We start from the raw sequence: 51,012 nt of genomic DNA on the forward strand, positions 1-51,012 counted from the left end.
GGTCATGGGCACCGCCCAGTACCTCGCACCGGAACAGGCCACCGGCCAGACGGCCACGGGCGCCTCGGACATCTACTCCCTCGGCGTCATCGGCTACGAGTGCCTCACGGGACACCGTCCGTTCTCCGGTGAATCGCAGATCGCCATCGCGCTTGCCCAGGTGAACGACGCCCCGCCGCCCCTTCCCGAAACCCTGCCGACGCCGGTACGGGCCCTCCTGATGTCCATGCTCGCCAAGGACCCCAAGAACCGCCCGGCCAACGCCATCAAGCTGTCCGAGGCAGCGGAAGCCATCCGTAACGGTGACATCGCCGCTGCGCACGCCGCCGTCCCCGGAATGCTGCTCTTCGAGGCGGCCACGGGGCCGATCACCGCGCCGGTGGATATCCCCACCGCCGCAACCGGCGTCATCGAATCCCCTGAAAAGGACAAATCGACGACGACGACTTCCGCACTTCCGGTGGTTGGCGCCGCCGGCGCCGGCGCTGCAGCCGGGCTCGCGGCAGGAGCGGCAGCTGCCGCAGCCACGGGTCCGCACAGCACGCTGTCACGCGCCGACGCCCTGGCCGCGCAGCGCAGCTGGGACCAGGAAGAGGAGCAGGACCGCTACGACGAACCGGTGGACGAACCGCAGCGCAAGGGCCGCAGCCCGTGGACGTGGCCGCTCATCGCCCTGATCGTGCTCGTCCTGTTCGCGCTGATAGGTGTCATGCTCACGCAGGCCGGCATCTTCTCCCCGTCCGGCCCGGCCGAGTCTTCATCGACGTCGACCAGCGCCAAACCCACCAGTCGGAGTGCCTCGCCGACGTCCACGTCGGCCAGCCCCACAGCCTCGAGCGCGAGCCCGACGCCCACGCAGTCCACTCCGGAAACCATCAACCTGATCCCGGATGCCTACCTGGGCCAGCCGTACAACACCGTCCGCAGCCAGCTCGTGGGCATGGGGCTCACCGTCAAGGGTGACCCGGTGTTCAGCGACAAGCCGGAGGGAACGGTCACCAACATCGAACCGTCCGGTCCGGTGGCTCCCGGCGAGACCATCACCGTCACCTATTCCAAGGGCCAGGAACCGGCCCCGGAGTCCTCTGTGCCCGCGATCGGCGTAGGCAGTTCCGAGTCGCAAACACAGAAGGCCATCGAGGACGCCGGTCTGCGTTGGGTCAAGGGGGCGGATGTTCCCGGCAGCGCCGGGCAGCAGGCCGGGACCTTCGTCAGTTCGGAACCGGGCGCCGGCAGCAAGGTGCCCGCCGGGTCCGTCGTGACGTACCACCTCGCCCAGGAACTCCTGCCCACCCCCACCACGTCGACGTCGAACTAAGGCGCACAGTGCCGGACTCACCCCGCCTCCCGTCGCACAGAGAGGACAGCCTTCCAGTGAATACCCAGCGCGTCCTCAACGGACGGTACGAACTCGGTGAGCTGATTGGCCGCGGCGGCATGGCAGACGTCCACCGCGGCGTTGATACGCGGCTCGGCAGGACAGTGGCCATCAAGCTGCTGCGCCCGGATCTTGCCCGGGATCCGCAGTTCCAGGCACGGTTCAAGCGCGAAGCCCAGGCCGTGGCAGCCTTGAACCATCCTTCGATTGTTGCCATTTACGACACCGGTGACCACGCGGTGCCGGGCGGCCCCGAGGACACCGTCCGCGTGCCGTACATCGTGATGGAATTCGTGTCCGGGAAGACCCTGAGGGATCTGATCCGCGCGAAGGAAGTCAGCATTGACCATGCCATCGACTTCACCCTGGGCGTGCTCTCGGCCCTCGAGTACAGCCACCGGGCAGGAATCGTCCACCGGGATATCAAGCCCGCGAATGTGATGTTCTGCGAAGACTCGGACACCATCAAGGTCATGGATTTCGGGATTGCCCGGGCCATGGCTGATTCGTCCGCCACCATGACCCAGACCCAGGCCGTGGTGGGCACCGCCCAGTACCTGTCACCGGAACAGGCCCGCGGCGAAACCGTGGACGCCCGCAGCGACCTGTACTCAGCGGCCTGCCTGCTGTATGAAATGCTGACGGGGCGGCCCCCCTTTGTTGGCGATAGTCCCGTTTCCGTCGCCTACCAGCACGTCCGTGAGATTCCGGGACTGGCCAGCAGCCTCAACCCCGAGGTATCAGAGGCCCTGGACAGCGTGCTGGTCAAGGCCCTCCAAAAGAACCGGGCCGACCGTTTCCAGGACGCGGCCGCGTTCCAGCGGGCCCTCCGGGCGGCACGCAACGGCGTCTCCGTGCCGGACGCGGCGGCGGGCGAGGAACCGACGGACGCCAACAACCCGGCCGCGGAGCGGACGGCGCAGGCCGCCCCCTACGCGCTGACGGGCGCTGCGTTCCTTGACGATTCGCCCAGCGGCCGGCTCCGGCCGCTCAATGACACACTCGGCGACGACCAGGCGATTCCCGCCCAGGTTTACGAACCTTCCGAATCCAACGATCTTCCGCTCGGCTTCCCGCCCGAACGTGAGCGGACCCCGCGGCAGAAGTCCCGCCGTCGGACGTGGATTGCCACCTTGGTCATTTTCACCCTGCTGGTCCTGGCCGGCGGCGGCCTCTGGCTGTACAACATGATGAACCAGCCGCCGCCTCCCGTGGCGAAGGTCGACGTGCCCGCCGTATCGGCGCTCACCGAATCCGAGGCGCTGCAACGGCTGTACAACGCGAGGCTGAGCCCTCAGATCAACAGGCTGCCGCACGACACCATCACCAAGGGAACGGCCATCGGCACGGTCCCGGCAGCCGGTACAGCGATGGAACCCGAATCGAAAATAACCCTGAACATCTCCGACGGCCCCAGCGCCGTCAAAATCCCGGCTGACCTGCCGGGACGCACGGAAGCTGCTGCCCGGGACGTCCTGCGGCAGATTGGCCTAGCGGGCGCCCCCGGCACCACCATGGCGAACAGCGCCACGGTGCCGGCCGGAATCGTGATCACCACCAAACCTGCTCCGGGCGAAACCGTCCCCGTCGGAACCACCGTGGAAATCGTGGTGTCCACCGGCAAGGTGGCCATGCCCGAACTCCGCGGCCTGCCCAGGGCGGAAGCAGAGACGGCACTCAAGAACCTTGGCCTGGGGATCGACGTGAAGGAAGTCGAGAACTCCGAAGTTGAAGCCGGCAAGGTGACAGAGCAGAGTGACGCGGTCAATGCGCTGGTGGAGCAGGGCAAGACCATCGGCATTGTGGTTGCCAAGGCGCCGGCGCCCAAGCCCACACCGACCCCCACGCCTACGCCTACCGAGACCGGCCGCAACCGCGGCTAGGCGCGGCGCCCCGGCACCGGGCCCCAGCCGTCAGTTGGGTGCCGTTAGTGCTGGATGAGCGGGCTCAGTTTGGCGGCCCGCTCCGCTGCGCCGGTCATGCCGAGGGATTCCAGCCAGTTCCCCAGCATCTGGTATCCGCCTTCGGTGAGGACCGACTCCGGATGGAACTGCACGCCGCAGAGCGGTGCCGTCCGGTGCTGCAGGCCCATGATCACGCCGTTCGCTGTCTGCGCGGTGATCTCGAGGACGTCGGGGATGGTTTCGCGGACAGCAGCCAGGGAGTGGTAGCGCGTGGCCGTGACAGGGGAGGGGAGTCCGGCGAAAACGCTGGCTCCTTCATGCTCCACGAGGGATGTCTTCCCGTGCATCAGTTCCGGGGCATGCGTCACCGTGGCGCCGTAGGCCTCAGCCAGCGCCTGGTGCCCCAGGCAGACGCCGAACATCGGCTTGCTGTGGCTGCCGCACCATTTGATCAGGTCGATGCAGACGCCTGCCTCCGCGGGGGTGCCGGGACCGGGAGAGATGAGGACGCCGTCGCGCGCGTCCGCCATCTCTATTGCCTCGGCGAGGGTGACGTCGTCGTTGCGGACCACCGTCGTCTCGGCGCCGAGCTCCTGGAGGTATCCCACCAGGGTGTAAACAAAGCTGTCGTAGTTGTCTACGACCAGGATCTTGGTGGCGCTCATTGTCGAGTTACTAAACCAATCGTTGAGTCGGTGAACTGTGTGAACTGTGACATCCAGGGGAAGAGGAACTGAACCATCAATACCAGCACGCCGGCAAGCAGCACCAGCGCCGTGGCAATCCTGACCCATAGCGGTCCCGGCAAGTGGCGGAAAATCCATCCATACATGGGTCAGCCCTTCCCGAGTGCCTTGGCCACCTGGGCCGCGATTTCTGCCGGCGGTCCCGCCGACGCCGGTTGCCAGTGCTCCAGCAGGGAATACGCGATGATGCGCTCCTGCGAACCGAAGCGGGGATTGCAGCTGGTCATGGTGAGGTAGGCCTCCGTGGGCTTGGCTGCGGGCTGGGTGGGCACCGGAAGCAGCACGTCAGTGGCCGACGGAAGCACGATCTGGTTGTTGCGGAAGACGTAGACATAGAATCCGTCCCGGGTCTGGACATAGATCTTGTCGCCGGGCACGAGGGTGTGGATATTGTCCAGGACGGCCCCGTGCGTCTGGCGGTGGCCGGCCACGGCGAAGTTTCCGGTGGCCCCGGGCATCGCCGTGTCGCTGTAGTGGCCAAGGCCCAGCGTGTCCAGGACGTCCGTTGAAGTTCCCTGCACGATGGGCCGGGTGTAGTCCGCCCCGAAGCGGGGGATGTACATGATGCCGATGGTTTGGCCGTGTCCCGGCGCTTCGGCAACCTTCGGCGGACCGTAATCGGCGGGGGCGGATGCCGCCGGGCCGGGCGACTCCGCCGGGGCAGGGGAACCACCCAGTTCCTGTGCGAAGTTCTTGATGGTCTCGCTCTGCTTGGCATCGGATTCCACATTGGTCCACCACAGCTGCCAGGCGACGAACAGAAGGAGGACGACTCCCACCGTAATCAGCAGCTCGCCCACGATCTGGATGAGTGTCCGGAGAACTCCGACGCCGCGCGCCGGCGCGGCAGCGGTCGTCTCCTTCTCCAGCAGCACCACGTGGTCTCCTCAATCGGCGGCATGGGCTGGCGCGGGTGTGTTCTGAACTACAGCTAGAATTGGCTGCTAGTAAGAATTCAGACCTGACCCAAGGCGCCAACCCCGCCGGCATGTTCCTTCCTGCAGGATATCAAGCCGGAGGCCCCGCCCTTGATTCAGCCCGACGAGGAGGACCCGTGCCCGAGTCAAAGCCACGAAAGAAGACCGCCGCCGCGGACAGGCCGGCTTCTGCATCGCAGGCATACAAGCCCAACGCGGTGTGGTTCAAGCCCGTCATGTTTGGCCTGATGATCATCGGGCTGCTGTGGATCATCACCTTCTACATCAGCGAGGGCGCACTCCCTGTCAGGGCGTGGGAATCCTGGAACATCGTTGCCGGATTCGGTATCGCCATTGCGGGGTTCCTGATGACCACCCGCTGGCGTTCCTAGCCACAGATTTTCCCGGGCTCTTATCTGACCCCACGAAACCTGCGTCACAAAAAAAGTCGGACCGGCATGTGTGCCGGTCCGACTTTTTTGTTGCCTGCGCCTACTTCAGTGCAGGGTTGACCACGTGGATCGCCAAGTCCGTGCCGGCGTCGGAGGTTACGGAAATCTCCACGCCGTGACCTGCAACCTTGACGCTCCCGTAGGGGTTGTCGGCGCTGTAGTAGGCCAGCGGATCGCTGTCTTTGAAGACGCTGATCGCGGCGCTGCTGACGGCGCAGGCGTCAAGGTAGCTGAATGACGAACTGCGCTTGGTGCCGGTCTGCACTTCCTTCGCGATGCAGAGCGGATCCGTGTCCTCCAGGCCGAACGTTGCGTCGAACGGCTGGCGGCTGTTGCCGGGCATGGTGCCGTCGGACCACTTCAACGGCGCGGGCCTGGCATCCACCGGCAGGGCCGAGCCTGCACCGGGGTGGGCCGAAACGTTGTTGTCCGCGTAGGAGTCGTCGATGTACCAGACCAGCATGCCGTTCTGGTACTTGAAGAAATCGACCCAGTTCGGTTTCGTGATGCTGTGGGTGAAGGCATAGGGCCCTTCCGCCAGCGTTGCGTCGTAGCCCACGTACTCACGGTTCTCCACGAGGTAGTACTGCTCGGTGGTCTGCGTCACCGACCCGCTGCTGAGCTGCCACTGGCCGCCGGCAGTCCACGTCCCTGCACCGGACTCGACGTCGTCACTGAGGATCACGGTCTTGCCCGCCGAGATCTTCACGTCGTCAATGAAGGCACCCGGGTTATGGACGCCGCCGTCGGTCTGGTACCTGAAGCGGAACAGCGATTCGAGACCGGCAGCGTCGTAGGAGTAACGCACCTGCCCCCACGCGGCCGCTCCGCTGAGCGCACGCCCGGCGGATTTCCAGGTTTTGCCGCCGTCAGTGGAATATTCGCCGTAGAGGAAATCGTAGTTCGCCTCGATGTCGTACCAGGCGTTCGCCGTGACGGTCACCCTCGACTGTGCCGGGACGGCATGGGTCAAGGATTCGTTGAGGCCGTCCGCACTTCCCGTCCACCACGCGTTGCTCCCCGAGGAGGGAACGGTGTATTTGGTGGTGGTGGTCTTGTCCGGCAGGTTGACCTTGACGGCCTGGTCCTTGCCGTCGGCCTGGAGCTGGGACGGGTTCAGGACAAAGTCACCGGTGGTTCCCAGTTCCACCTCGCTGTTGACCAGCCAGCCGAGGAAGAGCTTCTCCTCGGGGCCCATGAGGCCCGGGGTGGTGCCGATTCCTGCTTCTGCCGCCGCACCGTGGCCCAGCCAGGAACCTGAGCTCATAAGGGTCCAGAATGCCGTGCTGTTGGTTGCGGCGCCCGTGGTGTCATAGAAGTCCGGCAGTCCGAGGTCGTGTCCGAATTCGTGGGCGAAGACGCCGACTCCGCCGTTTTCGGGTTCCGTGGTGTAGTCGCCGAGCCAGTATTTCGAGGAACCGATCCGGGTTCCGCCGGAGAGGTTGCCTTCCGGTCCGGCGGAGCCGAACTGGTTGCCGTAGGCGTACCAGCGGTGGGACCAGATGGCATCCTCGCCCAGGGCCCCGCCGCCGCCTTCCTCACCTTCGCCGGCGTGGACCGCCTGGAAGTGGTCGATGTAGCCATCGGGCTCATCGAAATTGCCGTTGTTGTTGAAGTCGTAGCGGTCCCAGACATCGAACTGGGCAAGGTAAGCGTCAATTTCAGCCGGTGTCTTGCCGGCTGCCACCTGGGAATCCCACCAGGCATTGCCGGAGTCCCGCACAAACGCCCATGAACCGCCGGTATCTTCGGTGGCGTTGTCGCCGTAGAAGGATCCGTTGTTGGGCACCGTGACCCAGTCCGTCACGGTGTTGGTCACCGAGTACTTTTTGTTGGAAACGGCCTCGTAGTAGCCCTTCATCGATTCACCGCTGCCGTTGAAGAGTTCTTCGTAGTAGGCGGGGCTGAAATCCTTGGTCCAGAGCGTGGTGTTGTCCACGGCACGGTCCGGCGGGGCAATCGTGTTGTGCAGGGGACCCGGTGCTGTTCCGAAACGGCCCGAGCCCTGGGTACCGAACTCGGCGAGGACGGTGAAGATCTTGTCCTGCTTGGCGGTTTCGACCTCGGCGAACTTGTCCGGCGCCAGCTGCACGACGCCGTCGCCATTGGCTTTCGCCTGCCCCTTGCCCACCTTCTCAATGGCCGCCTTGCGCCGTTCCACGAGTTCCTTGGTCCGCGGTCCGGGGCGGTTGTCCTGCCGTACTGCCGCAGAGGGACTGTTTGACCCGTCGTCGGCAGGTGGTGCAGCGACAGCCGGGGCCTGGATGCTGAGCATCCCGAGAACGACCCCCGCCACGCCGGCCACGGCAATTTTGGTTTTCCTCACACGTACCTCCCAGTAATTTGTGATCAGAGCCACAGCATAATGTGAGAGTCGTCGTTCGGCTATGAATTTGCGCGAAGGCCGGGGCATGTCCGGCGCAGGTTGCTGAATATGCTGGACGCAGCACCACCTCGCAGGAAAACCTAAGGAACCCACATGACCCCGGATGAACGCGGCACCATCGTCGGCAATGACGGCCTGGCCCGCCCGCCGTGGGCGGCCGTGGATGCGTTGCTCCAGGAGTACTACGACACCGAGTGGGGCATGCCCGTCCGCGACGAGCAGGGGCTGTTCGAGCGCATCAGCCTGGAGGCCTTCCAGGCCGGCCTGTCCTGGGCCACCATCCTGAGGAAGCGGCCCGCCTTCCGGTCCGCGTTCCACAACTTCCAGCCCGATGCGGTGGCCGCCTTCACCGACGACGACGTCGAGCGCCTCATGCTCGACGCCGGCATCGTCCGGAACCGGCTCAAAATCAGGGCGGCGATCACCAACGCCCGGGCAACCATCGCGCTGCGGAATGAAGGCGGGCTGGTGGACTTCGTCTGGAGTTTCCAACCGGACGTGACTCCGAGTCCGCTCACACATGGCCAGATCCCCACAACATCGGCCGAGTCCATTGCCCTATCCAAGGCCCTGCGCGCCAAAGGCTTTGCATTCGTGGGGCCGACCACGATGTACGCGCTCATGGAGGCGATCGGCATGATCGACACCCATCTTGTTGACAGCCACCGTCGCGGCTCGTCCGGCGTGTGGACTGACCGCGCCTGAACTTATCCCGGTCCTGTGGGGAAAGTTATCCACAGTGTTGATAAGTCTCGGCAGTTTAGGCGAACGTTCCGCGGGCCATGGCCTGTGAGTCACCGGGACTCCGGACGAATCACAGGGCCGACAGTTATTAACAGTGTGGATTGCCTGTGGATAACCGGTTCCGGATGGTAAATCCCCAAGAATGCCGCGCTGGTCCGCCGTCCACCCCGCCGGTTCGTGCAGGAATCGCGGCAGGCAGGGCGGGCACCGATCGGATTTAACTTATCCACTTAAGAACAAGGCTATCCCCAGAAGTTATCCACAAGTGGGGATAACTTAGGGGATAAATCACTGATCTAAGGCCCAATCAGGCTCCAACGCGCCAATTTACATCCTGCCCCTCGGGCGTCAGGAGTTATTAACAGTGTGCATAACCTGTTGAAGAGGGCCCGGGCGGCGCTCAACCGGGGTCGGAATATGCCGTCTAAGAGCCAAATGTGGTTCACAGGAGGCCGGTTTCCCCCTGCGCAGCCTGGCACTTGCTGGCCGCATGCCCGATTCCGGGCCCTGAAGCACCTCACAGTTACCCGGTCGCAGAGGACAAAGTTGTCCACTTAACCACAACCCCGCCGGTTTACGTTATCCACAGTTGTGGACTACGTGGACCACCCCTGTCGATAATCGCCAGCTGGCAAGGGCATCACCGGGGAAGGGGGATGAACTACAAGCATGTAAGTTACCAACAGTGTGGATAACCTCTGTGGAAAACTCTTGGAGAGGGCGAGGGTGCCGGCGCAAGACGTGGTCACAGTGCCCTCAGGCGGGGTGCAGATATTGGCAGGTAGGATCTCCGCGGGAAGCGCCCCCAACACCACGTCACAGCGTGAAGTGCCGCGGACTGCGACAGAGAGAGCGCAGGCGCCGCGGAGCACGGGGTGCTGGGGTGCTGAGGCGGAGGAGGGTATGAAGGCGGGGCGTGTTTAGGCGCCGGCCATTCGCAGCCAGGTGGCGACGGCGAGCAAAGTCAGCACCAGCACAAGGCCGGCCGACTGCCAGAGCCAGCGCTGCGGGCCACGGGGAACGTAGGCGATGGCCGCGGCGCAGGCAGCGCCCGTCACCAAACCGCCAAGGTGGGCCTGCCAGGCAATCTGCGGGACGATGAAGCCGATGACGCCGTTGATGGCGATCAGTACCCAAAGTTGCTTTGTGTCACCGCCGCGGTGACGCTGGACCACCAGCATGGCACCGAAGAGTCCAAAGATTGCGCCGGAGGCGCCCACGACTCCGGCGAGGGGCTGGCCCGGAGTATAGGTCGGCGTCAGGAGGAGGTAGCCGACCGATCCGCCGACGGCGGACAGCAAGTAGAGCGCCAGGAAGCGGATGCGCCCGAGGAGGGGTTCCAGCGCCTGGCCGAACATCCACAGCATGTACATGTTCAGCACGATGTGCAGGATGAAGCCTTGGGAGTGGAGGAACGCCGAGGTCAGCATGCGCCACGGTTCGAAGACCCCATACTCGGGGGTGGCGTAGACCGTGGCGAAAGCGAAGTTCTGGTAGATCCCGTCGTTGGGGACTATCCACTGCAGTACAAAAACCAGCGCGGAGGCCGCGATGATCCCGAACGTCACCAAGGGCCAGCCGGCAACGGCGGTTCCGCCGTACACGGTAGTGGCTGCCGGCGTCGTACGTTTTGTTTCATTGACGCAGTCAATGCATTGGAATCCGACGGCGGCCGCCCGCTGGCATTCCGGGCATGCCGGGCGCCCGCAGCGCTGGCACCGGACATAGGAAGGCCTGTCCGGGTGCCTGGGGCACACCGGAATCTGCGCGGACGGCTCGGCCGCCGGAATTCCGTAACTCATGGGGTGTTAGAGCTGCTCGACGTCGATGCTGTTGATAACGACGTCTTCGACCGGGCGGTCGCCCATGCCGGTGCGGACACCTTCGATGGCGTCAACGACCTTCTTGGACTCCTCATCGGCAACTTCGCCGAAGATGCTGTGCTTGCCCTGCAGCCAGTCGGTGGGGATGGTGGTGATGAAGAACTGCGAGCCGTTGGTGCCCTTGCCCATCTGGATGCCGGCGTTGGCCATGGCCAGCTTGTAGGGCTGGTTGAAGGTCAGCTCGGGGTGGATTTCGTCGTCGAACTTGTAGCCCGGTCCGCCCACGCCGCGGCCGAGGGGATCGCCGGCCTGGATCATGAAGTCCTTGATGATGCGGTGGAAGATGGTGCCGTTGTACAGGGGGGTGCCGGTCTTGTCCTCACCGGTTTCCGGGTGGGTCCAAGCCTGCTCGCCCGTGGCCAGGCCGACGAAGTTCTTGACCGTCTTGGGCGCGTGGTTGCCGAAGAGGTTGACGACGATGTCGCCGAGGCTGGTGTGGATGGTTGCTTTTGCAGTTGCGATGGCAGTCATAGGCCCATTGTTCCACGTCGGGCTATTGCACATCAGGCCTGCCGGGCAGTTCCGCGCTAGGTGAAATCGGCTGGAAATGGCCCTGATGAATAGCCGGTGCGGGGCAATCCACGTAGGCTAACAACAGAACCGTCACATTAATCGGGAGGTAGTTGTGAAGAAATCGGATCGTATTGCCCGTGACCTGGAGCAGTCAGTCAGCAGCGCGGTAGAGAACGCCAAGGATTGGGCAGCCCCCCGCGTTGAAGCAGCCGTCGACTGGGCGGTTCCCCGCCTGCAGCACGGTATTGACACCGCTTCCCCGAAGATCCAGGAGGGGCTCAAATCGGCAGCCCACAATCTGGCCGACGGCGTTGCCACCGTGACGCCGCGCATCCAGGACGGTCTCGCGTACCTCGCGCCGAAGATCCACGATGCCGTGGAGGGCACCACGCCGCGCCTCCACGAGGCGCTGGACAAGGCCGCCCCGGTGATCCTGAATGCCCGCGACCGCGTCGTAGTCGAATACCTTCCGCGGCTCTCGGATCAGATCGGCCACGCTTCGGAGGCCGTACACCGCACGCTGGAAAGCGCGCCCTCCCATGTGGATGCCGTAGCCCAGAGGCTTGCGGACTCCGGCGTTGTGCACTCTATTCAGGATCAGGCCCAAGCCGCAGGCCAACAGCTCAAGGCTGCTGCCGCGGAGGCCACGCGCGTTGTTACCGGTGAGGTGGCCAAGCCGCAGAAGCCCAAGCACCGCGGACTGTTGATTTTCGGCGTCATCGCCGCAGCCGTCGCCGCCGGTGTGGCCGCGTGGAAGGCTTCCAAGCCCGTGGAGGATCCCTGGAAGACACCTGCTCCCGTGACCCCTGCGCCCGTTCCGGCCACAACCGTCAACGACGTGAGTGCCACGGCCGCCACCGCCGGTGAGAAGGCTGTTGACGCAGCTGACTCTGTTGCTGCAGCATCCGGCGACGCCGCTGCGAAGGCTGATGAAGCGGCCGAGGACGCCAAGGACCAGGCAGCCACCGTTGCCACGGACGCCAAGACTGCCGTGAAGAACATCGCATCCAGCATGAACAACGGTGCGGCCAAGCCCACCGACACGTAAAGCCCGGCCGTCGCCGGCCGGTACAACAACGGAGGAGCCCCGCACGCAAAATGTGCGGGGCTCCTCCGTTGTTTCCCGTACCTTCACCCGCCATCCCGGGCTGGGACGCCCAAGGGTGCTAAATTTGTGGTGATGTCACCCGATAGATCCGCCGAGGATGCCTCGCACGACGCTGCGCTTATGCCGGGCGTATCCATCGTCATACCGGCATATAACGAGGCCAGCGTCATCAGGCAGTGCCTTATTGCGGCCATCTACCAGTCGGTGCCGGCCACGGAGATCATTGTTGTGGACAACATGTCGAAGGACCGCACGGCAGACATCGTCCGGCAGATGCAGCAGGAATATCCTGAGAGCCCCATCATCCTGCTCACCCAGGACAGGTCCCAGGGCCTCATTCCCACCCGTAACTTCGGCCTCAACCACGCCACCGGCGACATACTGGGCCGGATCGACGCGGACTCCGTGGTGGAACCGGACTGGGTGGAACAGGTCCAGAAAGCCTTCCTTGATCCTTCCGTCCAGGCAGCCACCGGTCCGGTGGTGTACTACGACATGCCGATGCGGCGCTTCGGCCTGAAGGCCGATGACAAGATGCGCCAGCTGATGCTCAAGCTGGCCAAACACCAGTACCACTTCCTCTTTGGCTCGAACATGGCGCTGCGCCGCTCGGCTTGGGAAACCATCCGCGGAGAAACCTGCCGGGATGAGAAGGACGAGATGCATGAGGACATCGACCTGTCCCTGCACCTCGCCGACCATGACCTGCGTATCCAGTACTGGCCCCAGATGGTCTCCGGTATGTCCGCCCGCCGCCTCGAGGATTCTCCGCGCGACTACCGGTACTACGTCACCAGGTTCGACCGGACGTACAAGGCCCACAACGTCAAAAAAATGGCCCTCAAGGCACCGATGGTGGTGTTCTTCTCCGTCTACTTCCCGGCCAAGCTCCTGCGCGCCATCCACACGGTCAGCTCCGCCCAGCCGGTGCGCCGCGGCGGCCAGTAGCGTCGGACCGGCCCTTTCCGGGCCTCAGTCCGTGCCCAGCTCCGCCACCCGGGCCTCGCCGGGTCGTTCCGGCCTTCTGCGCCGCTGGCCTGCCAGCACGACGGCGAGCCCGACCAGGATCAGCGTCAGGCCGGCGTAGGTGCCGGCCGGCAGGCTCTCATCCAAGAACACAGCCGCCAGCAGCGCGGCACCCGGAATCTCCAGCAGGATGATCATAGAGACCAGCAGCGGGCTCATGGTGGCCAGCAGATGGTTGAACGCCGTGTGCCCCACCAACTGCGCGCACACGGTAATGGCTACGATTCCCAGCCAGCCGGGTGCCTCGAAGCCCACCAGCGGCTGCCGCGAGACCAACGCAAGGAGCGCCACCACGGCCGCGCACATGCCGTAGCAAAGCGTTGTGTAGGTGCCGGTGCCCATGGTCTCCCGAGCCTTGCCGCCCGCGAGGGTGTAAAGGCCCGCCAGGGCGCCGCCCGCCACCGCCAGGAGGTCTCCCAGCAAGGCGTCCGGCGAGGTGCCCATGTCGAAGCCGGTGATGGCCACGACGCCGCCGAAGGCCATTCCCAGGCCCACCAGAACCTGCCAGCGGTGACGTACGCCCCGGAACAGCTGAAAGACCGCGATCCAGCCCGACTGGAGGCAGACAAGCGCTGTAGCCGCCGCTACCGAGGTGAGCTGGAGGGATGTGATAAAGAAGGCGAAGTGCAGTGCCAGGGCGACGGCGGCGAGGACCGCCCAGCGGAACTCGCGGGGCGTCACCCGGCCGAACTGCCGTGGATCGGTCACCAGGACCGGCGACGCCATGACAGCGGCTCCAATGGCGTTGCGCCAGAAGGCGATGGCCAGGGCGCTGACAGAGGTGGCGCCCAGCGTAGCGGCAATGAGGGGCCCGGAAGAGGCCACACCCAGGACGCCTAAAGCGGCGAGGAAGAAGTTCACCGTTCCAACACTAGTGGCCGGGACATGAGGGGGCCGGGACGGCGCCGGGCTGCCTGGCGGGCAAAGAAAAAGGCCCCGGACTGCGTTTCCGCATTCCGGGGCCTTTCTTACGGTGGAGGCACGGGGACTCGAACCCCGAACCCCCTGCTTGCAAAGCAGGTGCGCTACCAATTGCGCCATGCCCCCATAAGAAGCAACCCGTCAATCATACCCTAGTTCCGGAACGCTTCTGACCAGCGTCCGTACCAGGATCCGGACTATTCGACCGTGTCAGTCGAATCGCTCCAGACCGTTTTCCGGGCTTCGGATTCCTGCACTTTCTTGAAGAGCAGCGCGCCTGCGATAGCTACTGCAACAACCAGCAACTTCTTCACATGCACCCCGTTCCGGTTCGGTTTTACCCGAACCATTTTCAAAACCTGTGCAGGTTCCGTGGGCGTACCAGGACTTGAACCTGGGACCTCTTCGTTATCAGCGAAGCGCTCTAACCGCCTGAGCTATACGCCCCGATGCCTCATCGGGCCGAGACATGACTTTACAGCACATCCCGGCCCGATCTCAAATCGAGGCATTTCACCGGTGGATTTCCGGTGAAAATCCGCGGACTAATCGTCCGTGAGGGTCACGCCGATGCCACCTACGAGGGTGGCGGAAATGTTGTACAGCACGGCTGAGAGCATCGACAGTGCGGTCAGCAGGACCACGTTCACCACGGCGATGATGACCGCGAAGGAAGCGACCTGGCCCAGCGAGGCAACCTTCTTCAGTTCGAACCCGCCGCCTTCGGATCCGGCCAGCGTTCCGAGCAGGCTGTCCACCTGGTCGAAGATGCCCGTCAGGTCCAGCACGGTCCACAGGACGATGGCCGCAACGACTGTCACGATGCCCAGGGCTACGGACAGCAGGAAGGCCATCTTCAGCACGGACCAGGGGTCCACCTTGCTGACGAGGAGGCGCGCACGACGGACCTTGGCCTTCGGGGCCGGTTTGACCAGGCCGGGGGCACCCTGCGCGGAGCCCTGGCCGGGTCGCTGACCGGGCACGCCGGGCCGCTGGCCCTGGGGGGCCTGGCCCGGAACACCGGGGCGCTGCCCCTGTGCCGGACGCTGGCCGGGGACCACCGGGCGCTGCGCCGGAGCACCCGGCGTCGACGGCCGCTGCTGGGGACGTACGGGGGCGTTCACGCGCGGAGCGGACGCCGGCTGCCTGATCCCGCCGGGAGTGTTGCTGTTCGGCTTGGGATATGAGTCGGAATTACTCACTCGTTACCTCCGGTATTTTCTTCGTCCAGCTCAGCGTCGTCCGATGACTCGTCGGATTCCACGGCCGGTGCTGAATCTGCCTCTGCGGACCCATCATGTGATCCGGCACCTTCAGCCAACGTTACGTCATCCCCGGCGGCTGCCGGGCTTTCAGCCGGGTTTTCCGGGTCGGTGGCTTCCGCCTCCTCGCCCTCCAGGCCGCGTTCACTGTTCCGCGCCACCTCGATGATGCGGTCGTTCTTGTCTGGCTTCGCGAAGATGACGCCCATGGTGTCGCGGCCCTTGGCAGGCACTCCGGCCACCGAGGAACGGACCACCTTTCCGCCTTCCATAACCACGAGGACTTCGTCCTCTTCCTGGACGATGAGGGCACCTACGAGGTGGCCCCGCTCTTCCTGGTATTTTCCAACCTTGATGCCGAGCCCGCCGCGGCCCTGGAGGCGATATTCCTCCACCGCGGTCCGCTTGGCGTAGCCGCCCTCGGTGACGATGAAGACGAACGAGCCGTCCTTGACCACATCAGCGGCCAGCAGTTCATCATCCTCGCGGAACTTCATGCCGGTCACGCCTGACGTGGCACGGCCCATGGGCCGCAGTGCATCGTCCGTGGCCGTGAAGCGGATGGACTGGCCCATTCGTGAAACCAGCATGAGGTCGTCAGTTTCCGAAACCAGCTGGGCGGAGACGAGTTCATCGCCGTCGCGCAGGTTGATGGCGATCACGCCGGCGGAGCGGTTGGTGTCGTAGTCCTCCAGGCGGGTCTTCTTGACGAGGCCCCGCTTGGTGGCCAGCACCAGGTAAGGAGCGTGCTGGTAGTCCCGGAGATCCAGGACCTGGGCAATGTGCTCATCCGGCTGGAAGGCCAGCAGGTTGGCCACATGCTGACCCTTGGCGTCACGGCCCGCTTCCACGAGTTCGTAGGCCTTGGCCCGGTAGACGCGCCCCAGGTTGGTGAAGAACAGCAGCCAGTGGTGCGTCGTGGTGACGAAGAAATGCTCCACGACGTCGTCCCCGCGCAGCTGGGCACCCTTGATGCCCTTGCCGCCGCGCTGCTGTGAGCGGTAGTTGTCACTGCGGGTGCGCTTGACGTAGCCGCCGCGCGTGATGGTGACCACCATTTCCTCTTCAGGGATCAGGTCCTCCATGGACATGTCACCGTCGAAGCCCATCAGGATCTTCGTGCGGCGGTCATCCCCGTGCTTGGCCACGATCTCGGAAAGTTCGGTGCTGATAATCTCCCGCTGCCGCTCCTCGGAGGCCAGGATCGAGTTGTACTCTGCGATCAGGGCTTCGAGTTCGGCATGGCGGTCCTGGATCTTCTGGCGTTCCAGTGCTGCCAGCCTTCGGAGCTGCATGTCCAGGATGGCCCGTGCCTGCAGCTCATCGATGTCCAGCAACTGCATCAGGCCGTCCCTGGCAGCTTCGGTGGTGTTGGACGCACGGATCAAGGCAATGACCTCGTCCAGCATGTCCAGGGCCTTGAGGAGGGCGCGCAGGATGTGCGCTTCTTCCTCGGCCTTGCGCAGGCGGTACCGGGTCCGGCGGGCGATGACGTCCATCTGGTGGGCGACCCAGTGCCGGATGAAGGCATCGAGGCTCAACGTCCGCGGGACGCCGTCCACAATCGCCAGCATGTTGGCTGCGAAGTTGTCCTGCAGCTGGGTGTGCTTGTAGAGGTTGTTCAGCACCACCTTGGCCACGGCATCACGCTTGAGCACGATCACCAGCCGCTGCCCCGTGCGGCCCGAGGTCTCGTCACGGAGGTCGGCGATGCCGGAGATCTTCCCGTCCTTGACGAGTTCGGCGATCTTGATGGCCAGGTTGTCCGGGTTGGCCTGGTACGGCAGCTCGGTGACCACCAGGCAGGTGCGGCCCTGGAGTTCCTCAACGTTCACCACGGCGCGCATCGTGATGGAGCCGCGGCCCGTACGGTAGGCATCCTCGATGCCCTTGTGGCCCAGGATCGTGGCGCCGGTCGGGAAGTCCGGTCCCTTGATCCGGAGCAGGAGTTCTTCCAGCAGCTCTTCGCGGCTTGCCGTCGGGTTGGCCAGGTACCACTGCACGCCGTCGGCAACCTCGCGGAGGTTGTGCGGCGGAATGTTCGTGGCCATGCCGACGGCGATACCCGAGGAGCCGTTGACCAGCAGGTTGGGGAAGCGGGCCGGCAGGATGGTGGGTTCCTGGTTCTTGCCGTCGTAGTTGTCCTGGAAATCGACGGTTTCCTCGTCGATGTCCCGGACCATTTCCATGGCCAGCGGGGCCATCTTCGTTTCCGTGTACCGCGGTGCAGCCGCGCCGTCGTTACCCGGCGAACCGAAGTTCCCTTGCCCCAGCGCCAATGGGTAGCGCATGGTCCAGTCCTGGATCAGGCGGACCAGGGCATCGTAGATGGCTGTGTCGCCATGCGGATGGTACTGGCCCATGACCTCGCCCACCACACGGGCGCACTTGTTGAAGGAGCGGTCCGGGCGGTAGCCGCCGTCGAACATGGCATAGAGAACGCGACGGTGGACTGGCTTCAGGCCGTCGCGGACGTCCGGCAGCGCGCGGCCGACAATAACGGCCATGGCGTAGTCCAGGTAGGACCGCTGCATTTCCGTCTGCAGATCCACCTGCTCCACGCGGTCCACCAGCACATCGCCCTCCAGGACGGGCTCGACGGGTCCGGCGGAGTCCGCGGGAACCTCGGGTGTTTCGTCACTCATAGTCTATATTTTCCGTTTCAGGTATATGTCGCTTCAGGGATATTTAGGCTCTTGTGGAGCTCTAGATATCCAGGAACCGGACATCCTTGGCGTTCTGCTGAATGAAGTTTCGGCGTGATTCAACGTCCTCGCCCATCAGCACGGTGAAGATCTGGTCAGCCGCGAGGGCGTCGTCCATGGTGACCTGCAGGAGTGTGCGGTGGTCGGGGTCCATGGTGGTGTCCCACAGTTCCGTGTAGTCCATCTCGCCAAGGCCCTTGTAGCGCTGAATGCCGTTGTCCTTCGGGATGCGGCGCCCGGCGGCCTGGCCGGCAACAAGCCGGGCATCGCGTTCGCGGTCGCTGTAGACGTAGTCGTGCGGAGCATTGGACCACTTGATGCGGTACAGCGGCGGCTGGGCCAGGTATACATATCCGTTTTCAATCAGCGGGCGCATGTACCGGAACAGCAGCGTCATCAGCAGCGTCGTGATGTGCTGCCCGTCAACGTCGGCATCGGCCATGAGGACGATTTTGTGGTACCGGAGCTTGCTGAGGTCGAAGTCCTCGCCAATACCCGTACCAAATGCCGTGATCATGGACTGGACCTCGTTGTTGCCGAGGGCCTTGTCCAGCCGTGCCCGTTCCACGTTCAGGATCTTGCCGCGCAGCGGGAGGATGGCCTGCGTTTCGGGGTTGCGGCCGCGCTTGGCGGAACCGCCGGCGGAGTCGCCCTCCACGATGTAGACCTCGCACTTCTCCGGGTCCTTGGATGAGCAGTCGGAGAGCTTGCCCGGCATGCCGAAGGACTCCAGCGGGCTCTTGCGGCGCGCGTTGTCGCGGGCCTTGCGGGCTGCCATCCGGGCCTGGGCTGCGGAAATCGCCTTGCGAATCACATCGCGTGCCGGGCCGGGATTGCGCTCCAGCCAGTCGCCCAGGCCGTCGGTGACCACGCGCTGGACGAAGCCCTTGACCTCGGAGTTACCGAGTTTGGTCTTGGTCTGGCCTTCAAACTGCGGTTCCGCCAGCTTCACGGAAATGACGGCGGTGAGTCCTTCACGGATGTCATCACCGGTGAGGTTGTCATCCTTTTCCTTGATGATGTTCTTCTCGCGCGCGTAGCGGTTGATGAGCGACGTCATCGCGGCCCGGAAGCCCTCTTCGTGGGTGCCGCCCTCATGGGTGTTGATGGTGTTGGCATAGGTGTGGACGCTTTCGGAGTACGCATTGGTCCACTGCATCGCCATTTCCAAGGCGATCTTCCGTTCCTTGTCCTCGGTTTCGAAGGCGATGACGTCCTCGTGGACAACATCAACCTTCTTGCCGGAGTTAAGGTGCTTCACGTAGTCCAGCAGGCCGTCGTCGTACTGGTACACAACCGTGCGGAATTCGGCGGCCACTTCACCCTCGGTGGGAACGGCGTCGAGATCCAGGTCCTCGTCCTCCGAGCCTTCCTGGGCAACGCGGCGTTCGTCCGTCAGCGTGATGCGCAGGCCCTTGTTGAGGAACGCCATCTGCTGGAAGCGGGCACGAAGCGTCTCGAAGTCGAATTCCGTGACCTCAAAAATGCTGGCGTCCGGGTAGAAGGTCTGGGTGGTCCCGGTCTGGTCCGTCTCTTCACCCTGGACCAGGCTGCCCTGGGGCTTGCCGCCGTCGGCGAAGGACATCCGCCAGACGTGGCCCTGGCGCCGGACTTCGGTATCCACCCGGCTGGAGAGGGCATTCACCACTGAAATACCCACGCCGTGGAGGCCGCCGGAAACGGCATATCCGCCGCCGCCGAACTTTCCGCCGGCGTGCAGGATGGTCATTACAACCTCAACCGTGGGCTTGTGCTCGGTGGGGTGCATGTCCACCGGGATGCCGCGGCCGTCATCAACCACTTTGACGCCGCCGTCGGCCTGGAGAACAATCTCAATGTGGGTGCAGTAGCCTGCCAAGGCCTCATCCACGGAGTTGTCCACCACTTCATACACAAGGTGGTGGAGTCCGCGGGGTCCCGTGGACCCGATATACATGCCGGGACGTTTCCGAACAGCTTCCAGTCCTTCAAGGACGGTGATGTCGCTCGCACCGTATCCCTTGCGTTCGGCTGCCTCCGCCGGCGCATCAGTTGTACGGGCATCCTCAGCTGCGGGTTCCACTGCCGGGATATCTGCATTGTCGTTAGCCACAGGCGCTTTCGACTCCTCTGTATTCGTATGGCCGGCCGTCACCGTCTCCGATAGAAGAGGCTCCTGCCAACAGGCACGTCACTGATAACGCCGATTACTTCGTTGACTGGCGGAACCGTGCCCCGGCCGCAGGAAAAGCGCCGAAAAACGGACTCAGTCAACGTTTCACCGGCGCCCAGTTATCTACCCCGATTCTACCGTGCTGGAGAGCGTAATCCCGCATTCCAGGGCCGCAAACGCGTGGGAATATGGTGCTGACAGGCCATTGGCCCCGCCTGCAAGGCTCCAGGGGTACCGTCTCTGGGTTCCTATACGGCCCAGGGGCGTTAGAGCGCCCTACACGCCGTTTGGCCATTTTTCAAGGGTCGGGGACGGCGGCGGCGGAAATCCGGCGGGCCGCCACAGCCGGTTGCTATCCGTAAGTGTCCCGGGGACCGCGGCCGTTGACTGTCCGTCCGCCCTTCCGCCAGCTTGGCGCCGCAGGCCCGAGGACCTGGATCTTGGTCACGACGCCTTCGCCCAGTTCGCTCCGGAATTTCTCGAGGAGACTGAAGCTGAGCAGGCGCAACTGGGTTGCCCACGCGGTGGAATCGCACCGCACGTGGAGCGTGGTGTCGGTAAAGCTTTCCGGCGTGCAGTGTGCCGAAATTTCGGGGCCCACGAGCGTGCCCCACTCGGCCATCACGGATCCGACGGCAACCGGCGAAGTCCAGCCCCGTTCGGCCACGAGGCGTCCCACCACTTTCCCCAGACCCAACGGGTCGCGGCCCGTGCCGTGGAACTGGGTGAAGCCCCGTGTTCCGCCGGCGCTGCGTCCCGGCTTCTTGGCTCCGCCTCCGGGCAGCGGGGACTTGCGCCGGATTTCGCCGCGGGCAGCGGCAGCTTCGCGCATCCGGTTAAGCGCCGCCTGGGGCGCATCTATTTCGTCGGGATCGCGGCCCGGCTGCAGGCCGCCAGCATCCTTACTCATAGGGATTCCGACTCATCGATTCCTCCGGGGACCACTTTCACCCGCCGCCCGGCCAGTTCTTCCGGTATGTCGGCGTCGACGGCGGCGGTCACCAGCACCTGTTCGGCGCCGGATACTATTGCCGCCAGTTTACGCCGCCGCTGGACGTCGAGTTCGGCAAACACATCGTCGAGGATGAGGATCGGTGCGGACCCGCCGGTGCGGGCGTCATCGAGCATCACGTAGTAGGACGCCAGCCGCAGGGAAAGGCACATGGACCAGGTTTCGCCGTGCGAGGCATACCCCTTGGCGGGCGCTTCGCCGAGGATGAGTTCGACGTCGTCCCGGTGCGGACCCACCAGGGAAACGCCCCGTTCCAGTTCCTTGCGCCGGGAGGCCGCAAATGCCTGCACATAGCGTTCGGTCAGGTCCTCAACGGACAGTTCCCGGAGGTCTTCGACGCGTTCGACGGCGGCGGGTTCCGCATCGAAACCCGGGCCGGCGCCGTCGTCGTCCATCATGTCCTGGAGCGTGGACCGGTAGATCGCGTCCGCTTCCTTGGACCCGTCGGTCAACTGCGCGTAAGCCTCTCTCAGGTGGGGCCGGATCCTTTCCACCAGTTCCAGCCGGGCGTGCAGCAACTCGGCACCGGCCCTGGCCATGTGCTGGTCCCACACATCCAGGGTTGCCTCGTGCCCGGCAGTGAATTTACCGGTCCGGCCTGATTTGAGAAGGGCGTTGCGCTGCTTGAGCACACGATCATAATCAGTCCGCGTGGCGGAATGCCGCGGCATGAGGCTGACCAGCAACTCGTCCAGGAAACGCCGGCGGTTGGAGGGATCACCCTTCACCAGGGCAAGGTCCTCCGGCGCAAAAAGCACCGTCTGGCAGATGCCCAGGATGTCCCGGGCACGGACTGGGTTACTGCGGTTGATGCGTCCGCGGTTGGCACGGCTTCCGTTGATTTCCAGTTCCAGCACAGTGGACTGCTCGCCCCGAACCAGCTTGGCCCGGATCAGTGCCCGTTCGGTACCAAAGCGCAGAAGCGGAGCATCCGAACTGACACGGTGTGAACTCAGCGTGGCCAGGTACCCGATGGCCTCCATGAGGTTGGTCTTGCCGATGCCGTTGTACCCCACGAGGACCGTCACTCCGGGTTCGAAGGAGAGGTCCACCTGGGCATAGCTGCGAAAATCGGTCAGCGAAAGCTTTTCTAGGTACACGCCGTCTTCAGGATTCCCGGACTGCTCGGACTGCTGCTACTTGGCCGGGCGGGTGGCATGCCCGCCGAACTGGTGCCGCAGGGCGGACACCATCTTCATCGCCGGGGAATTGTCTTCGCGGGAGGAGAAGCGCGCAAACAGCGCAGCTGTAATGGCCGGGGCAGGAACGGCGTTGGCGATTGCCTCCTCAACGGTCCAGCGGCCTTCCCCGGAATCTTCGACGTAGTCATCGATCGAGGCCAGGCCCGGGTCCTCGTCCAGGGCCTTCACCATAAGGTCCAGCAGCCAGGAGCGGACAACGGTCCCCTTCTGCCAGGCGCGGAAGGTTCCCGGCAGGTCGGTCACGATGTCCTTGGCGGCCAGCAGCTCATAGCCTTCCGCGTAGGCCTGCATCAGCCCGTACTCGATGCCGTTGTGCACCATCTTCGCGTAGTGGCCTGCACCGATGCCGCCAACATGGACGAAGCTGTCCGCGCGGTCGCCTTCGGGACGGAGCGCATCGAATGCGGGCATCGCCCGTTCGATGTCGGCGGCATCGCCGCCGGCCATCAGTCCGTAACCGTTTTGAAGGCCCCAGACACCGCCGGATACACCGCAGTCAGCGAAACGGATGCCCTTCTCGGCCAGCGCGGCACCATGCTTCTGGTCTTCCGTGAAGCGGGAGTTGCCGCCGTCGATCACCAGGTCGCCGGCGTCGAGCTTGGAACCCAGTTCGGTGATCACTGCATCAGTGATCTCGCCGGCCGGAACCATGACCCAGATGACGCGCGGAGCCGGAACGACTGCGATGAGCTCGTCCACGGTGGCGACGTCCGTGACGTCAGGGTTGCGGTCGAAGCCCGTGACCTCAATGCCCCCCTTGCGCAGCCTCTCGCGCATGTTGAAACCCATTTTTCCAAGGCCGATCAGTCCGATGTGCACGGTAGGAACTCTTTTCTGCGCTGGTGTGGTGGAGGGACTGCGATGGCGGGCCCAACTGGGTCGCATTAGATGTCGTTTTGGGTGCCCATAACGACATCAGCTGCTACCTAGTTGGGGAGGCGCACCGGCATGACCAGGTAACGGTAGTCGTCCTGGTCTTCGCCGTCGGCGTCGGCCTGTGCCGTGATCATGGCGGGCTTGGGTGCTGTGGTGAAGGAGAACCGGACGTACTTGGTTTCGATGACGCTGAGGCCTTCGATGAGGTAGTGCGGGTTGAACGCAACCGTGATCTCATCGCCGGTCAGCTGTGCTTCCAATTCTTCCGACGCCTGGGCGTCCTCACCGGTGCCGGCGTCGAGGTGGAGCTGGCCTTCGGTGAACGCCAGCCGGACCGGGGTGTTGCGCTCGGCAACGAGGGAGACGCGCCGGACGGCTTCGACCAGTTCCTGGGTCTGGACAGTTGCGTGAATCGGTGTGGCATCCGGGAACAGTGAACGGATTTTGGGGTAGTCGCCGTCCACCAGGAGGGACGTGGTTGTGCGTCCGCCGCTTTCGAATCCAATCAGCCGGCTGTCATCGTCGGCGAGGGCGAGGTTGATGTCGCCGCTGTTGCCGAGAGTTTTGGCAACTTCGTTGAGGGTCTTGGCCTTGACCAGGGCGCTGGTGGAGATCCCGGGGGTAACGGGCTTCCACGGCACTTCGCGCATGGCCAGACGGTAGCGGTCCGTTGCGAGGAGGGTGATGAGATCGTCCTCGATCTCCATCCGAACGCCCGTGAGGATCGGAAGGGTGTCGTCCTTGCTGGCGGCGATGATCACCTGGGACACGGCCTGGGCGAAGGAGTCACCCGGAACTGTTCCGCTGATGGTGGGCAGCGCGGGCAGCGGCGGGTACTCCGCCTCGGGCATGGTGGCCAGGTGGAAGCTGCTGCGACGGCAGGTGAGCGTGACCTTGTTGCCGTCGGTTTCGACCTCAACAGGGGCGGACGGCAGGCTTCGGCAGATGTCCGCAAGGAGGCGGCCGGAGACCAGGATGGTGCCTTCAACGCTGATATCAGCCGGGATTTCAAGCCGGGCCGAAGTTTCGTAGTCGAAGCTCGAGAGGCTGACCGTGCCGGCCTCAGCCTTGAGAAGGAGCCCGGAAAGCACCGGAACCGGCGGCCGCGGAGACAACGACCGGGCGGTCCATGTGACGGCTTCTGCCAGGACGTCCCGTTCGACTCTGAACTTCACGGAAGGGTGCCGCCTTTCATTGCTGCTGCCATTTTCTGAACGGGAACTCCCGCAGGGAGTTCGAAAACCTTGCCCCCGGACACCGGAACCTGCATGGTCCGCGCTTGCTGAACCACAAACAGACCCAAGGATGGGAGCGCTGCTGACAGCTTAGCCGGAAGATTCCCGTTTTCCCCATCCCCGGCCGGGACGCCGGCCCTTCGGGGCCGAGGCCACGAGGCTGTCCGGGGGTGGGAACGAGATTGTTGTTTGAGGGAATTTCAATTTTTTGGGATTAGTAGTGTTAATAACTGCTGTGGAAACTGTGGATAACCCTGTTTCACGGCAGGATTCTGCGGTTAAGCCCTGTTCATCCGCTGTGGGCGACGCAGGTTTTAAACAGGGTGTGGATGGGGACAACTTTTTCGGCCGTTTCGCTGATCCACAGATGCCTTAAGGGTTTTAAGCCCATTAACCGCGGTTGTCCCCTTAACTATCCACAGGCTTATCCACATGTGCCTGTTAATAAGGTAAGGAGGCGGAGGCGAAGCCGGGCTTAGGAATCCCGCTGCTGCTGCTTGATCCGGTTGGTCAGCTCCGTAACCTGGTTGTAGATCACACGGCGCTCGGCCATCAGTTCACGGATCTTGCGGTCTGCGTGGATCACGGTGGTGTGGTCCCTGCCGCCGAGCTCCTGGCCGATCTTCGGAAGCGACATGTCCGTCAGCTCCCGGCACAGGTACATGGCGATCTGGCGTGCGGTCACCAGGGTGCGGGTCCGGGACTTGCTGCAGAGCTCCTCCATGCTGAGCTTGAAGTAGTCAGCTGTCTGGGTCAGGATCTGCGCCGACGTGATCTCCTGGGCGCCGTCGTCCGTGATGAGGTCCTTGAGGACCATCTCGGCGAGGGCAACGTCCACCGGCTGCCGGTTCAGGCTGGCGAAGGCCGTGACCCGGATGAGCGCGCCCTCAAGTTCACGGATGTTGCTGGAAATTTTGGACGCGATGTACTCCAGGGCGTCATCCGGTGCAGACAGACCTTCGCTGAGGGCCTTCTTGCGGAGGATCGCGATCCGGGTTTCCAGCTCGGGCGGCTGGATGTCGGTCAGCAGGCCCCATTCGAAACGGGACTTCATCCTGTCTTCGAATCCGGCCAGCAGCTTGGGCGGCTGGTCCGAGGTGATGACAACCTGCTTGTTGTTGTTGTGGAGCGCGTTGAACGTGTGGAAGAACTCCTCCAGCGTGCGGTCCTTGCCGGCCAGGAACTGGATGTCATCAATCAGCAGCACATCCACGTTGCGGTACGTGGTCTTGAAGCTGGTGCCTTCATCGTCCCGGATGGAGTTGATGAAGTCGTTGGTGAATTCTTCGGAGTTGACGTAGCGGACGCGGATGCCGCTGTAGAGCCGGCGGGCGTAGTGTCCGATCGCGTGCAGCAGGTGGGTTTTTCCCAGACCCGAGTCACCGTAGATGAACAGCGGGTTATAGGCCTTGGCCGGTGCCTCGGCGACGGCGACGGCGGCCGCATGCGCAAACCGGTTCGAGGAACCGATCACGAACGTGTCGAAGACGTACTTCGGGTTGAGCCTGCCGAATTCATGGGAAGTGCTCGGCAGCATGGGCTGCGGCTTCTGCTCCACCGTGGGATCGGTTGCGAGGGAAAGTTCGACGGCGGGTTCCGGCTCCACATGGAGGGGCACCAGATCGGTGTCGACGTCGATGGCGCAGCGGATGTCGTCGGAAAAGACGTTGTGCAGGGCATCGTCAAGGGCTTCCTTGACCTGCGTCTGCAGGACTTCGCGGGTGAGTTCGTTGGGCACAGCGACCAGGAGGGTTGAACCGATCAGTCCTTGCGCCTGGGCGAGGATTACGAAGCCGCGCTGCCGGGGTGAAACCCGGTGGTCCTGCTCCAGAAGGCTCACAACCCGCCGCCAGGAACTTCCGACAGTATTCGCGTGGTTGGCTTCGTCTACTGTCATCAATCAGTTCCTCAAACTTGCTTGCCTGCATTACCTGCAGCCACAAGTCCTGAACCAGGGGCTGGTTCCGGCTTATATCCACAGGGTTATGCACAGAGCGTGGATAATCGGCTACTGAGCCACTCTAGGGGATGAAAAGCCTAGAAGATAGCTGGGGAGAGCCTTGTGGATAATTACACCGTTGTGGTTCGAAATCGGGCCCTGTGAGCCACTTCATCCACAGGCTGTGGGTTGAGGTTAACCACAGCAGGTGCAGGGCAGTGAGGGGTAGCCCGGTTTGACTACCGGATGCTTTTTGGCCTAACGTTGTGAAGTCCTTTGTGTCCGCTTTTCGACCTCATTTGAATCTCTCTGACGTTCGCGTCCTACGAGCCGAGGGCAGCGTGTGCACATACAAAACTTAGCGTCGGCCAGTTCTTCCCCTTTTTGATCGGGTGGGCGCACCTTTGATCCACTGGAGTAACTAACGTGAGCAAGCGGACTTTTCAGCCGAATAACCGCCGTCGAGCCAAGAAGCACGGCTTCCGCCTTCGTATGCGTACCCGTGCCGGCCGTGCCATCCTGGCAGCCCGTCGTGGCAAGGGCCGCACCGAACTGTCGGCCTAAATACACTGACTCGTCGGTCAACATCCCTTTGCGAGTTTAACGGTGCTAGCCACCAGGAACCGTCTGAGGACCTCAACCGATTTTTCAACAACTGTACGTTCCGGCGTCCGCAATGGACGCCGGAACGTAGTGTTATATACGGTAGCTATTGCTGCTGACGAACCAAGCCGGATCGGATTCATCGTTTCCAAGAGTGTCGGGAACGCTGTTGTCAGGAACCTCGTTAAGAGGAGACTGAGGGAAGCCGGCGCTTTGTCGTTGCAGGAATACGGTACCGGGTTCGCCATTGTGGTCCGGGCACTGCCTGCGGCCGCCGCTGCCAGTTGGGACCAACTGCTGGCAGATTACAATGCCGCTCTGGAAACGACCATGAAACGGCTGGGCGGCCGCCTTCCTCGGGCCGCGTCAGCGGTTTCACGGGAAACAACACAGGAAGGGACACCGCGTGCGTAACTCCATTGCCGCCGTCGTCCACTTCCTCAAACCGGCAGCGGTCCTGGTGGGCACAGTGCTCTGGAACCTGCCCCGCAACTTTCTCATTCTGCTGCTGAAGGCCTACCGCAAGGTGATTTCGCCCTTGTACGGTCAGGTCTGCCGCTTCTTTCCTTCGTGCTCGGCGTACGCCCTCGAGGCAATCACGGTGCATGGCGCCGTCAAGGGAAGCTGGCTTGCGGCCCGGCGCCTGTTGCGCTGTCATCCTTGGAACGCCGGCGGAGTGGACCATGTCCCCGCCGGTCACCGCCACTGGCCCGAAAACCGGACCCCCACAATTGTTGTGCTGAACAACCCGGACAAGTACCTGGCTGCTCAGACTGATGGAGAAGGCCGCACTGCGGCCTGACGAATAGGGATATCGTATGGACTTCTTTGAAACAATCATGTTTCCGTTCAAGTGGCTCGTGTCCATCATCATGGTGGGCTTCCATGAGGGACTGAGCACCATTGGCCTGCCGGCGGCGAACGGCTGGACCTGGACGCTGTCCATCATCGGGCTGGTGCTGGTCATTCGTGCCGCCCTGATCCCTGTGTTCGTCAAGCAGATCAAGGCCCAGCGCGGAATGCAGCTCCTGCAGCCGGACCTGAAGAAGCTGCAGGACAAGTACAAGGGCAAGACAGACCAGCTGTCCCGCCAGGCCATGGCCCAGGAACAGATGGCCATGTACAAGAAGCACGGAACCAACCCGTTCTCGGCCTGCCTGCCCATGCTGATCCAGATGCCCTTCTTCTTCGCCCTGTTCCAGGTGCTGTCCGGCATCACGGCGGCCCGCGATAAGGGTGCCGGCATTGGCGCCATGAGCCACGAACAAGTTGTCCAGTTCGATGAGTCGAGTATTTTCGGTGCTCCGCTGTCCGCCACCCTGCTTCACGGCACACCTGCGGGCGGCAACGTGGTGGCTGTCTGGACGCTCTCGATCGTGATGATCCTGGCCATGACGGCGTCGCAGTTCATCACGCAGAAGCAGATCATGGCCAAGAACATGTCCGAAGAGGCAATGGCCAGCCCGTTCATGCGCCAGCAGAAGATGATGCTTTACATCCTGCCGATCGTCTTTGGCGTGGGTGGCATCAACTTCCCCATCGGTGTCCTCATCTACTGGACCACCACCAACCTCTGGACCATGGCGCAGCAGTTCTTCGTCATCCGCCGCATGCCGACGCCGGGATCCCCCGCCGCCAAGGCCCTCGCCGAGCGCCGTGCCGCCAAGGGCCTTCCGGCCCTGCCTATTCTGGGAGGCAAGAAGGCCGACGTCGAGGCTGAAGCTGCCGCTGCTGCCGCGGTCGCCGAGGCCAAGAGCCAGCGCATCCAGCCACAACGTAAGAACAGGAAGAAGAAGTAATGTCTGTCGATAGCACCGAAAACGCCGTTTCCGCCGAGGCCATTGAAGACCAGGACGACGCCCAGGATGAGATCCAGAATGCAGGCAAGGGGTCTTCGGCCAGCCGGTTGGAAGAAGAAGGCGACGTCGCGGCCGACTACCTGGAAGAACTGCTGGACATCGCCGACATTGACGGAGATATCGACATCGAGGTCCGCAACGGACGGACCTACATTTCCATCGTGGCAGAGGAAGAATCTGCAGGCCTTGAAAGCCTCGTTGGCCGCGACGGTGAAGTGCTCGAAGCTCTGCAGGAGCTGACCCGGCTTTCGGTCCTTTCCGCCACCGAGAACCGTTCCCGTTTGGTGCTGGACATCAACGGATACCGCCAGGAGCGCGCAGGCCACCTGCAGAAGATCGCCGAGGACGCCGTGGCTTCCGTGAAGGAATCCGGTCAGGCTGTGGCACTGGAGCCGATGAGCGCCTACGAGCGGAAGATTGTCCACGACGCTGTGGCCGATCTCGGGTTCGTCAGCGAATCCGAAGGCGAAGGTGCCGGGAGGCACATCGTTGTCTCCGCAGACTGAAGATTCCGGGACGCTGACAATGGTTGACATTACCGACGCCGAACTGAAGGCGGCTGAGGCCATCTTTGGCGACCGCCTCGAGCTGGCCAAGCGCTACGTGGAGCACCTTGCCACGTCCGGTACTGAACGTGGCCTTATCGGACCGCGGGAGATTCCCAGGCTCTGGAGCCGGCACGTTCTGAACTGCGCCGTGATTGAGCGGGAAATTGCTCAAGGCAGCCATGTTGCGGATGTTGGCAGCGGTGCCGGACTGCCGGGACTGTGTTTGGCAATTGCGCGGCCTGACCTCGAACTGACCCTCATCGAACCGCTGGAACGCCGGGTGATCTGGCTTCAGGAGGTTGTGGACGACCTCGGGCTGAGCAACGTGACGGTTATGCGCACGCGCGCTGAACTGGCCGTGGGTATGGTGAATGCCGACGTTGTCACCGCCCGTGCGGTGTCGGCTCTGTCCAACCTTGCCGGCCTGACGATCCCCCTGCTCGCTGGCAAGGGCGAGGTTGTGGCTATCAAAGGACGCAGCGCCGGGGAAGAGATCGAGAAGGCTGCCAAAGCGATCCGCAAGCTCGGCGGCGTACAGACGTCCGTAGTGGTTGTCGGCGAGGACATCCTCGAGGAACCCACCACTGTGGTTCGAATCATCGTTAATAAGACGCAAAAGATTGCCTAACCGCTGGCCCGGTGCCGCAGGACTTTTGGGGGAACCAGTTAGGCTAGTGAACGGCAGAAAAAGCCGAATGAGAGTGAGTGTGTCACAGTGACCAGTAGCGAAGCCTCCACACAGCGGATCCCCCCGTTCGTGTCCCTGGGGTCCGCACGGGCCATGGTTGCGCCCTCAATTGCGCCCTCGGATTCGTGGAATCACCTGAATTCGGTTACAAACCGGTCCAGGTCCGCGGCAGTTTCACGTGAAACTGACTCGGTCAGCGGAAACATCATGGACACCATTGATGACTCGAGCCCGATTGCCCGGGACCTGGCCCATGAAAACAAACGCCGCGAACGGTTGATTGGACGGCAGCTTCCCAAGCCGGAGAAGACACGTATCTTCACGGTGTCGAACCAGAAGGGCGGGGTAGGCAAGACAACCACCACGGTCAACATTGCCGCTGCCCTTGCTGCCGCCGGGTTGAATGTCCTGGTCATCGACATCGATCCCCAGGGGAACGCCTCCACGGCTCTGGGCATCGAACACCATGCGGACGTCGACAGCATCTATGACGTCCTGATCAACGACGTTCCCCTCAAAGACGTGGTGGCCCCGTGCCCCGACATCGCCAACCTGATCTGTGCACCCGCCACCATTCACCTGGCCGGCGCTGAAATTGAGCTTGTTTCCCTCGTCGCCAGGGAGCAGCGGCTCCGACGCGCGATTGATGTTTACGCCAAGGAACGCGAGAAGTCGGGCGAGGCCCGTCTTGACTACATCTTCATTGACTGCCCGCCGAGCCTTGGCCTTCTGACGGTCAACGCCTTCTGCGCCGCCAACGAGGTCCTGATTCCCATCCAGTGCGAGTACTACGCTCTGGAAGGCCTCAGCCAGCTGCTGAAGAACATTGAGATGATCCAGAAGCACCTCAATGCAGAGCTGGTTGTTTCCACCATTCTTCTCACCATGTATGACGGCCGGACGAACCTGGCCGCGCAGGTGGCAGCCGAAGTTCGTCAGCACTTCCCGGACCAGGTCCTCGGTGCCGTGGTGCCGCGATCGGTCAGGATCTCCGAGGCTCCCAGTTACCAGCAGACTGTGATGACGTACGACCCCTCCTCCAGCGGTGCACTGTCCTACTTGGAAGCCGCAGCCGAAATCGCTGAACGTTAGAATTTTCAACAATTGCACTAGCCAGAGCCGGGTCTGCCGGGCTCTTCCATTGGAGGGATTTATCCATGAGCGATAAGCGACGCGGCCTCGGTCGTGGTCTTGGCGCACTCATTCCAAGTTCCGCTCCGGCTAACGCTTCCGGCAACGGCACAGCGCCTTCACGACCAGTGGACTTGTTCTTTCCCGAGGCACGCAAGACGTCCACGGCCGCTGCCGTTCCCGTGGAAGAGGAAACGCCAGCGGCGGTTTCCCCAGCACCCAAAAAGTCTGTCGGCAGCGCATCGCCGTCTGAGTCGAAGGTTCCGGCTGAATCCAAGGCTCCTGCCCGGAAGTCCGCGGCCAAGCCTGCCGCAGCCAAGCCGGCCGATGCGGAGAAACCCGACGAGGATGAGGCGGCTCCATCAGCGGCTGCAATTGTCACCGATGCCGGACCTGAACTGGTAGAAGTCCCGGGCGTCAGGTTCGCGGAAATTCCGGTCGGCGACATTCACCCGAACCGCAAACAGCCCCGCTCCGTCTTCGATGAGGACGACATGGCGGAGCTGGTTCACTCCGTCCGCGAAATCGGCGTTCTTCAGCCAATTGTGGTCCGGACGTCAACCGAAAAGGGTGGCGAACCGTTTGAACTCGTCATGGGTGAGCGTCGGTGGCGTGCAGTACAGGCCGCAGGGCTGGAAACCATCCCTGCAATTGTCAGGGATACCACCGATGATGACCTGCTTCGAGATGCACTCCTCGAAAACCTGCACCGCAGCCAGCTGAATCCCCTTGAAGAAGCGGCCGCCTACCAGCAGCTGTTGGAGGACTTCGGTACGACTCATGAGCAGCTCGCGGATCGAATTGGCCGTTCCCGCCCGCAGGTTTCGAACACCTTGCGCCTCCTGAAGCTGCCGCCGCTGGTCCAGCGAAGGGTCGCCGCGAGTGTGCTGTCCGCAGGTCACGCACGGGCATTGCTTGCCCTTCCCGATGCAGCGGCCATGGAACGCCTGGCACAGAAGATTGTCGCGGAGGGAATGTCCGTTCGGGCAACCGAGGAAGCTGTCACTCTATATCAGAGTCCGGCAACCACCTCCAAGAACAATGTCCCCCGTCCAGGCGCTCGTCATGAACGCCTTGACTACCTTGCATCGTCCTTGTCGGATCGACTGGATACGAATGTAAAGATCTCCCTTGGTGCCCGAAAAGGCCGCGTGAGTATCGAATTTGCCAGCGTGGAAGACTTGAACCGAATCATGGAAGTTCTTTCTCCTGGATCTGAGAACTAGATCTAAGCAAACGGAGAGGGCCTGTTTCACGTGAAACAGGCCCTCTTTTTGTTAGTCTTCTGCCCCTTGTTAGCGAGGCAGCTCCGAAAGTAGCAATAGGTAATGCCTGGTTCGCATCGAGTTTAGGTTTCAGGGGACCCCATATGGGGCGGTCAGCCTATGACTTAGGGGCGCCAGCCCGTGGTCTGTCGCCAACCGCAGGCTATCCATCGCGGAGCCCGCCGCTTTCGAGATCGTTGCTGTGCTCCAATATGTGGACTTATGTGTCCTAAGGGTCGCCCGCGCGTCCTTGGCACGGCCCAAACGGCCCGGAGTGCCGTTCTACGGCGCTTAGGCTTCAACGCTGAAGACCTCCGGCAGGACCGTAGTTTGCGAGCCAGACCGGCCCATAGAGCGCCCGACGACCCGAATGTGGCGTGAATGGCTCTGACTGCCCACCTCGGCTTGTCGTGGTGCCGCCTGGGCTGGTGCCGCCTGCCCTGGTGCCCCCTGCGCGAAACCGAGATGTGGCAAGGTCGGGATCTGATCGGATTGTCTTCGGGGATTGAAGGTGCCGCTACCAGCTAATCGTGTGATTTCGGGCTGTCGATTCATTCGGAGATGGTTCGCTGGGTTGCGGCAACCACGCCATATCGACTTGATATCGCCATGCATTCTGGTGGGGGTGTCGCCGGCGTTGTACTTGTGGAGGTAGAAAGGGGCGGTGAAGCCAGAAGGGTCCGGTTGTTGACGCCGTTTAGGACAGATTCCTACATCGGGAGCACATCGTCGGCGCATGACAGTTTGTCTTTCTCTGGCCAACATGGAGGGTCTTTGGGGCTTCTGCAGAGCCCCTCTCGCCGAGTCGGCGCAACGGATTCGTCTCCCTCTGCGAGATTCTAGGGAGTGGCGCAGATTGGTTCGAACTGTTGCGTGAAGGGATGGCCGTGCTGTTTCACGTGGAACCGAGGCGCACATTTGCTCAGTTGTACCGGTATTCTCGGGAAGGGCCAGGACCTGATCGCCGCATGATGAGGCAGCAAACAGGACGCCCTTGGCAGCGTGACTTCCGCTGACTGTGCCTTCCTCTACGTATACCTCCGTCGGATGTTCAGTGGGTGCGTGCTTCGCTTGGACTGTGGAGAGCGTGCAGGAACTGGGAGTAGCTTAGTCTTCACTGTTGGCGCGCAAGAGTAAACCAGACTGAGGGAATTCCGGTCCGTGGTGAGGACAGGCGGGCTGTCGGCTATTTCGCTCAATTTCGTGGCTGACTTCAGAACCAGAACTTCTTCGATGGAGGGTTGGTCGATCCGGACCAGCCCCTCTACCAAGCAAGGAAGCAGCCTGGGAATGGCCCAAGGGGTAGCCGATCCTGGCATAGCTCGGAGTGGGATGAGGTCATCGGGCACTCCCCCGAAGCGCCAGCGTTTAGAGCTAAGCAATTCGCATTGCGCCTGCTGGGAAAGCCGCTGATGTTTCACGTGAAACGTGGATGTGGGCGGTGAATCCAGGTCACCATCGCCATTTGTCATTCCCGACTGCCGGAAGGTGCTTCTGCGCTGCGTCCGTGAACCCACCCCGAATACCGGGCACTACTGCCGGGTGGTGTCCTGTGGGGAACCGGTCAACAAGAGTTGCCAGAGGCCTGCCCGGGGGAAGCTCGGAAACTCTCGCTGAGGCATTGTGACTTCGTCAACCTGCGGCGGAAGAGCTACGGTCCATGGAGACTGGGATGGTGCATTGGAAACTGGACGTTCGCAGATAGGTTCCGGAGTGTCCGAAAATCTGATTAGTCAGGTCAGATCAGGCCAGTTGTATTCCGACGGCAGGCGCAACGAGAGATGAGGACGTCGGTGCCACTACGTGCACCATGGTTGCCGCGCGGTCGACGATGGAGACTGATTCGACGCCCGGCTCCTCCCCGCGGAAGTGCTGAGAACAGGCATGGCCGCCATGACGGACCGCGATTGTGGGATGGTGCTGCAGCTGCACAGTGAGATCGGCTCCACCTGAGTGAACGCTCGAGGCACGCGTAAAGATGGGGCCGATGGCTGGATGCAGCATCCGTGCCAGGATGACCTCCTCGGTTCGCCTGGCTATGTCGCACGGGGTGAATGACTTTGCGCCGACCGGAAGATCAGTTCCTTCCACGGTCGCACCTTTCTGGCCCTCCCCTGTTCATCTGCACGCAGTAACAAGCCGAGTTCAAAGCTCCAGCGACGGCTGCGTTCAACGTGGAGAGCCGTCGTACGGGGCCGCTGTTAGGTGCCCGCATGAATCGATCGGTGCCTTGTCTGCCGCGTTGACAGGGTCGTCGATGGCGGGGTGACCGGTGCATAACCCGGTGGATATCATTGTGGATAACTTTGTGGACAATGGATCGGTCCCCTCCGATCGTGGGGATGCTTCAGGGTCGTTCATTCAAAGCTCGCATGGCGTAGCGCTGCCCACGGATACCCGTGTTTCACGTGAAACATGACAAGTGGCGGATTGGGCGGCGATTTCGCTACTAAAAGCCTCAAATTCGCTGATTCTTGGCACTTTTTTCGTTTTTTGGTGGCAATTTCTACCACCCTGAACCTCACGCCACTTGGGACTTTTTGAGTGACTCCTGTCACGTGGGGCACTGGATCCCGTCTAGCAGAAATCATGGCGAAAATCACAGTTGCCCCCTTGTGGAAAGCGCTGTGGATAAACCTGTGGATATCATATGTGGACAATTGGATTGGACTTGGGGAAAAACTCGACGAGCAGTTGCTCTGCGACTACTTCGCCTCCACAGTCGGAGGGAGAAACCTCGCCACTACTTGTCTTCATCGCGCGCGTTAGGAAGGTCAGAGGCAGCCACCACTCCGTAATTCACCGTTCGTCGTAGGCACTTTCGGGACGATCGAGAGGTGCCAGGTAGGTCGAATCAGCAAGAGAGGCGGCCGTACCGTCATGACCACCCGTGCAAGCGAGGGAAGCGCAGGCAGTCCTAAAGGGCCAAGACAGCGCCGGCGGTATCAACACGTAGCTATATCAAGTCCGAGATGTGGCCTCGAACCCCGCTCCGGAGATGGTGATGGCAATGGAAGCCACAAGGACAGTCAGCCGGCTCTTCGGTAGTCCAGGCTTCTGATGGTCCAAGCCTCTGATGGTGCGGTTCGAGGTGCCGGTGCGACAGGCTGGATGGCGTCGCAGAAGAATACTTGGCAATCAGGAGGAAGCCCCACAAGTGGCAGGTCAGTGTTCTCCTGCCGTGCTGCGGGAATCGGTTCCTTTGCTCCCGGGGCACTTCATCCTCGGTCGGCTTGCTGTCCTGGGTCCACTTAGGGGGCGCCTGGCCGGGATGGATGGCAGTGGAGCCCGCAGGGTCGCCGACAGTCAGGAGAGGCCGGGCCGGGAGTTTCTTCGGGGATGTGCCTTGCCCCTATGGTGGATGAGCTAGTTTCGAGGTCCTGACCATGGCGCCCTCCGGGGCTACGGTGCTGGCTGTCCCCTGCTCCGCCCAGGCCTTCAAGTCAGCGTGGTGCGCTATTACCCGCAGCGGTCGACGGTTGGGGGGTTATCCGTCATGGGGGTGGGTAGTTATGGTCGCTGTTGGTCTTGCGGGATTGGGTCGCTGGAGGTTAGTTGAGGGAAGACTCACTCTTCTGGCGGAGGCCCGCTGCGTCAAGGGCGTGGTGGGGTCCGGGCGGCACGACGTCCTTCGGGTCTACCTCCGACGGCACACCGCTTCTCCAGTGCGCAGGTGGGTATTCCGAGAGGCGCCGTGGCGTCCACCTTCGGAGTCACGAAATATGATTCACCGGGCGACAGATACCTACTTCAGGGTATTGAGTTGACAGGCCCATCGCCCGGCTCTCTTCGGACACTGTGCTTCGCGCTGGCAGCTGGGGCTCACATAGGTGGGGATAACGGATTTGGGCGGACGGGGGCCGACGGCGGAGCGACCCACCTCAGATAGTCATCAGTTCTCTAGCGTCGGTGTAGCGAAGTTGCCAACAGCGCGGGAGTCCATGCTCGAATCGATGGACACGGGAATTGAAAACTGGATTGGTTACTAAGGACCACAAGGAGAGGTCATGTTTCACGTGAAACAGGAGCAATCAGGAAGGCGGGGCGGAGCAGCAGGGGTTTCCGTTAGTTGTCTTAAGTTCACTTCCTGGTGCGGTCCTCACCACACTTCCTGGCGCGCTACTACGCCGAAGCCCCAGGGTGCGGGTACGCCTGGTTCCTGTCCGGACCCCCGTAGGCAGAGCAAGCCGGGACGATTGGCGAAGCTCGACAGCTGTGCATCAATGCGGGACAAGCGAGCAGGGGGCGTCCTCCCTAACGGAATTGCTGCACTCCAAACGCTCTGTGTGTTCGGCAGTGCTCGCCCTTGTCGTCTCAGACGCTGGGTGTCCTTCCAAATGACGCCAATTGTGGCAGTGGGTAGTCATGACATGAGTACGCTGAATGGTCCAGGCGTACGTGATCGGACCGTTGAAATCCGGCAAAGACGACTGCCAACATTCAGCGCTTACTCAATTGGACTCGTGCGAATGGTCCACGGCTTGCAGGAGGGCGGGGATCACAATGGTGGAAGTTCGAGGTCGAAGTCTCTCACCCTTGGATGTTTCACGTGAAACAGCAATGATCCCGACGGGCGCATCGTAATGGGGCTAGTGGTGATTACCTCACCCGTCTGGGAATCATTAGTTCAGGTACGCCCCCGGAGAGATTGCTCAGGTACTCCCCCGGAGAGAGTCCAGTCGGGGTCAATTTGGTGCCGGCATACGAGGCTTCGTTTCGAATACTCCGGGCCTGGGACGCGTGACTCGAGACACGGCTCGCCAAGGGTTGCTAGCTGAATTCGCGTGACGGGCCAGTTCTAGACTGTGAACAAGCGCGACCCGCGGGCGATCATGTTGCGTCTACTTTCAGATGTCGATGACTCCCCCTGCAAATCGAGCCCTTTGTTGCCCGCTCTGGAGCAGGAGTGAGGCATCCGATTCGTGTGAAATTCGACCAGTTGGAGGATGTCGGAGGGAAAGTTGTTCCCGCCCTTGCGGTCTCGCTAATAGCCAGAATGAAGCTTCCTATGCACTGACTTGCCGAGTTTGAGGAGCCTTTGGGAGGCCGATCGGCCGCTGCCGGTTGTATTCTCCGACCTGGTCGATGGCGCATTGAAATCCCGCACCTGCGTGAGGGCGTAGAGCGAGTCTGTCTCCGGCGTTCCTTGGGTCGGCGGAGGCGATTCTTTTGGTACGCGCCGAGCCGCGCTTAATGTCATGGTGTTGGGCATCGCGGCGAAGATAGCGCGGGGATACCGCGCATAGGCAGCCAGGAACGAAAGCGGTCGGCACTCAATGTGAACCGGACCGGAATCGTTGACCGGTACGCTGGTGGCCCACGACCTCAGGATGAGTTTGTTCCCGCAGGAAGAAAAGAGTCTGAGTTTGGCAGTGCTGTCACCGGGTTGAAAGAAGGTTGACCCGACGATCTCGTTCGCGGGATCGCGCGATGTCGCCGCAATCAGCGGGTGGGTCTCGCCAAGTTTTCGTAAAGCATTGCGGAGCGTTTCACGTGAAACAATTTTCCGCGGTACGCGGGAGCCCGCCTCAGTTAACTGCGATCTGCAGTCGCGCTCCCCGAGGTCCTGGCAGCTCCAAACACCCGCTGTCAGGGCGGGACTACATCTCCAGCACCATCTGGACTTCCCCAAGTGATGTGGCATCCTGAACAGGAGGCGCAGCGTTTCACGTGAAACAATCTCAGATTTGGAAACGGGTCCATCAGCCGGTGGGTGTCGGCTGCAAGATCAGATCAGAGCCTGACCCGATCAGCTACCCAAGATCCCCTCCACCAGTTGACCGGGAACACTGCTACATCTGAGCAGGCAGCAATCCCCCAGGGGAGACCCTCCCAAACGCCAAGCAAGGGAATTCGCATCGAGATCCAGCTCTGAAAAATTCATCTATCCGAAACAACCGGCCAAAGTTACTATGGCAGTTTCCATCGCGCGTCGCAGGTTTTTGCTGGACGGCAGTAGGTCGGGAACCACCCCGTCGCGGCTCGCGGAGAGGCTCCGCTGCCCGCGTGCGTGCCGTCGCGCAGCTCGCAGCCGCCGTCACCTGCGACGACGGCCATAACCGCGCACGATCTGCCGGTCCGGCAGCTGACGCCGACCTTCGCGCCGACGCCCTCGTTAGCCTGCCGGCTTGGCAGTTCGCAGCCACCCCCCGACCACGATCTACCGGTCGGGCAGCTCGACGCCGCCCCTGCCTGCGACGCCCCCGCGCCCGCGAAGCCTACCCGCCGCCCGCGAAGCAGCCCGACCCCGCCCGCCGCCCGCGAAGCAGCCCGACCCCGCCCCCGCAACCGCGAAGCCGCCCACCCACGCCAGCCCCCAGCGAGAATCCTCAAACCAGGGAAACAAAAAGCGGTGGCCATCACCTGTTCAGGTGATGGCCACCGCTGCTGGTATCCCGGACTGCGGGTTACGCATGATGCCGCTTAGACGGGCAACGTACTACGAGAGGACGTCAGCAAATTCCTTCTCAAAGAACTGCTTCGGCTTGGCGCCGATAACGGTGTTCTTCACCTCGCCACCCTGGAACAGGTAGACGGCGGGAATGGAGGTGATGCCATACTCGGCTGCGATTGCCGGGTTGTCATCCACGTTCACCTTGACGACATTGACCTTCTCGCTGTACTCAACGGAGATTTCGTCCAGGATGGGGCCAAGCTTGCGGCAGGGACCGCACCATTCTGCCCAGAAGTCCACTATGACCGGCTTGTCGGCCGAGAGTACATCCGTGCTGAAGCTTGCGTCGGTTACGTCTTTCGCGTTGCTCATTGTTTTGTTGTTTCCCTTCGGATCAATAGTGCGCTGTTAGGCGTGGAAGTCTGCGAGGTAGTGCTCGACGTCGATGGCTGCGACACAGCCCGAGCCGGAGGCGGTGATGGCCTGGCGGTAGGTGGGGTCCACGACGTCGCCGGCAGCGAACACACCCTTGACGCTCGTCTTGGAACTGCGTCCCTCAACCGCAATGGTGCCGGCCGGGGTGATCTCCAGCGTGTCCTTGATGAGTTCGGTGCGGGGATCGTTTCCGATGGCCACGAAGACGCCGGTGACAGCAAGTTCGGATTCGCTGCCGTCCACGAGGTTCTTCAGCTTCAGGCCGGTGACCTTGTCGCCGCCGAGGACATCTTCGACAGCGGTGTTCCACACGAAGTTAATCTTCTCGTGGGCCTGTGCGCGGTCGCCCATGATCTTTGAAGCCTTGAGCGTGTCCCGGCGGTGTACCACGGTGACTGACTTGGCGAACTTGGTGAGGAACAGTGCTTCCTCCATGGCCGAGTCGCCGCCGCCGATGACGGCGATGTCCTGGTCCTTGAAAAAGAAACCATCACAGGTTGCACACCAGCTAACGCCGTGCCCTGAAAGTCGCTTTTCGTTCGGAAGGCCGAGCTCACGGTAAGCCGATCCGGTGGACAGGATGATGGCGCGGGCCTGGAAGGTCTCCCCCGTCGCGATGGTGACGGTTTTGATATCGCCGTCGAGGTCCAAAGCGGTGACGTCCTCGAACTGGATCTCCGTGCCGAACCGGGCTGCCTGCTTCTCGAAGTTCTCCATGAGGTCAGGACCCATGATGCCTTCAGGGAAACCGGGGTAGTTTTCCACGTCGGTGGTGTTCATCAATTCCCCGCCGGCCGTGACGGAACCGGCAAGGAGCAGCGGCTTAAGGTTGGCACGTGCCGTATAGACTGCAGCCGTGTAGCCTGCAGGGCCGGAGCCGACGATGATGACATCACGTACTTGGGACGCGGTGTTTTCTGCGGTGCTCACTGAACGGTGAACCTCTTCCTTAGTCGATGCGCCTGCTTTTGCTGGCCGGCCACATGGCACAACCCATTGTTGATCCTGAATATTCCGGGCATGGAGGTAGGCCAACAAGGCGCCACCACTCAGGGTACCGCCTAGTCGTTCCGGAAGAAGCCGTGTTACCGGGCCCGGAACGTGTTGCTGCCCGGGGCTGTCCCGTGCCGGCTGGGTGTCGGGCCGCTACTGAACCTTGATCTCGCCGAGGCGGAGACCGTAGCCGAAGCGGGTTTTCGGTGCAGCCAGCTTGGGCAGGTTCTTGATGGACACGATCACGTACTGCGCTGTGACCGGTTCCGGGAGCGGCATGGTCAGATCCGGAGAGGTAAAGCTGTTGGTCCCGACCTGCTTGGCACCTTCCAGGGACGGACGGTCATTTGTCAGCACGCTGATATTGCCGCCGGAACCGCCAAGCTGGCTGAGGGTGATGGACGAAACCTTGGAGGGGCTCTTCAGTTTCACCACCAGGGAAACATCGGGAGCAAGTCCGCCCCAGTTGTCAGTGGCAAACTCCATGTCCGACCAGTAGCTTGCCGCATTGCCGTCGAACGTCTTCGAAAGGTCGCCATCGTAGGTGGCGGCAAAGTCGAAGTCGCCAAGACGGGAGACGCCCTCGACGGCGGGCGGACCTGCCGCCGGCGCGGTGGACTGGCTTGCTGTCGGCTCGCCGCTGGACTGTGGCTGGGACGCGCTGCTTGACGTTCCGGGGGCGGGGTTGCTCTGCGGTTCGGTCTTGAACAGACTCCCCAGGTTGGAGACGGCAAAGATGAGGCCTACCACCAGCACGGCAGCAAGCAGCCCGCCCACGAGCCACCGCATTGACCTCGGCTCGCGCTCCGGGGGCTCGTCGTCGTCGTAATAATCGTCTGTTTCGTCGCCCCGGCCGCCGCCGGCGAACGCGGGGAAGGTGGCTGCCATCCGTTCACGGGCAGTCCTGGCCGGCCCGGTGGAGGGTGCCTCTTCTTCCGGGTAGTCATAGTCGTTGTTCGCCCACAGGGAGACTTTGGGTGATTCGGCTGCAGGTGCCGGGGCATTGAGCGATTCCGTGTTCCGTGCGGCAGGTACGGCCTGCTGCGGAGTGGTCGCCTGAGGTGCAGTGGTGGGTTCCCGGGACGCTTTGCTTGCGGCTGCGCCACCGGAGGCGAGCCCCGCAGCGCCAGCAGCGGCGCCGGCGGCTGCTGCGCCGGCTCCCTGACCGCGTGCCTGGCCCGAGTCGGATCCGGGGGAACCGACGGAGGGAGCCGACGACGGACGAACGGGCGCGGTGCGGGGCGGCACCACGGGAGGGACCACCGGCGGGGACGAAGGTTTGCGGTCCTGGCCGGCCGGCTGGTTGTTGCCGTAGTTGATGTAGCCTGCGTCGACTTCTTCCTCGTCGTACAGGCCGTCATAGGTTTCCGGCTCGTGGGACCGGGCGGTACCGAAGATTTCGCTGCCCAGCGTGTCCGTGAAGAAAGGCTCCACGTACGGCGGGTTGGAGGCAACCACGAGGTCCAGGAGATCGGCGGCTGAAGTGTGGTTGGTGATCAGGTAGGTGGTGGACTCGCTGACGCCAAGGTCGAGGATCTGCACGTTTCCGGGCCGTTCCCCGGTGGCCACCTCGCGGGCGCTCTGGGCCACCTGCTCCGCGTTGTCCGGACCCGCAACCAGGATGCTCACCGGCCGGTTGAGGACCTGGTCAACACCATCCAGCACCAGATCATGGTCGTGTGAGGTCAATACGGTGGCGGTGACCTTGTAGCGGCCGCCGAGCACTGATCCAACATCGATCGGGTGGGACACGGGTTCCTCCTAGACTGCCCGGGGAATCCCCGCCTCAATCATGCCAAAGCGGATACGCCGGTTAGCCGGTTAATTTCTGGTCTGTTACTACTACCCTAGTTAGCTTCTGATCCTAGCCGATGGTGCGTTACGGCCGTGTGAGACAGGCACGGTGAAACCGCGCCAGTTCACCTCTTTTTCTTCCGCCGGCCTTCCGACCGTGCACTGAAGTGCGGGTTGCGCCCGGCCGGTCCCTGGAAGGTGCGGCGTCCGGGCAGCGGTATTTCCTCGCGCATGAAGCTCCCCCGCGCGGTGGTGGGTACATCCTCGGAAGGGAGGTACTCGCCTGCGGAAGCGGTTTGGTGCTCGTCATGGTGCGGTGCCGGTTCCTCAACCTGCGGTCCCGCACGGAACGATGCCGCATCGAACTCTCCGGAAATGCGGGGGATCAGGCCGGTGTCAACCGAAACGGTGGCGCGCTCCGGCGTCGTGCGTTCCCGGTGTCCTGCGGTGTCGCGCGACGTATCCGCCGCAGCGCCCGTCGGTGCGGATGGGGCGGATCCCCGCCCCAGCCTGCCCAGAAGCGGCTGCAGCAGGTCGCGAAGCTCGGTGACATGGAAAAGTTTCAGCAGGAACAGGTACGCCACCAGCATCACGGGCCCGACGACGACGATGGTCACCAAGGCCTGGATCCGGCCGCTCCAGGCAAAACCGTCGGCACTGTAGCTGCCCATCAGCCACAGCGCACCGGCGCCGGCCACGGCGGACCCCAAAGCCGCGTAGCCCATCCGGATGTACGAATTGGCGATGCGGGGGCCGTCAAGGTGCCCCAGCAGGCGGCGGAGGAAGTGCGCACTCACAATCACGGACAAGATGTTGCCGCCCGTGTACAGGATGGCGATGGCAAAAATGATCTGGTCGTACGGCAGGAACTGGATGGCGAAGGCCGCCACCACGTTGACGATCGCCAGGACCAGCTGGATGTAGAAGGGAGTGCGGGCGTCCTCGTTGGCGTAGAAGACCCTGGACATCATGAAGTTGGCGCTCATGAACGGCGTGCTGAGGGCCAGGATGGTCAGGGTCTGCGCGAGCATCACGCCGTCCTGCACCTTGCCGCCGGAGAAGAACATGCCCAGCGGGCCGGCCAGCGCGAAGAGAGCCAGTGCACCGAAAACCGTGGCCACCGCCATGGTCCGCAAGCCGTGGGACAGGGCGTCCCGCAGGGCCCCCCTGTCGCCGTCCTGGGAGGCCCGCGTCATCCTGTTGAACAGAACGGTGGCCAGTGAGAGTGCGATGATCGAGTGCGGCAGCAGGTACAGCTGGCTGGCCACTTCCAGCACGGCGTTTCCCGGCAGGAAACCGGCCGCCGGATCCCCGGCACGCTCAAGGCGCAGGCGTTCGGTACCCGGAATGGTGGCGATGCGCATCACGTACAGGAAGGCGAGCTGGCCGACGGCGGCAGTAAGGAGCGTCCAGACGCTCAGTTTTGCGGCCTGCCCCAGGCCCACGCCGCGCCAGCCAAACTTTGGACGGAGTCCCAGCCGGAGGCGGAATACAGGAACCAGCAGGATGGCGGTCTGGGCCACCACGCCTATGGTGGAGAACCCGGCCACCAGGAACGTCTGGGTGGATCCCCAGTTGTCCAGGGTGTGCGGATTGGTGACGTTGGCCCCGAGGATCCAGATGAACATGCCCAGGCCGGCGATGGCCACGATGTTGTTCAGGATGGGCGCCCACATGGCCGGTCCGAACGCCCCGTTGGCATTCAGCACCTGCGTGAGCAGGGCATAGAGGCCGTAAAAGAAGATCTGCGGCAGGCACCAGAACGCGAAGGACACCGCGAGTGATTTTTGTTCGGCCGAATACCCCTGCGTGGTCAGCTCTATGACCCATGGAGCCAGGAGGGTCACCAGCAGCGTCAGGCTGAGAAGCACCAGGACAGCCAGGGTGAGCAGGCGGCTGATGTAGTCCGCTCCCCTGTCCGGGGCCTTGCTGGCCTTGATGATCTGGGGAACCAGGACGGCGTTGAACACACCACCGGCCACGAGGAGGAAGATCAGGTTGGGCAGGTTGTTGGCATTGATGAAGGTGTCATTGACCGTGGAGCCGAGGCCAAGGGCTGCACCCAGCATCCAGGTCTTGCCGAAGCCCAGGAACCGGGAGACGAGGGTTCCGGCCGCCATGACGGCACTGGAGCGGGCTTCGCTTGGCTGGACAGTCTTGGAATCAGTCACAGAACCTCAGAGGTGTTCCGGCAGGACTTCCCTGGCGAGGTCCGCGATGCGGCGCTCATTCGGAAAAGACAGCTTGCGGGCGAGCTCCTGGATGGGCACCCAGGCGACATCCACGGCTTCCTGGTCGGGATCGTTTTCGATAGTCAGCTCGCCGCCCGTGGCCCGGAGCAGGTAGTGGTGGACGGTCTTGTGGACGCGGTGCCCGCTGACGGTAAACCAGTAGTCGATACTGCCCAGCGGGGCCAGGATGTTTCCGCTGATGCCGGTTTCCTCGGCGATCTCGCGGACGGCCGCTTCCTCGTTCTTTTCCTTGCCCTCCGGATGGCCCTTCGGCAGGCACCACTCGAGGCGACCCCCCCGGTTAAGGCGGGCGATGATCGCAACCCTCAGTTCGCCGTCGGACGTATCAACAACAACGCCGCCGGCGGAGATTTCCTCAACGGTGGGCAGCGAGGCCGGTCCCGGGTGCTGGGCGGGCGCGACATGGGCACCGATTGCCGACGGCAACGGTGGGTTTGTCCTCCTGCCAGGAGCACTCGGTACGGGATGGGCCATGAAGTCCACTCTAACGACTCTTGCCCGTTCCTGATGACCGGAACATGACAAGAAAGTGGACTGCGTGTGACGTAGATTCCCGAAGCAACGGTGTAACGGCGCGGTTAGGCGGCCCCGATTGGTGCTTGTTGGCGTGGTTTTCTGACAAGCTTAAGTAACTATGGCGCACGCACATCAAAAGTCCGACCCGCACACCGTCGATTTCCAGGTGGACCCGGTGGTCCTGGAGCTCGGACAGCGCTTCGTCGACGCCGGCCACGAATTGTCGCTGGTGGGCGGTCCCGTTCGTGACCTCTTCCTGGGCAGGCTCTCCCCTGACCTGGACTTCACCACGGACGCCACGCCGGACCAGACCCTGGCGCTGATCAAGAAATGGGCGGACAACTTCTGGGAGATCGGACGGGCATTCGGCACCATCGGAATGCGGAAGTCCGGCTTCCAGATCGAAATCACCACCTACCGTGCCGAGGCCTACGACCCGGAGTCGCGCAAGCCGGTCGTCGCGTTCGGTTCATCCCTCACGGATGACCTCCTGCGCCGGGACTTCACCATTAACGCGATGGCGCTGCGGCTGCCCTCGATGGAGCTGGTTGATCCGTTCGGCGGCGTCCGCGACCTCCATGCCTCCTTGCTGGCCACGCCAAGTTCGCCGGAGGCATCCTTTTCCGATGACCCGCTGCGCATGATGCGGGCGGCTCGCTTCGCCTCGCAGCTAGGTGTGGCCGTCCGTGCGGACGTGAAGGAGGCCATGACCCAGATGGCGGAACGGATCACCATCATTTCCGCGGAACGTATCCGCGAGGAACTGGTGAAGCTCATCTGCGGATCCCACCCCCGCGTGGGCATCGACCTCCTGGTGGACACCGGCCTGGCCGAATTCGTCCTGCCGGAAGTTTCCGCGCTGCGGCTCGAAGCCGACGAACACCACCGCCACAAGGACGTTTACCAGCATTCCTTGCAAGTGCTGGAGCAGGCCGCATCCCTGGAAACGGATTCCGACGGCGCCGTCCCCGGCCCCGATTTTGTGCTGCGGTTTGCTGCCCTCATGCACGACGTCGGCAAGCCGGCGACGCGCCGTTTCGAACCGGGCGGTGCCGTGAGCTTCCGCCACCACGACATGGTGGGTTCCAAACTGACCAAGAAGCGGATGAAGGCCCTCCGCTTCGACAACGACACCATCAAGGCCGTGGCGAGGCTGGTCGAGCTGCACATGCGCTTCTACGGCTACGGCGAGGCCGGGTGGAGCGACTCCGCGGTCCGCCGCTACGTGACGGACGCCGGACCCCTCCTGGAGCGCCTGCACCGGCTGACGCGGTCTGATGTGACCACACGCAACCAGCGCAAGGCCGACAGGCTTTCCTTCGCCTATGACGACCTCGAGGCGCGCATTGCGGCGCTGCGCGAGCAGGAATCGCTGGAAGCTGTGCGGCCTGACCTTGACGGCGGCCAGATCATGGCCCTGCTCGGGCTGAAGCCCGGGCCGGTGGTGGGCAAGGCCTACAAATTCCTGCTTGACGAGCGCATGGAGCACGGCCCGCTCGATCCCGCAGTGGCAGAGGCCAGGCTGCGGGAGTGGTGGGCAGGCCAGCCCGAGGCCGCAGAACAGCAGCCGGCCGCCGGCGTCGAACTTTCCACTACTGAGGAGTCATAAGTGATTTCAGCTAACAGCACCGCACGCCCCCAGCTTTGGATCCTGCGCCACGGTGAGACTGAATGGTCCAAGAGCGGCCAGTACACCGGACTCACCGATCTGCCGCTGACGGTGGAGGGCGAGCAGCAGTCCGTGGAGGCGCGGAAGATTCTCGACGGCGTTGACTTCGACCTGGTGCTGACCTCCCCCCTGCGGCGGGCACGCCGGACGGCGGAACTTGCGGGATTCCCCGACGCTGAACAGGAACCCCTTGCAGTGGAATGGAATTACGGCGACTACGAAGGCATCAGTTCCGACCTGATCCGCAAGGACAACCCGGAATACCTGATCTGGACCCACGGCGTGCCCAACGGCGAGGCCCTTGAGGAAGTGGCTGCCCGGGCGGACAAGATCGTGGCCCGCGTGCTCGAATCCGGACTGGACAACGTACTGATTGTGGCCCACGGACACTTCTCCAGGATCCTGACCGCACGCTGGTTGGGACTGGACCCGCACGAGGGCCGGCATTTCATCCTGGGGACGGCGAAAGTCTGCACGCTGGGATGGGACAAGAGGACCCCGGCCGTGGTCCGCTGGGGACTATAAAGACGATTTATCAAATATTTCCGGGAATTGCTTAAATTCACTAGTCAAATGCTCCATTGCTGGTGTAATTTTATTCCTGACTCCAGTGCGTTTTGCCAGGGTCATCGGCGCGTGCTGTCCGGTTAGTCAACCGAACAGCGGCAGAACGGAAAAGGAGGTTGGGAAAAATGATTACTTTGACTAGCGGATGGAAGATGACCATCACCGCCACCCCGGCCTCAGTTGCTGCCACGCGCCCTTTTCACGGAGTGACCGCCTCCTAACCTAGCGATTCCGGCCTCCCGGCCGAATCCTGGTAACGGCTTCCCGATTCAGGAAGCTCCCGGCAGTCATCCGTAGGCGGGCCCCATGCGGTTACGCAACACCCCATAGTTCAGAACCCCGCTTCTTGTTGGGGTCTGCGGCGTAGCTGCCTCTGGGGCCACTCTTCGCGTAGCGAAATCCATCATCTGCTTCGGTCTTTATGCCGGAGCTAATTCACCGGGCATTTCCATGCCTAATTTAGTGCCATTAATTCCGTTAATTAATTGGCTTTATTTGTCATGCCCAATTCCGGGCACAACCACTCATCAAAGGACCACACGTGAGCAGCACCGCCAGCACCATGCAACAAGTCGACCGTGGCCGACGACGCCTGACAACACCCCGGAAGGAGGTACCCATGATGAAATGGCTCCGGAGCGTTCTGCGCTTTGGCTGGCAGCCGGCGTTGAAGGAGAAGACGCTGTTCAACGGCCAGCTCCTCGACCAGAACCGTGAAGACGTGTACGTCGTCCTGCACCAGATGGGCGGCGTCCTTCGCTGAGCAAACGATCGTCGTTCCCTTCAGTACCGAGCTGCAGCCGGTAACGGAAAAATCCAGGAGAACCAATGGCGGCGAGCAAGATTCATGCACAAAAAGCCCACGCGGCGACGCGCGGGCTTTTTGTTGCCGGTACACAGCCAAGCCGGGACGGCTGGTGCGCAACTGCGACGGTAAGCTCGAGGAATGCAGGAGACAATGCCGCCGGCGCACCGGAAACGGTCCCGCCTGGTTATCCCGAGCCGAAGTGACCTCCTGCTCAGGAACTTCACCGAGCTGATCGGCGGGCCCATGGGGCGCCGGGCTGAACCCGGAGTCGTCTCGCCGGGTATATTCACCGTTGAACGCGTCCTGATCATCCTTACGGTTCTGGCCGCCCTGGCAAGCATCATGGTCAAGAACTACTGCCGCGCGAACGGCTGGGAGTCGCCAGGCCAGTTCTACTCCACCTGTTATTCGGATTTCCCGGAACTCTTCCGCAACCGCGGACTGGGCGACGGCACCTTTCCCTTCTTCAGTGAAGGCAGCTTCTTCGAATATCCCGTCCTGATGGGAATCATTGCCGGCCTGACTGCCATGCTGGTCCCGGGGCAGGGCGCCACCGATGCGCGCATTCTCGGCTACTTCGACGTCAATGCCACTCTCATCGCCGCCGTCTGGATCGTCACGGTCCTGGCAACCGCGCGCATGAGCCGGCGCCGGCCGTGGGACGCCGCCATGGTGGCAGTGGCCCCCGGCATCATCCTTGCCGGGGTGATCAACTGGGACATGTGGGCCGTGTGCCTGCTGGCCGTCGGGATGTACTTCTTCGCCCGTGACCGGCTGGTGCTGGCCGGCGTGCTGATCGGCCTGGGCACGGCCACCAAGCTGTATCCGGTCCTGGTCTTCGGAGCGATCCTGCTGCTGGCGCTGCGGACCGGAAAGATCCGGCCCCTGCTGGTCACCGCCGCCGCGGCCGCCGCCGCGTGGCTCGCCATCAACCTTCCCATCGCCGCAATGAACCCCTCCGGCTGGAAGTACTTCTACCAGTTCACCGAGGACCGCCCGGCCGGCTACAGCTCCCCCTGGTTCGCCTACAACCTGGTGGCCGGGCGGCTGCAATGGACGCCCCTCGGGCCCGAAGCGATCAACACCCTCGCCCTCAACCTGTTCCTCATCAGCTGCGTGCTCATTGCCTTGCTGGCGCTGACCTCACCCCGACGACCCAGGCTCGCCCAGCTGGCTTTTCTGATCGTTGCGGCGTTCATCCTGACCAACAAGGTGTACTCACCCCAGTTCGTCATCTGGCTGATCCCCCTCCTGGCCCTGGCCCGTCCGCGCTGGCGCGATTTCCTGATCTGGCAGGGCATCGAAGGCCTGCACTGGGCGGCGGTCTGGATGTACCTGGCGCAGGTGACAAGCGGCGGCCCGACGCAGCACAACATCGACATGCCCTACTACGTGCTGGCGGTGGGCCTGCACATGATTGCCACCGCGTACCTGATGGTCCGGGTCGCCTGGGATATCTGGGACCCCGGCTACGACATCATCCGGCGCCACTCATTGGACGATCCCCAAGGAGGGCCGTTCGACGGCGCACCCGACTGGTTGCGATTGGATCCGGCGAACCCGGCCGCATCGGTGCTCCCCTGGCGGCGGGCGGCCAGCGATGCCTGACGTCGCCGTCGTCGGCTCCGGTCCCAACGGCCTGGCGGCAGCGGTGACCATGGCCCGCGCCGGCCTCAAGGTGCAGGTGTTTGAGGAGGCTGCCACTCCAGGCGGCGGCCTTCGGACCTCCGAACTGATGCAGCCCGGCCACCTGCACGACATCTGCTCGGCAGTCCAGCCCATGGCGCTTGCCTCCCCGTTCTTTCAAGACTTCGAGCTGGCGCGGCGCATCGACCTCATCACGCCGGAGCTTTCCTTCGCGTCGCCCCTGGACGGGGGCAGGGCCGCGCTGGCGTACCGCTCCCTGGACCGCACTGCTGCGGGGCTAGGACGGGACGGCCCCGCGTACCGCCGCCTGATGGCACCCCTCGTCGCCCGGGCCGCCGGCGTTGCCGACTTCACCCTGAACCAGCTCCTGCGGATTCCGCACGACCCCGTTGCCGCCGTTTTGTTCGGGCTGCGGACCCTTGAGCAGGGCTCAGCGGCGTGGAACGCCAGATTCAGGGACGATCTGGCACCGGCCCTCCTGACGGGTGTTGCCGCGCACTCCGTGGGCGCCCTGCCGTCGCTGGCGCCCGCCGGTGCGGGGCTCATGCTGGGGACGCTGGCGCATGCGCAAGGCTGGCCCATTCCGGTGGGCGGGTCCGCTTCCATCGCCAGTGCCATGGTCCGGGACATTGAAGCGCATGGCGGGACGGTGGAAACCGGCCGGCGGATCGATTCCCTGGCTGAACTGCCGGCCGTCAGGGCGACACTGCTGGATATCGCTCCCCCGGCACTGCTCAGGCTGGCCGGGGACAGCCTGCCCGCCGGGTACCGCCGTTCCCTGGCCTCCTATCGGTTCGGCAACGCCGCCTGCAAGGTCGATTTCATCCTCGCCGGACCGGTTCCGTGGCAGGCGGCAGAATTGGCCGATGCCGGCACGGTCCATGTGGGCGGCACGCGCGCCGAGATGGCCGAAGCCGAAAACCAGGTGGCCGCCGGAAAGCACCCGGATCGTCCCTACGTCCTGGTCTCCCAGCCTTCGCGGTTTGACGATTCCCGCGCCCCGCAAGGACGGCACATCCTGTGGACGTACTGCCATGTCCCTGCCGGGTCAACCGTGGATATGGCGGAGGCGGTGACGGCGCAGCTGGAACGTTTTGCCCCTGGTTTCCGGGACCTTGTGGTGCAGGTGCAGGTGACGACGGCGGCCGGACTGGCGGACTACAACCAGAACTACGTGGGCGGCGACTTCGCGGCGGGGCTGATGGATCTCCGCGGACTGGTACAGCGGCCCGTGGTCAGTCCCGTCCCGTGGCGAACTCCCCTGCCGGGTGTGTACTTGTGTTCCTCCTCCACCCCGCCTGGCCCCGGCGTTACCGGCATGCCGGGCTTCCACGCCGCTAAATATGCCCTCAAAGACATATTCGGTCTGCCGCTTCCCCGGCTCGGTCTTTAGCCCCAAGGCTCTAGTAGTACTTTGTTAGGTTTCGGTGAAGGGGTCTTTTAATCGCTGGCCTGACCTGTTAATTTCGTTTCGTGGGTATG

40 protein-coding genes and 2 tRNA genes (1 of these 42 running past the window's edge) are annotated in these 51,012 nt (G+C 63.0%); 19 read left to right on the forward strand and 23 right to left on the reverse strand.

Features of this window, described 5'->3' with window-relative positions:
- On the forward strand, positions 1–1,318 hold the 3' portion of the coding sequence (locus tag PV761_RS11660; protein ID WP_347896882.1) for a protein kinase. 512 nt of this gene lie to the left of the window's left edge; the window shows 1,318 of its 1,830 coding nt (coding positions 513–1,830); its start codon lies beyond the left edge, outside the window; the stop codon is at positions 1,316–1,318.
- Between the two features lie 56 nt (positions 1,319–1,374).
- A complete protein-coding gene (gene pknB, locus PV761_RS11665) occupies positions 1,375–3,261 on the forward strand; it encodes a Stk1 family PASTA domain-containing Ser/Thr kinase (RefSeq protein ID WP_347896884.1) in 1,887 nt (628 codons plus the stop codon).
- Positions 3,262–3,305: 44 nt separating this feature from the next.
- Here pknB and PV761_RS11670 read toward each other — a convergent pair whose 3' ends face one another.
- Positions 3,306–3,947 carry an aminodeoxychorismate/anthranilate synthase component II gene (locus PV761_RS11670; protein ID WP_028272340.1) on the reverse strand — a complete coding sequence of 214 codons (642 nt, stop codon included), beginning with the start codon at positions 3,945–3,947 and terminating at the stop codon, positions 3,306–3,308.
- Between the two features lie 170 nt (positions 3,948–4,117).
- Positions 4,118–4,906 carry a class E sortase gene (locus PV761_RS11675; RefSeq protein ID WP_028272338.1) on the reverse strand — a complete coding sequence of 263 codons (789 nt, stop codon included), beginning with the start codon at positions 4,904–4,906 and terminating at the stop codon, positions 4,118–4,120.
- 176 nt (positions 4,907–5,082) lie between these two features.
- Between PV761_RS11675 and PV761_RS11680 the strand changes: the two genes are divergently transcribed.
- A complete protein-coding gene (locus tag PV761_RS11680) occupies positions 5,083–5,337 on the forward strand; it encodes a cell division protein CrgA (protein WP_028272337.1) in 255 nt (84 codons plus the stop codon).
- A 100-nt stretch (positions 5,338–5,437) separates the two neighbouring features.
- On the opposite strand, the gene PV761_RS11685 is transcribed toward PV761_RS11680, so the two are convergent.
- On the reverse strand, positions 5,438–7,723 hold the full coding sequence (locus tag PV761_RS11685) for an immune inhibitor A domain-containing protein (protein ID WP_347896887.1): 2,286 nt from the start codon (positions 7,721–7,723) through the stop codon (positions 5,438–5,440).
- A gap of 153 nt (positions 7,724–7,876) precedes the next feature.
- On the opposite strand from PV761_RS11685, the gene PV761_RS11690 reads away from it, so the two are divergent.
- Positions 7,877–8,488 carry a DNA-3-methyladenine glycosylase I gene (locus PV761_RS11690; RefSeq protein ID WP_347896889.1) on the forward strand — a complete coding sequence of 204 codons (612 nt, stop codon included), beginning with the start codon at positions 7,877–7,879 and terminating at the stop codon, positions 8,486–8,488.
- Positions 8,489–9,447: 959 nt separating this feature from the next.
- Here PV761_RS11690 and PV761_RS11695 read toward each other — a convergent pair.
- Both PV761_RS11695 and PV761_RS11700 read right to left on the reverse strand, forming a co-directional pair.
- On the reverse strand, positions 9,448–10,329 hold the full coding sequence (locus PV761_RS11695; RefSeq protein ID WP_347896891.1) for a rhomboid family intramembrane serine protease: 882 nt from the start codon (positions 10,327–10,329) through the stop codon (positions 9,448–9,450).
- A gap of 6 nt (positions 10,330–10,335) precedes the next feature.
- Positions 10,336–10,881, reverse strand: a complete 546-nt coding sequence (locus PV761_RS11700; protein ID WP_028271893.1) for a peptidylprolyl isomerase — start codon at positions 10,879–10,881, stop codon at positions 10,336–10,338.
- 154 nt (positions 10,882–11,035) lie between these two features.
- Here PV761_RS11700 and PV761_RS11705 point away from each other — a divergent pair, with 154 nt between their 5' ends.
- Positions 11,036–11,971 carry a hypothetical protein gene (locus PV761_RS11705; protein ID WP_347896894.1) on the forward strand — a complete coding sequence of 312 codons (936 nt, stop codon included), beginning with the start codon at positions 11,036–11,038 and terminating at the stop codon, positions 11,969–11,971.
- 132 nt (positions 11,972–12,103) lie between these two features.
- On the forward strand, positions 12,104–12,979 hold the full coding sequence (locus PV761_RS11710) for a glycosyltransferase family 2 protein (protein ID WP_347896896.1): 876 nt from the start codon (positions 12,104–12,106) through the stop codon (positions 12,977–12,979).
- A gap of 24 nt (positions 12,980–13,003) precedes the next feature.
- On the opposite strand, the gene PV761_RS11715 is transcribed toward PV761_RS11710, so the two are convergent.
- The 12 genes from PV761_RS11715 to dnaA form a co-directional block, all read right to left on the reverse strand.
- The gene (locus PV761_RS11715; protein WP_347896898.1) at positions 13,004–13,918 is read right to left on the reverse strand and encodes a DMT family transporter; all 915 of its coding nucleotides are present in this window, start codon (positions 13,916–13,918) and stop codon (positions 13,004–13,006) included.
- A 113-nt stretch (positions 13,919–14,031) separates the two neighbouring features.
- A tRNA-Ala gene (locus PV761_RS11720) sits at positions 14,032–14,104 on the reverse strand.
- Between the two features lie 71 nt (positions 14,105–14,175).
- Positions 14,176–14,328 carry a DLW-39 family protein gene (locus PV761_RS11725; RefSeq protein WP_231511296.1) on the reverse strand — a complete coding sequence of 51 codons (153 nt, stop codon included), beginning with the start codon at positions 14,326–14,328 and terminating at the stop codon, positions 14,176–14,178.
- Between the two features lie 23 nt (positions 14,329–14,351).
- A tRNA-Ile gene (locus PV761_RS11730) sits at positions 14,352–14,425 on the reverse strand.
- Between the two features lie 98 nt (positions 14,426–14,523).
- Positions 14,524–15,180 (reverse strand): DUF3566 domain-containing protein, encoded by a 657-nt coding sequence (locus PV761_RS11735; protein WP_028271889.1) that lies wholly within the window; start codon positions 15,178–15,180, stop codon positions 14,524–14,526.
- Positions 15,177–17,885 (reverse strand): DNA gyrase subunit A, encoded by a 2,709-nt coding sequence (gyrA, locus tag PV761_RS11740; RefSeq protein WP_028271888.1) that lies wholly within the window; start codon positions 17,883–17,885, stop codon positions 15,177–15,179. Before gyrA ends, PV761_RS11735 begins: the two co-directional genes overlap by 4 nt.
- A 61-nt stretch (positions 17,886–17,946) precedes the next feature.
- Positions 17,947–20,037: a DNA topoisomerase (ATP-hydrolyzing) subunit B gene (gene gyrB, locus PV761_RS11745; RefSeq protein ID WP_028271887.1), complete on the reverse strand. Its 2,091-nt coding sequence runs from the start codon at positions 20,035–20,037 to the stop codon at positions 17,947–17,949.
- 412 nt (positions 20,038–20,449) lie between these two features.
- Entirely contained in the window at positions 20,450–21,007 is a 558-nt protein-coding gene (locus PV761_RS11750; RefSeq protein WP_347896902.1) for a DciA family protein, read from the reverse strand.
- Positions 21,004–22,209, reverse strand: coding sequence for a DNA replication/repair protein RecF (recF, locus tag PV761_RS11755; protein WP_347896904.1), 1,206 nt, complete (start codon positions 22,207–22,209; stop codon positions 21,004–21,006). Before recF ends, PV761_RS11750 begins: the two co-directional genes overlap by 4 nt.
- 36 nt (positions 22,210–22,245) lie before the next feature.
- Positions 22,246–23,130 (reverse strand): phosphogluconate dehydrogenase (NAD(+)-dependent, decarboxylating), encoded by an 885-nt coding sequence (gene gnd, locus PV761_RS11760; protein ID WP_347896906.1) that lies wholly within the window; start codon positions 23,128–23,130, stop codon positions 22,246–22,248.
- A gap of 107 nt (positions 23,131–23,237) precedes the next feature.
- Positions 23,238–24,362, reverse strand: coding sequence for a DNA polymerase III subunit beta (dnaN, locus tag PV761_RS11765; RefSeq protein WP_028271883.1), 1,125 nt, complete (start codon positions 24,360–24,362; stop codon positions 23,238–23,240).
- A 535-nt stretch (positions 24,363–24,897) separates the two neighbouring features.
- Positions 24,898–26,319: a chromosomal replication initiator protein DnaA gene (dnaA, locus tag PV761_RS11770; RefSeq protein ID WP_347896908.1), complete on the reverse strand. Its 1,422-nt coding sequence runs from the start codon at positions 26,317–26,319 to the stop codon at positions 24,898–24,900.
- A 468-nt stretch (positions 26,320–26,787) separates the two neighbouring features.
- On the opposite strand from dnaA, the gene rpmH reads away from it, so the two are divergent.
- From rpmH to PV761_RS11810, 8 genes are all read left to right on the forward strand, one after another.
- Entirely contained in the window at positions 26,788–26,925 is a 138-nt protein-coding gene (rpmH, locus tag PV761_RS11775) for a 50S ribosomal protein L34 (RefSeq protein ID WP_003800212.1), read from the forward strand.
- A 42-nt stretch (positions 26,926–26,967) separates the two neighbouring features.
- On the forward strand, positions 26,968–27,378 hold the full coding sequence (gene rnpA, locus PV761_RS11780) for a ribonuclease P protein component (RefSeq protein WP_028271881.1): 411 nt from the start codon (positions 26,968–26,970) through the stop codon (positions 27,376–27,378).
- Complete coding sequence (gene yidD, locus PV761_RS11785; RefSeq protein ID WP_028271880.1) at positions 27,371–27,766, forward strand: membrane protein insertion efficiency factor YidD; 396 nt, start codon at positions 27,371–27,373, stop codon at positions 27,764–27,766. Before rnpA ends, yidD begins: the two co-directional genes overlap by 8 nt.
- A gap of 16 nt (positions 27,767–27,782) precedes the next feature.
- Positions 27,783–28,763, forward strand: a complete 981-nt coding sequence (gene yidC, locus PV761_RS11790; RefSeq protein WP_028271879.1) for a membrane protein insertase YidC — start codon at positions 27,783–27,785, stop codon at positions 28,761–28,763.
- Positions 28,763–29,329 carry a R3H domain-containing nucleic acid-binding protein gene (locus tag PV761_RS11795; RefSeq protein WP_347896912.1) on the forward strand — a complete coding sequence of 189 codons (567 nt, stop codon included), beginning with the start codon at positions 28,763–28,765 and terminating at the stop codon, positions 29,327–29,329. Before yidC ends, PV761_RS11795 begins: the two co-directional genes overlap by 1 nt.
- Before the next feature lie 19 nt (positions 29,330–29,348).
- Positions 29,349–29,999: a 16S rRNA (guanine(527)-N(7))-methyltransferase RsmG gene (gene rsmG, locus PV761_RS11800; protein ID WP_347896914.1), complete on the forward strand. Its 651-nt coding sequence runs from the start codon at positions 29,349–29,351 to the stop codon at positions 29,997–29,999.
- An 87-nt stretch (positions 30,000–30,086) separates the two neighbouring features.
- Positions 30,087–31,151 carry a ParA family protein gene (locus PV761_RS11805; protein ID WP_347896916.1) on the forward strand — a complete coding sequence of 355 codons (1,065 nt, stop codon included), beginning with the start codon at positions 30,087–30,089 and terminating at the stop codon, positions 31,149–31,151.
- 65 nt (positions 31,152–31,216) lie between these two features.
- The gene (locus tag PV761_RS11810) at positions 31,217–32,416 is read left to right on the forward strand and encodes a ParB/RepB/Spo0J family partition protein (protein WP_347896918.1); all 1,200 of its coding nucleotides are present in this window, start codon (positions 31,217–31,219) and stop codon (positions 32,414–32,416) included.
- A gap of 1,782 nt (positions 32,417–34,198) precedes the next feature.
- On the opposite strand, the gene PV761_RS11815 is transcribed toward PV761_RS11810, so the two are convergent.
- From PV761_RS11815 to PV761_RS11840, 6 genes are all read right to left on the reverse strand, one after another.
- The gene (locus PV761_RS11815) at positions 34,199–34,546 is read right to left on the reverse strand and encodes a hypothetical protein (RefSeq protein ID WP_347896920.1); all 348 of its coding nucleotides are present in this window, start codon (positions 34,544–34,546) and stop codon (positions 34,199–34,201) included.
- Positions 34,547–38,894: 4,348 nt separating this feature from the next.
- Entirely contained in the window at positions 38,895–39,221 is a 327-nt protein-coding gene (trxA, locus tag PV761_RS11820) for a thioredoxin (RefSeq protein ID WP_011693983.1), read from the reverse strand.
- Positions 39,222–39,257: 36 nt separating this feature from the next.
- The gene (gene trxB / locus PV761_RS11825) at positions 39,258–40,214 is read right to left on the reverse strand and encodes a thioredoxin-disulfide reductase (protein WP_028271873.1); all 957 of its coding nucleotides are present in this window, start codon (positions 40,212–40,214) and stop codon (positions 39,258–39,260) included.
- A gap of 216 nt (positions 40,215–40,430) precedes the next feature.
- A complete protein-coding gene (locus tag PV761_RS11830; protein ID WP_347896922.1) occupies positions 40,431–42,029 on the reverse strand; it encodes an ABC transporter substrate-binding protein in 1,599 nt (532 codons plus the stop codon).
- Between the two features lie 167 nt (positions 42,030–42,196).
- Complete coding sequence (murJ, locus tag PV761_RS11835) at positions 42,197–44,242, reverse strand: murein biosynthesis integral membrane protein MurJ (RefSeq protein WP_347896924.1); 2,046 nt, start codon at positions 44,240–44,242, stop codon at positions 42,197–42,199.
- Positions 44,243–44,248: 6 nt separating this feature from the next.
- Entirely contained in the window at positions 44,249–44,749 is a 501-nt protein-coding gene (locus tag PV761_RS11840; RefSeq protein ID WP_028271870.1) for an NUDIX hydrolase, read from the reverse strand.
- 208 nt (positions 44,750–44,957) lie between these two features.
- On the opposite strand from PV761_RS11840, the gene PV761_RS11845 reads away from it, so the two are divergent.
- The 5 genes from PV761_RS11845 (at position 44,958) to PV761_RS11865 (ending at position 50,923) form a co-directional block, all read left to right on the forward strand.
- Positions 44,958–46,448, forward strand: a complete 1,491-nt coding sequence (locus tag PV761_RS11845; RefSeq protein WP_347896926.1) for a CCA tRNA nucleotidyltransferase — start codon at positions 44,958–44,960, stop codon at positions 46,446–46,448.
- 3 nt (positions 46,449–46,451) lie between these two features.
- Positions 46,452–47,033 carry a histidine phosphatase family protein gene (locus PV761_RS11850; protein WP_028271868.1) on the forward strand — a complete coding sequence of 194 codons (582 nt, stop codon included), beginning with the start codon at positions 46,452–46,454 and terminating at the stop codon, positions 47,031–47,033.
- Between the two features lie 661 nt (positions 47,034–47,694).
- Entirely contained in the window at positions 47,695–47,838 is a 144-nt protein-coding gene (locus PV761_RS11855) for a hypothetical protein (protein ID WP_347896928.1), read from the forward strand.
- A 183-nt stretch (positions 47,839–48,021) separates the two neighbouring features.
- Entirely contained in the window at positions 48,022–49,491 is a 1,470-nt protein-coding gene (locus tag PV761_RS11860) for a glycosyltransferase 87 family protein (RefSeq protein WP_347896930.1), read from the forward strand.
- Complete coding sequence (locus PV761_RS11865) at positions 49,484–50,923, forward strand: NAD(P)/FAD-dependent oxidoreductase (protein WP_347896932.1); 1,440 nt, start codon at positions 49,484–49,486, stop codon at positions 50,921–50,923. Before PV761_RS11860 ends, PV761_RS11865 begins: the two co-directional genes overlap by 8 nt.
- The last annotated feature ends 89 nt before the right edge of the window (positions 50,924–51,012 follow it).

Source organism: Arthrobacter sp. CC3 (assembly GCF_039907775.1).
Lineage (GTDB): Bacteria > Actinomycetota > Actinomycetes > Actinomycetales > Micrococcaceae > Arthrobacter.

Bases quoted from the DNA above. Each gene is read 5' to 3' on its own strand.
- PV761_RS11670 (WP_028272340.1), bottom strand. From the start codon at position 3,947: ATGAGCGCCACCAAGATCCTGGTCGTAGACAACTACGACAGCTTTGTT.
- PV761_RS11690 (WP_347896889.1), top strand. From the start codon at position 7,877: ATGACCCCGGATGAACGCGGCACCATCGTCGGCAATGACGGCCTGGCC.
- PV761_RS11695 (WP_347896891.1), bottom strand. From the start codon at position 10,329: ATGAGTTACGGAATTCCGGCGGCCGAGCCGTCCGCGCAGATTCCGGTG.
- PV761_RS11700 (WP_028271893.1), bottom strand. From the start codon at position 10,881: ATGACTGCCATCGCAACTGCAAAAGCAACCATCCACACCAGCCTCGGC.
- PV761_RS11710 (WP_347896896.1), top strand. From the start codon at position 12,104: ATGTCACCCGATAGATCCGCCGAGGATGCCTCGCACGACGCTGCGCTT.
- PV761_RS11725 (WP_231511296.1), bottom strand. From the start codon at position 14,328: ATGGTTCGGGTAAAACCGAACCGGAACGGGGTGCATGTGAAGAAGTTG.
- gyrA (WP_028271888.1), bottom strand. From the start codon at position 17,885: ATGAGTGACGAAACACCCGAGGTTCCCGCGGACTCCGCCGGACCCGTC.
- PV761_RS11750 (WP_347896902.1), bottom strand. From the start codon at position 21,007: ATGAGTAAGGATGCTGGCGGCCTGCAGCCGGGCCGCGATCCCGACGAA.
- dnaA (WP_347896908.1), bottom strand. From the start codon at position 26,319: ATGACAGTAGACGAAGCCAACCACGCGAATACTGTCGGAAGTTCCTGG.
- yidC (WP_028271879.1), top strand. From the start codon at position 27,783: ATGGACTTCTTTGAAACAATCATGTTTCCGTTCAAGTGGCTCGTGTCC.
- PV761_RS11795 (WP_347896912.1), top strand. From the start codon at position 28,763: ATGTCTGTCGATAGCACCGAAAACGCCGTTTCCGCCGAGGCCATTGAA.
- rsmG (WP_347896914.1), top strand. From the start codon at position 29,349: ATGGTTGACATTACCGACGCCGAACTGAAGGCGGCTGAGGCCATCTTT.
- PV761_RS11810 (WP_347896918.1), top strand. From the start codon at position 31,217: ATGAGCGATAAGCGACGCGGCCTCGGTCGTGGTCTTGGCGCACTCATT.
- trxA (WP_011693983.1), bottom strand. From the start codon at position 39,221: ATGAGCAACGCGAAAGACGTAACCGACGCAAGCTTCAGCACGGATGTA.
- PV761_RS11845 (WP_347896926.1), top strand. From the start codon at position 44,958: ATGGCGCACGCACATCAAAAGTCCGACCCGCACACCGTCGATTTCCAG.
- PV761_RS11855 (WP_347896928.1), top strand. From the start codon at position 47,695: ATGATGAAATGGCTCCGGAGCGTTCTGCGCTTTGGCTGGCAGCCGGCG.
- PV761_RS11860 (WP_347896930.1), top strand. From the start codon at position 48,022: ATGCAGGAGACAATGCCGCCGGCGCACCGGAAACGGTCCCGCCTGGTT.
- PV761_RS11865 (WP_347896932.1), top strand. From the start codon at position 49,484: ATGCCTGACGTCGCCGTCGTCGGCTCCGGTCCCAACGGCCTGGCGGCA.